Annotated in this window: 44 protein-coding genes, 2 tRNA genes and 1 pseudogene (1 of these 47 running past the window's edge); 12 read left to right on the top strand and 35 right to left on the bottom strand. The window is 71.4% G+C overall.

Features of this window, described 5'->3' with window-relative positions; translation table 11 throughout:
- Positions 1 to 323, top strand: partial view of a Fur family transcriptional regulator gene (locus ACIRQH_RS25500; protein ID WP_358815649.1) — the 3' portion only. The gene continues 94 nt to the left of window position 1, outside the view; 323 of the gene's 417 nt are visible here — the last part of the coding sequence; its start codon lies beyond the left edge, outside the window; the stop codon is at positions 321 to 323.
- Positions 324 to 492: 169 nt separating this feature from the next.
- On the opposite strand, the gene ACIRQH_RS25495 is transcribed toward ACIRQH_RS25500, so the two are convergent.
- The 5 genes and pseudogenes from ACIRQH_RS25495 to ACIRQH_RS25475 all read right to left on the bottom strand — a co-directional run bounded on the left by ACIRQH_RS25495 (position 493) and on the right by ACIRQH_RS25475 (position 6,141).
- A tRNA-Met gene (locus tag ACIRQH_RS25495) sits at positions 493 to 566 on the bottom strand.
- A 199-nt stretch (positions 567 to 765) separates the two neighbouring features.
- Positions 766 to 1,062 (bottom strand): annotated as a pseudogene (locus ACIRQH_RS25490) (glycoside hydrolase family 3 N-terminal domain-containing protein); the annotation flags it as partial.
- Entirely contained in the window at positions 969 to 2,819 is a 1,851-nt protein-coding gene (locus tag ACIRQH_RS25485; RefSeq protein WP_404227058.1) for a sel1 repeat family protein, read from the bottom strand. The pseudogene ACIRQH_RS25490 and the gene ACIRQH_RS25485, both read right to left, overlap by 94 nt.
- Before the next feature lie 229 nt (positions 2,820 to 3,048).
- Positions 3,049 to 3,122 (bottom strand) — tRNA-Met (locus ACIRQH_RS25480).
- A 61-nt stretch (positions 3,123 to 3,183) separates the two neighbouring features.
- The gene (locus ACIRQH_RS25475) at positions 3,184 to 6,141 is read right to left on the bottom strand and encodes a UPF0182 family protein (RefSeq protein ID WP_388929770.1); all 2,958 of its coding nucleotides are present in this window, start codon (positions 6,139 to 6,141) and stop codon (positions 3,184 to 3,186) included.
- Between the two features lie 164 nt (positions 6,142 to 6,305).
- Here ACIRQH_RS25475 and ACIRQH_RS25470 point away from each other — a divergent pair, with 164 nt between their 5' ends.
- Positions 6,306 to 6,848, top strand: a complete 543-nt coding sequence (locus ACIRQH_RS25470; RefSeq protein WP_388866815.1) for a PPA1309 family protein — start codon at positions 6,306 to 6,308, stop codon at positions 6,846 to 6,848.
- Positions 6,849 to 6,938: 90 nt separating this feature from the next.
- On the opposite strand, the gene ACIRQH_RS25465 is transcribed toward ACIRQH_RS25470, so the two are convergent.
- The 4 genes from ACIRQH_RS25465 to ACIRQH_RS25450 all read right to left on the bottom strand — a co-directional run bounded on the left by ACIRQH_RS25465 (position 6,939) and on the right by ACIRQH_RS25450 (position 10,213).
- Positions 6,939 to 8,036 carry a PDZ domain-containing protein gene (locus ACIRQH_RS25465; protein ID WP_358815646.1) on the bottom strand — a complete coding sequence of 366 codons (1,098 nt, stop codon included), beginning with the start codon at positions 8,034 to 8,036 and terminating at the stop codon, positions 6,939 to 6,941.
- A 108-nt stretch (positions 8,037 to 8,144) separates the two neighbouring features.
- Complete coding sequence (locus ACIRQH_RS25460; protein ID WP_355864793.1) at positions 8,145 to 8,330, bottom strand: hypothetical protein; 186 nt, start codon at positions 8,328 to 8,330, stop codon at positions 8,145 to 8,147.
- 128 nt (positions 8,331 to 8,458) lie between these two features.
- On the bottom strand, positions 8,459 to 8,920 hold the full coding sequence (locus ACIRQH_RS25455) for a molybdenum cofactor biosynthesis protein MoaE (RefSeq protein ID WP_388866818.1): 462 nt from the start codon (positions 8,918 to 8,920) through the stop codon (positions 8,459 to 8,461).
- A gap of 177 nt (positions 8,921 to 9,097) precedes the next feature.
- Positions 9,098 to 10,213 carry an SDR family oxidoreductase gene (locus tag ACIRQH_RS25450; protein ID WP_404227057.1) on the bottom strand — a complete coding sequence of 372 codons (1,116 nt, stop codon included), beginning with the start codon at positions 10,211 to 10,213 and terminating at the stop codon, positions 9,098 to 9,100.
- A gap of 191 nt (positions 10,214 to 10,404) precedes the next feature.
- Here ACIRQH_RS25450 and ACIRQH_RS25445 point away from each other — a divergent pair, with 191 nt between their 5' ends.
- Complete coding sequence (locus ACIRQH_RS25445; RefSeq protein WP_404227056.1) at positions 10,405 to 11,874, top strand: zinc-dependent metalloprotease; 1,470 nt, start codon at positions 10,405 to 10,407, stop codon at positions 11,872 to 11,874.
- Positions 11,871 to 12,392 (top strand): NUDIX hydrolase, encoded by a 522-nt coding sequence (locus ACIRQH_RS25440; RefSeq protein ID WP_404227055.1) that lies wholly within the window; start codon positions 11,871 to 11,873, stop codon positions 12,390 to 12,392. The genes ACIRQH_RS25445 and ACIRQH_RS25440 overlap by 4 nt, the downstream gene beginning before the upstream one ends.
- 147 nt (positions 12,393 to 12,539) lie before the next feature.
- Here the strand turns inward: ACIRQH_RS25440 and ACIRQH_RS25435 are convergent, their stop codons facing one another.
- From ACIRQH_RS25435 to ACIRQH_RS25420, 4 genes are all read right to left on the bottom strand, one after another.
- Positions 12,540 to 13,295 (bottom strand): AIM24 family protein, encoded by a 756-nt coding sequence (locus ACIRQH_RS25435; protein ID WP_355864808.1) that lies wholly within the window; start codon positions 13,293 to 13,295, stop codon positions 12,540 to 12,542.
- A gap of 15 nt (positions 13,296 to 13,310) precedes the next feature.
- A complete protein-coding gene (locus ACIRQH_RS25430) occupies positions 13,311 to 13,991 on the bottom strand; it encodes an AIM24 family protein (protein WP_358815641.1) in 681 nt (226 codons plus the stop codon).
- An 11-nt stretch (positions 13,992 to 14,002) separates the two neighbouring features.
- Positions 14,003 to 15,652, bottom strand: coding sequence for a TerD family protein (locus ACIRQH_RS25425; protein ID WP_358815640.1), 1,650 nt, complete (start codon positions 15,650 to 15,652; stop codon positions 14,003 to 14,005).
- 146 nt (positions 15,653 to 15,798) lie between these two features.
- Positions 15,799 to 16,395, bottom strand: coding sequence for a M48 family metallopeptidase (locus ACIRQH_RS25420; protein ID WP_388866826.1), 597 nt, complete (start codon positions 16,393 to 16,395; stop codon positions 15,799 to 15,801).
- A 216-nt stretch (positions 16,396 to 16,611) separates the two neighbouring features.
- Here ACIRQH_RS25420 and ACIRQH_RS25415 point away from each other — a divergent pair, with 216 nt between their 5' ends.
- Positions 16,612 to 17,802: a TOMM precursor leader peptide-binding protein gene (locus ACIRQH_RS25415; protein WP_388866829.1), complete on the top strand. Its 1,191-nt coding sequence runs from the start codon at positions 16,612 to 16,614 to the stop codon at positions 17,800 to 17,802.
- On the top strand, positions 17,795 to 19,195 hold the full coding sequence (locus ACIRQH_RS25410) for an ABC1 kinase family protein (RefSeq protein ID WP_404227054.1): 1,401 nt from the start codon (positions 17,795 to 17,797) through the stop codon (positions 19,193 to 19,195). The genes ACIRQH_RS25415 and ACIRQH_RS25410 overlap by 8 nt, the downstream gene beginning before the upstream one ends.
- Before the next feature lie 10 nt (positions 19,196 to 19,205).
- Here ACIRQH_RS25410 and ACIRQH_RS25405 read toward each other — a convergent pair whose 3' ends face one another.
- From ACIRQH_RS25405 to ACIRQH_RS25385, 5 genes are all read right to left on the bottom strand, one after another.
- Positions 19,206 to 19,430, bottom strand: a complete 225-nt coding sequence (locus ACIRQH_RS25405) for a hypothetical protein (RefSeq protein WP_358815789.1) — start codon at positions 19,428 to 19,430, stop codon at positions 19,206 to 19,208.
- Between the two features lie 133 nt (positions 19,431 to 19,563).
- The gene (locus ACIRQH_RS25400; RefSeq protein ID WP_358815636.1) at positions 19,564 to 19,887 is read right to left on the bottom strand and encodes a hypothetical protein; all 324 of its coding nucleotides are present in this window, start codon (positions 19,885 to 19,887) and stop codon (positions 19,564 to 19,566) included.
- Positions 19,884 to 20,252 (bottom strand): WhiB family transcriptional regulator, encoded by a 369-nt coding sequence (locus ACIRQH_RS25395; protein WP_358815635.1) that lies wholly within the window; start codon positions 20,250 to 20,252, stop codon positions 19,884 to 19,886. Before ACIRQH_RS25395 ends, ACIRQH_RS25400 begins: the two co-directional genes overlap by 4 nt.
- Before the next feature lie 170 nt (positions 20,253 to 20,422).
- On the bottom strand, positions 20,423 to 20,749 hold the full coding sequence (locus tag ACIRQH_RS25390; protein WP_358815634.1) for a hypothetical protein: 327 nt from the start codon (positions 20,747 to 20,749) through the stop codon (positions 20,423 to 20,425).
- 164 nt (positions 20,750 to 20,913) lie between these two features.
- Positions 20,914 to 23,169 carry an ATP-dependent DNA helicase UvrD2 gene (locus ACIRQH_RS25385; protein ID WP_404227200.1) on the bottom strand — a complete coding sequence of 752 codons (2,256 nt, stop codon included), beginning with the start codon at positions 23,167 to 23,169 and terminating at the stop codon, positions 20,914 to 20,916.
- Positions 23,170 to 23,339: 170 nt separating this feature from the next.
- Here ACIRQH_RS25385 and ACIRQH_RS25380 point away from each other — a divergent pair, with 170 nt between their 5' ends.
- On the top strand, positions 23,340 to 23,582 hold the full coding sequence (locus tag ACIRQH_RS25380) for a mycoredoxin (protein ID WP_081219297.1): 243 nt from the start codon (positions 23,340 to 23,342) through the stop codon (positions 23,580 to 23,582).
- Positions 23,583 to 23,588: 6 nt separating this feature from the next.
- Here ACIRQH_RS25380 and nudC read toward each other — a convergent pair whose 3' ends face one another.
- The 5 genes from nudC to ACIRQH_RS25355 all read right to left on the bottom strand — a co-directional run bounded on the left by nudC (position 23,589) and on the right by ACIRQH_RS25355 (position 33,987).
- The gene (nudC, locus tag ACIRQH_RS25375; protein WP_404227053.1) at positions 23,589 to 24,536 is read right to left on the bottom strand and encodes an NAD(+) diphosphatase; all 948 of its coding nucleotides are present in this window, start codon (positions 24,534 to 24,536) and stop codon (positions 23,589 to 23,591) included.
- A gap of 95 nt (positions 24,537 to 24,631) precedes the next feature.
- On the bottom strand, positions 24,632 to 26,044 hold the full coding sequence (locus ACIRQH_RS25370) for a dipeptidase (RefSeq protein WP_404227052.1): 1,413 nt from the start codon (positions 26,042 to 26,044) through the stop codon (positions 24,632 to 24,634).
- Positions 26,045 to 26,054: 10 nt separating this feature from the next.
- Positions 26,055 to 29,654: an ATP-dependent helicase gene (locus ACIRQH_RS25365; RefSeq protein WP_404227051.1), complete on the bottom strand. Its 3,600-nt coding sequence runs from the start codon at positions 29,652 to 29,654 to the stop codon at positions 26,055 to 26,057.
- A gap of 158 nt (positions 29,655 to 29,812) precedes the next feature.
- On the bottom strand, positions 29,813 to 33,373 hold the full coding sequence (locus tag ACIRQH_RS25360; protein WP_404227050.1) for an ATP-dependent helicase: 3,561 nt from the start codon (positions 33,371 to 33,373) through the stop codon (positions 29,813 to 29,815).
- A gap of 248 nt (positions 33,374 to 33,621) precedes the next feature.
- Positions 33,622 to 33,987: an MGMT family protein gene (locus ACIRQH_RS25355; RefSeq protein ID WP_358815628.1), complete on the bottom strand. Its 366-nt coding sequence runs from the start codon at positions 33,985 to 33,987 to the stop codon at positions 33,622 to 33,624.
- Positions 33,988 to 34,173: 186 nt separating this feature from the next.
- Between ACIRQH_RS25355 and ACIRQH_RS25350 the strand changes: the two genes are divergently transcribed.
- The 3 genes from ACIRQH_RS25350 (at position 34,174) to ACIRQH_RS25340 (ending at position 40,340) form a co-directional block, all read left to right on the top strand.
- A complete protein-coding gene (locus ACIRQH_RS25350; RefSeq protein WP_388929688.1) occupies positions 34,174 to 37,026 on the top strand; it encodes a YbhN family protein in 2,853 nt (950 codons plus the stop codon).
- 100 nt (positions 37,027 to 37,126) lie between these two features.
- Positions 37,127 to 38,671, top strand: coding sequence for an alpha/beta hydrolase (locus ACIRQH_RS25345; RefSeq protein ID WP_388929687.1), 1,545 nt, complete (start codon positions 37,127 to 37,129; stop codon positions 38,669 to 38,671).
- Between the two features lie 115 nt (positions 38,672 to 38,786).
- Positions 38,787 to 40,340: an alpha/beta hydrolase gene (locus ACIRQH_RS25340; protein ID WP_404227049.1), complete on the top strand. Its 1,554-nt coding sequence runs from the start codon at positions 38,787 to 38,789 to the stop codon at positions 40,338 to 40,340.
- A 71-nt stretch (positions 40,341 to 40,411) separates the two neighbouring features.
- Here ACIRQH_RS25340 and moeZ read toward each other — a convergent pair whose 3' ends face one another.
- The 12 genes from moeZ to ACIRQH_RS25280 form a co-directional block, all read right to left on the bottom strand.
- On the bottom strand, positions 40,412 to 41,590 hold the full coding sequence (gene moeZ, locus ACIRQH_RS25335; RefSeq protein WP_358815624.1) for an adenylyltransferase/sulfurtransferase MoeZ: 1,179 nt from the start codon (positions 41,588 to 41,590) through the stop codon (positions 40,412 to 40,414).
- A gap of 63 nt (positions 41,591 to 41,653) precedes the next feature.
- Positions 41,654 to 42,406 (bottom strand): spherulation-specific family 4 protein, encoded by a 753-nt coding sequence (locus ACIRQH_RS25330; protein ID WP_358815623.1) that lies wholly within the window; start codon positions 42,404 to 42,406, stop codon positions 41,654 to 41,656.
- Positions 42,394 to 43,368 (bottom strand): NAD-dependent epimerase/dehydratase family protein, encoded by a 975-nt coding sequence (locus ACIRQH_RS25325; RefSeq protein WP_358815622.1) that lies wholly within the window; start codon positions 43,366 to 43,368, stop codon positions 42,394 to 42,396. The genes ACIRQH_RS25330 and ACIRQH_RS25325 overlap by 13 nt, the downstream gene beginning before the upstream one ends.
- Before the next feature lie 604 nt (positions 43,369 to 43,972).
- A complete protein-coding gene (locus tag ACIRQH_RS25320) occupies positions 43,973 to 45,004 on the bottom strand; it encodes a hypothetical protein (protein WP_404227197.1) in 1,032 nt (343 codons plus the stop codon).
- Between the two features lie 593 nt (positions 45,005 to 45,597).
- A complete protein-coding gene (locus tag ACIRQH_RS25315) occupies positions 45,598 to 47,331 on the bottom strand; it encodes a DUF3492 domain-containing protein (RefSeq protein ID WP_404227048.1) in 1,734 nt (577 codons plus the stop codon).
- A gap of 238 nt (positions 47,332 to 47,569) precedes the next feature.
- Positions 47,570 to 49,480 carry a dipeptide ABC transporter ATP-binding protein gene (locus ACIRQH_RS25310; RefSeq protein WP_404227047.1) on the bottom strand — a complete coding sequence of 637 codons (1,911 nt, stop codon included), beginning with the start codon at positions 49,478 to 49,480 and terminating at the stop codon, positions 47,570 to 47,572.
- Positions 49,477 to 50,475 (bottom strand): ABC transporter permease, encoded by a 999-nt coding sequence (locus ACIRQH_RS25305; protein ID WP_358815620.1) that lies wholly within the window; start codon positions 50,473 to 50,475, stop codon positions 49,477 to 49,479. The genes ACIRQH_RS25310 and ACIRQH_RS25305 overlap by 4 nt, the downstream gene beginning before the upstream one ends.
- Positions 50,472 to 51,644 carry an ABC transporter permease gene (locus ACIRQH_RS25300; RefSeq protein ID WP_404227046.1) on the bottom strand — a complete coding sequence of 391 codons (1,173 nt, stop codon included), beginning with the start codon at positions 51,642 to 51,644 and terminating at the stop codon, positions 50,472 to 50,474. Before ACIRQH_RS25300 ends, ACIRQH_RS25305 begins: the two co-directional genes overlap by 4 nt.
- Before the next feature lie 4 nt (positions 51,645 to 51,648).
- Positions 51,649 to 53,370 carry an ABC transporter substrate-binding protein gene (locus tag ACIRQH_RS25295; protein WP_388866878.1) on the bottom strand — a complete coding sequence of 574 codons (1,722 nt, stop codon included), beginning with the start codon at positions 53,368 to 53,370 and terminating at the stop codon, positions 51,649 to 51,651.
- A gap of 202 nt (positions 53,371 to 53,572) precedes the next feature.
- Positions 53,573 to 53,665: an Ms4533A family Cys-rich leader peptide gene (locus tag ACIRQH_RS25290; protein ID WP_355864967.1), complete on the bottom strand. Its 93-nt coding sequence runs from the start codon at positions 53,663 to 53,665 to the stop codon at positions 53,573 to 53,575.
- Positions 53,666 to 53,721: 56 nt separating this feature from the next.
- Positions 53,722 to 55,305: a DUF3152 domain-containing protein gene (locus ACIRQH_RS25285; RefSeq protein ID WP_404227045.1), complete on the bottom strand. Its 1,584-nt coding sequence runs from the start codon at positions 55,303 to 55,305 to the stop codon at positions 53,722 to 53,724.
- Between the two features lie 8 nt (positions 55,306 to 55,313).
- Complete coding sequence (locus ACIRQH_RS25280; RefSeq protein ID WP_388866884.1) at positions 55,314 to 56,303, bottom strand: alpha/beta fold hydrolase; 990 nt, start codon at positions 56,301 to 56,303, stop codon at positions 55,314 to 55,316.
- A 159-nt stretch (positions 56,304 to 56,462) separates the two neighbouring features.
- Between ACIRQH_RS25280 and ACIRQH_RS25275 the strand changes: the two genes are divergently transcribed.
- Positions 56,463 to 56,681: a hypothetical protein gene (locus ACIRQH_RS25275; RefSeq protein WP_388866887.1), complete on the top strand. Its 219-nt coding sequence runs from the start codon at positions 56,463 to 56,465 to the stop codon at positions 56,679 to 56,681.
- Positions 56,682 to 56,867: 186 nt separating this feature from the next.
- The gene (locus tag ACIRQH_RS25270; RefSeq protein WP_358815614.1) at positions 56,868 to 57,509 is read left to right on the top strand and encodes a TetR/AcrR family transcriptional regulator; all 642 of its coding nucleotides are present in this window, start codon (positions 56,868 to 56,870) and stop codon (positions 57,507 to 57,509) included.
- The last annotated feature ends 162 nt before the right edge of the window (positions 57,510 to 57,671 follow it).

Genomic DNA, 57,671 nt, shown 5'->3' with positions numbered 1-57,671 from the left:
ATCTGACGGCCGACGAGGTGCACGCCCGGGCCGTGGCCAAGCTGCCCGAGATCTCCCGGGCGACCGTCTACAACACGCTGGGTGAGCTGGTCTCCCTGGGCGAGGTGCTGGAGGTCGCCACCGACAAGCGCGCGAAGCGGTACGACCCGAACGCGCACCGGCCGCACCACCACCTGGTCTGCGCCCAGTGCGGCGCGATCCGTGACGTCCACCCGGGCGGCGACCCGCTCGGCGACCTCCCGGACACCGAGCGCTTCGGCTTCACGGTGTCGGGCGTCGAGATGACGTACCGCGGCGTCTGCCCGAACTGCGCGGCGGCGTAACACCGCCCCACACAGAGCCATATGAAAGCCCCGGCACGCCTGGCGTGCCGGGGCTTTCGACTGTTCGTCGATCAGAGGTGGGCAGGGCCGCCGCCACCGGAGAGAACAGCGAGGGTCGCGAAAACACCGAGGGCCGGAACCCTTTCGGATTCCGGCCCTCGGCCTTCAGTAGCGGGGACAGGATTTGAACCTGCGACCTCTGGGTTATGAGCCCAGCGAGCTACCGAGCTGCTCCACCCCGCGTCGTTGAACTGAACAGTACGTCACCGCCGCCGACCAGCGCAAATCAGTTGTCCGGAGAGCCACGGAGCCCAGACGCCGCAAGCGAAAGGGGCACTTGGAGGCCGAGGACGCGCCGCCGGGCTTCCCGTCCTCGCTCACGCCGGGGAGACCCCTCCGGGCGCCGCGGGAACCGATCTCCGGGCCTGCGGCGGGACCCTGCGATGACCGGGTTGGAGGGGTTGGAGTTCACGTCGGCGGAGGGCGCCCAGTTGAGGTTCACCCCGCACGCGGCCAGCCTGCGGCCGAGTTCGAGCGCGACGGCCTCGGTGAGCGCCACGTCATCGACGGCGCCCAGCGCGTGGTTGCCGGGGAACGACGAACCGGTGCGCACCTCCAGGCGGGCGCGCCCCGGGCCCCGCCGCCTCACGCGGACAGTTCCTCCCGCAGCGCGTCCCGCAGTCGGGCCGCGCGCTCGGCGACCTCCGCCGGGCCCAGGGACACCGCGCGGTCGGCCCAGCGCTGGCCCTCCGCGAGTTCCCCGCGGCGCGCGTACACAAGGGCCAGCCGCAGTGCCGCCCGCCCATGGCCGGCGTCGGCCGCCCGCGTCCACCAGAGCGCCGCCTCCGGCTCGCTGCCCTCACGGGCCAGCAGCAGGCCGAGGTTGAAGGCGCCGTTGCGCGAGCCCGCCTCGGCGGCCTCGCGATACCAGCGGGCGGCCTCGACCACGTCGCCGCGCGCCGCGGCCAGCATCCCGACCCGCACCTGCGCGCGCCGGTGTCCCTGGGACGCCGCCCGCTCGTACCACTCCTCGCACTCGCTCTTCTCCTGGGCGGGCTCGCCCAGTTCGTGGGCGGGCGCCGGCGGCCGGCGGGCGTCGAGCACGGCGGCGAGCCGGTACGCGGCCTCGGCGCTGCCCCCTCCCGCCGCACAGCGCAGGTGCCGCTCGGCCGCCCGCTCGTCGCCTTCCCGCAACCGCGCGATGGCGACCTGGAGCGCGGCCTCCGTGTGTCCGGCTGCGGCCGCCCGCTCGTACCACCGCAGGGCGGCGGCGTCGTCGCTGTCGGTCGCGCGTCCGGCGTGCAGGATGCCGAGGTTGAACGCGGCGTCCACGCTGCCGGCCTCCGCGGCCTTGGAGAACCAGGGCTCGGCCCCGGCCGCGTCACCGACCTGCAGCAGCAGGATCGCCAGCGCGTTCGCGGCCTCGCGGTGACCGGCGTAGGCGGCCCTGCGGTACCACTGCTCGGCCTGCGCGGTCCGGCCCTGTTCCACGCAGAGCAGCGCGAGGTTGTACGCGCCGTTCACGTCGCCCGCGTCCATCGCGGCGCGGTACCAGCGCTCGGCGGTCTGCGTCTCGCCGCGCTCGGCGTGCACGGCGCCCAGCGCGTTGGCGGCGTTCCCGTCGCCGTCCTGCGCGGCCCGCAGCCACCACACGGCGGCACTCTCGGTGTCCCCGGCGTCGCGCAGCAGGAATCCGAGGGCACAGGCGGCCCGCGCCTCGCCGTCCTTCGCGGACGTCAGGTACCAGCGCCCGGCCTCCTTGAGATGGCCCCGCTTCTCCAGGATGGCGCCGAGATGCAGGGCGGCCCGCCGGTGCCCGCGCGCCGCGGCCTGCCGGTACCACTGCTCGGCGTCCTCACCGGCCGCACCGATGACACCGTTGTCCGCCACGGCCTGACCCGAGTCCAGCGCCTTGCGGTCGAGCGAGCGCGCCAGTCGGTAGGCGGCCTCGCGGTGCCCACGCTCCGCGGCGGACCGCAACCACTGCTCGGCGCCCACGTCGCCGCGGTGCTCCAGCAGGTCGGCGAGCGCGTACGCCCCCAGGGCGTGGCCCTGTTCCGCGGACTGGCGCAGCCAGTACTCGGCGGCCGGCTCGTCACCGCGCTCGCGGTGGTGCCGGCCGAGCGCGTGCGCCGCGGCCGCGCTGCCCGCGACGGCGGCGATCCGCCACCATCCGGCGGCCTCGTCGGCGTATCCGCGCTGGTACAGGAGGACACCCAGGTTGTTGGCCGCCGCCCGGTCACCCGCGGCGGTGGCCGCGCGCAACTGCGGCTCGGCCGCGTCGAGATCGCCCCGGCGCAGCAGCATCGCACCGAGGACGCTCATCGCCTCGACGTCGCCGGCCTCGGCCGCCGACCACCGGCGCGCCTCCTCGGCAGCCTCGCCGGTTTCGTCCCGGTCGGAAGGCTGCGTGAGATCCGCAGGCTGCTCAAAGTCGGCAGGCTGCACAAACCGCCCTGTATCCAACAGAGTTGCCTTGTCCCCCATAACGTCCATCGTCGCACCACCTGCAACCTGGGTACACCTGGTATACCGCAGCCAGTGAGGTCACTTCAGCGTTTTGTCGACATGCCCACAGAGAGACAAGTGAAACACAGTTCCCTCAACTCCCCACGTATGGCGCAGGACTTCCTGGGAGTCGGCAGGTCACCGGGTGCGCCCCGGCGTGGCGTCACACACGCCGAAGGCCCGGATCCATGAACTGGATCCGGGCCTTCGACTTCAGTAGCGGGGACAGGATTTGAACCTGCGACCTCTGGGTTATGAGCCCAGCGAGCTACCGAGCTGCTCCACCCCGCGCTGTTGTTCTACAACCGTATCACGGCGCGGGGTGGGCTCCTGATCAGCCGCTTTCGGAGCTCTAGCCGCTGCTCGGGCTGCTACTGGGGCTGCTGCTCGGACTGCTCTTCTTGTCGCCGCTCTTGTCCGTGCTCTTGTCGGCACCGGAGCCGCCGCTGCCGGCCTTGTCCGCCTTGTTCTGCGCGTCCTCGGCCTTCTTCAGCGCGTCCTGCAGATCCTTCTGTGCCTCCCCGTACGCCTGCCAGTCGCCCTTCTTGAGGGCTTCCTGGCCCTGGTCGAAGGCCTTCTGCGCGTCGTCCAGAGCGGCCTGCACCGTCGGGTCGCTCGACGTCGGCGGTTTCGTGGTGTTCTCGTCCGGTGGTGGCTGGGTCGAACTCTCGGCCCCGAAGACCTTGTTGAGCGCCTGGTCCAGCGTGCTCTCGAAGGCCGTGCTGCCTCCGTAGGTGACCAACACCTTGCGCAGCAGCGGGTACTTGAGATCGCCACCGCGGACGTACACGGGTTCCACGTAGAGGAGTCCGCCGTCGAGTGGCACCGTCAGGAGGTTGCCGTACTCCACCTTGGAATCGCCGCGTTCGAGGAGGCTGATGGACTCGGCGATGGACGGTTCGGAGTTGAACTGGCTCTGCACCCGTTTCGGCCCGTCGACGGTTTTGCCCGTCGGCAGTTTCAGGATGTTGATCTTGCCGTAGTCCGGTGTGCCCGCCTCGGCGTCGACGGACATGAACGCGGCGAGGTTGTCCCGGCCGTTCGGTGTCATCGTCGTCGTGAGCGAGAACGCCTGTGACGTCTCCCCCGGCAGCTTCATGCTGAGGTAGTACGGCGGCACGGCGCTGCCCGAGTTGTTGCTCGGGTCGTCCGGGACCTGCCACACCTCGCTGCCGCTGAGGAACGTCTGCGCGTCCTTCACGTGGTAGCGGGTGAGCAGTTCACGCTGAACCTTGAACAGGTCCTGCGGGTACCGGAGATGGGCCATCAGCTCCGGCGAGATCGACTGCTTCGACTTCACCGTGTTGGGGAACGCCTTCATCCAGGTCTTCAGGACCGGATCCTTGGTGTCCCACTGGTAGAGCTTGACCTCACCGGTGTACGCGTCGACGGTCGCCTTCACCGAGTTGCGGATGTAGTTGACCTGGTTCTGCTGGGCCACCACCGCCCGCTGGTTGTTGGCCGCCGTCAGCGAGTCCGCCGTGGTGTCGCCGAGGGTGGTGCGGGACGCGTACGGATAGCCGTTGGTGGTGGTGTACGCGTCGACGATCCACTGGATCTTGTGGTTGACGACGGCCGGGTAGGCGTCGCCGTCGATGGTCAGCCAGGGGGCCACCGCCTCCACGCGCTCCTTGGGCGTGCGGTTGTAGAGGATCCGGGAACCCTCGCCGATCGCGCCCGAGTAGAGGATCTGCGGCTCGCCGAACGCCACCGCGTACGCGGCGCGGTTGACCGGGCTGGAGAGGCTGATGCCGCTCTTGCCCTTGTAGCTGGTGGTCTTCTCACCGCTGTCGTCGGAGTAGTCGATCTCCTTCTGGGGACCGCCGACGATCGAGTACTGGGTGGTCTTCTCGCCGTAGTAGACCTGCTGCTGGTATTCGCCGAGGTCACCTCTCGACGGCAGGTTGTACTCGGTGAAGACCGGCCGGCCCTCGCTGTCGGCCGTGGTGCCCTTGGCCGCGACGACGCCGTATCCGTGGGTGTAACGGAAGTGGTCGTTGATCCAGTTGTTCTTCGGGATGCCCGCGAGGTTCAGCTCGCGGAGACCGAGGACGGTGTCCTGGTCCTTGCCGTCCTTGCTGTACCGGTCGACGTCGAGGTTCGACGGGAAGCCGTAGTAGTTCCGCACCTGCTGGAGCTGCTGGAACGTGGGCGACACGACGTTCGGGTCCATGAGCCGGATGCTCGCCGCCGTGTCGGCGTCGTCCCGGAGCTTGGCCTTGTCCTTGGTGTCGCTCGACCCCGGGTAGTCCTGCACGTCGGTGCCGTCGATCCCGTACGCCTCGCGGGTCGCCTTGAGATTCTTCTCGACGTACGGCGCTTCCTTGGCCTGCTCGTTCGGCTGGACCTGGAACTTCTGCACGATCGCCGGGTACAGCCCGCCGATGAGGATCGCCGACAGCACCATCAGGCCGAAGCCGATGACGGGCAGCTGCCAGGTGCGCCGCCACAGGGTGGCGAAGAAGAGCAGCGCGCAGATGACGGCGATGCAGAACAGGATCGTCTTGGCCGGCAGATAGGCGTTCGCGTCGACATACCGCAGGCCCGTCCAGTTGCCCGTCGCCTTGAAGTCACTGGACTTCACCGCGAGGCCGTACCGGTCGAGCCAGTAGGCGACCGCCTTCAGGGCCACGAAGATGCCGAGGAGCACCGAGAGATGCCCGGTCGCCGCGGCCGTGGCACGCGCGCCCGGGCTGGTGACCCGCAGGCCGCCGTACAGGTAGTGCGTGAGCGCGGCGGCGATCAGGGAGAGCACGGCGGCGGCGAAGCCGAAGCCGAGCAGGAAGCGGTACCAGGGCAGGTCGAAGGCGTAGAACGAGACGTCGAGGTGGAACTGGGGGTCCTTCTGGTGGAAGGGCACTCCGTTCACCCACATCAGCCACGTGCGCCACTGGCCCGAGGCGGACGCGCCGGCGATCAGTCCCACCACGGAGACGATGCCGACCAGCAGCCACCGCTTGTAGGGCGCGATGCCCATGCGGTAGCGGTCGAGGCTCTGTTGCTCCATCGACATGGCGCTCAGCGGCGGGCGCAGCCGGTGCGCCAACCAGATGTTGAAGCCGACCGCGGCCGCCATGAGCAGGCCGAAGACGAAGAAGAGCCCGATCTTGGTCCACAGAGTGGTGGTGAAGACCGATGAGTAGTGAACCGATCTGTACCAGAGCCAGTCCGTCCAGAACCCCGCGAACATGACGAAGGCCATGGCCAGAACGGCCAGTACGCCCAGTGTCATGAGCAGGGTCCGGACACGCCGGGACGGCCGGCCCACTCTCATCCGTGGCCCCGTCGGGCCTCCGCCGCGGTCCGGCATCTGGAAAGCCAAGGTGCGCACCTCGAAGTCGCTGTTGATCCGTCAGGCCCCCCGACTTGGAGAGCCGTCCGTAAGGCTCCGTGATCGAGGAGCCTCATCTATGCAACTTACTCACGCTTTACTCGGTTCCCGTTTCCGGGTACGAACGAGGCAGGATTGTGACCATGTCCAACACTCCCATGGCAGCGAGCCCCCTCACCCGGGCCGTACTCGAGATCGACGAGTACGCCTCCGGCCTCGGCTGGGACCAGCCCGCCCGCCTCTTCGCCCTCGTAGACACCGCACGACTGCGGACCCAGGAACCCGGCCTCGCCCGCCAGCTCGGCCTGGAGGGCGAGCAGGCGACCGCCGGTCTGACCCCCATCGAGCAGGACGAGATCCCTGCCGGCAAGCCGCTGGACGAGTTCCTCGGCACCATCGCCTGGCCCGACGCCGTGGTGGGCTGCGCGCTCACCGTGGAGCGGCTGATGCTGCCTCCGTCCGCCGAGGCGTCCGTCCCGGAAGGCCTCAGCGGCAAGAAGCTCACCCAGTGGGTCGCCACGCACCCGGACCGCCAGGAGGTCCGGATGACGGTCGGCGTGCTGCGTGACGGAACCCGCGACTCCGCCCTGCGGCTGCGCGAGAAGGACGCGTCGACAGAGGTCCTCACGGGCGCGGGTCTCGTGCCGGGCCTCGCGGACGCGCTGTCGGCGACGTTCGCCGACTGATCCGCGGAGCGAACGACGGAGAGGGGGCGCCCGGAAGTTTCGGGCGCCCCCTCTCCGTCGGAGCGCTGCTGTGCGGGCGGGCGGTGTCCGTCAGCCCTTGGTGGTGCACTTCGGCAGGTCGGAGGTCCGGCCCGCGCTGATGTCCTTCAGGGCGTTCATCGCGTCGTCGATGGTGTTGACCTTGACGAGCGTGAGCCCGCTCGGGGTGTCCTTGGCCGCGGCGGCGCAGTTGTCCTTCGGCGTCAGGAAGTACTGGGCGCCCTTGTCGCGCGCGCCGACGGTCTTCATCTCGATGCCGCCGATGGGGCCGACCTTGCCGTTGTCCTCGATGGTGCCGGTGCCTGCCACGAACTTGCCGCCGGTGAGGTTCCCCGGGGTGAGCTTGTCCACGATGCCGAGCGCGAACATCAGACCGGCGCTCGGGCCCCCGACGTCGGCGAGCTTGATGTCGATGGTGAAGGGGTACGTGTGGTCGGTCCCGGCCGAGATCCCGACGATGGCACGGTTTCCGCCCTTGTCGTCGGACGTGGTCGTGGTGATCGTCACGTCCTTGGTCGCGGTCGCCGTCGTGTGCTCCTTCTCGGCGGCCGCCTGCTCCTTGGCCGGCACGATCGTGAACACCACCTTGTCACCGGGCTTGTGCTTGGTGACCAGCTTCGCGACGTCGTCGGGCGCCTTCACCACGGTGCCGTCGACGGACTTGATGACGTCACCGGCGTGCAGCCGGCCCTCGGCCGGGGAGCCCTTGAGGACGGTGGAGACGATCACCCAGGACTTCACCGGAATGCTCAGCTCGTTCAGGGCGGCCACCTTGGCGCTCTCCTGGGACTGGCTGAACTCCTCGGCGTTCTCCTGCGTCGACTGCTCCTCGGTCTTGCCGTCCGGGTAGAGCGTGTCGTGCGGCACGACCTTGTTGTCGTGGGCCAGCCAGCCGTAGACGGCCTCGACGAGGTTCATGTTGTAGTCGGCGCTCGTCACCCGGACCGTGGTCATGTTCAGGTGACCGGTCGTCGGGTACGTCTTGCGCCCCGAGATCTGCAGCACCGGCTCGCCGTCGTGGTCGCCCAGCGTGTTCACCGTGGGACCCGGTGACATCTCCGCGTAGGGCACTTTGATGAACACGCCCGCGCACAGGAGCGCGATCAGGATCAGAGTGGAGGCGAGCATCGTCGCGGTGCGGCGTGGCATGGAACGACAGTACGGGACAGTCCTGTCGGCGCACCGTCGGGGCCGCCCGTACGGGGTGCCGCCGGGGTCCGCTCGCCGAGCCGTCGCAGCCCCGGCGGACCGGGACTCTCAGAGCACGTCGGAGGGGGCCTTCGCCTCGACGTCCGACCGCTCCATGGCCTCACGGAAGCGCGTGTATCCAGCGAGCTCGACGCCGTCTCCCGCGGCCTTGCGATTCCGGCCGGCCCAAACTCCCCACACTCCGGCACCGATCGCAGCCATAAGCGGAATCAGCAACCAGGCGAGCGCCGCCATGTCGACCTCCCAACCCCATGAGCGACCGCAACTGACTGATCAGCAGATTAACCATCCGCAGGGTTAACGCTCACGGCAGGGCCCCGGTTACGCAACCGGAGGAACGGTCATGCGACCGGAGGTGGGGATCAGCAGGCGCCGACCCACTCCTGCGAACCGTCGGAGAACGTCTGGTGCTTCCAGATCGGCACCTCGTGCTTGAGGTCGTCGATGAGTTTGCGGCAGGCCTCGAACGCCTCGCTCCGGTGCGGACACGCCACGGCGACGACGACCGCGAGGTCCCCGACCCGCAGATCGCCCACCCGGTGGACGGCGGCCAGCGCCCGCACCGGATATTCGGCGACGACCTTCTCGGCGACCCGCCGCATCTCCGCCTCGGCGCTGGGGTGACCGGAGTACCCCAGGGTGTCCACGTCGGCACCGCCGTCGTGGTTGCGCACCGTTCCCACGAAGAGCGCGGTCCCCCCGGCGGCGTCGTCCCCGACGGCACGGAAGACCTCGTCCAGGGAGAGCGGCTCGTCGCGGATCGCCAGCAGCCGGATCGGATCCTGCGCGCCCTGCTCACCGGGGTGGTCATAGGTAGGTGCCATGACTCCATCGTGCCGCACCCCGCCGACAAGGCGGAATAGACCGTTCACCCGGCACGCGTGCGTGCCGGGTTGGAGCCTCCTACAGACCGGACCCGCCGGGCGTGCGACGCCCGGGTCGCAGACACCGTTCGCGCAGGCCTCCCGGAGGGGGGCCGAGAGGCCGCGACACGCCCGGGCTCAAATCCGGCGTCGAGCCTTCCGCGCCCGGCGGACGACAGCCGCCGCGCCGAGCAGCGCCACCGTCGCACCCGCCGCGCCCGCCGCCGTGGCGTCCTTGCGGCCCAGTCGGCGCCCGGCCACGGTGTGCCGCCCGGCGACCTCCTCCAGCAGCTCGGCGAGGACCTCCTCGTTGGTCCACCGGGGCCGCCACCCGGCGTCGTGCAGCCGGCTCCCACTCACCACCCAGGGGTACATCGTGTAGGCCAGGTCGCCCGCGGGCGAAGGGGTGAGACCGATCCGGTGGAGCCGGGCGGCGGCGCCCAGCGCGACCGCGGACGGCAGCTCCATCCGCCGGATCCCGCTCAGCTGCTCCACCTCCTCCTGCTCCAGCCAGCCGTCGCACCCGACGGCCAGCTCGCCCTCCACCTTCTCGACGACCGCGTACTCCAGGGCACTGCACAGGTCCTCGACGTGGCAGAACTGCCAGGCGGGCCGCGACCCCGCCACGACCAGCAGTCGCGGTGACTCGAAGTACCTGGTCAGCGCGGTGTCGGTACCGCCGCCGACCAGCACTCCGGGCCGTACGACCGTCACGTTCAGACCGGGGTGCGCCCGGGGCGCGCGACGGGCCAGCCGCTCGATCTCCAGGAGGTCGCCGACGCCCGTGGCCTCGGCGGTCGCCCGCAGTTCGGCGTCCTCGGCGAGCGGCAGTTCGTTGTCGGGCAGCGCCCCGTACACCATCGCCGACGTGCACAGGACGACGCGGTGGACACCGGCGGCCGCGGCGGCGGTGAGCACGGTCTGCGTCCCCCGGACGTTGTAGGCCGTCCGGGCCGCCGCGTCCGTCTCCAGGTCGAGGTCGAGCGCCAGGTGCACCACGACGTCCGCGCCGCGCAGCTTCTCGGCGATCGCCGGGTCCCGGACGTCCAGGATGTGCCACTGCGCGTCGGCGCACTCGCCGCGCCGCTCGTCGATGGCGACGACCTGCTTGATCTCCTCGCTGGCGGCCAGCCGCTCCGTGAGCATGGCGCCCACACCCGCCGCGGCACCGGTGACCGCGACGACGGGGCCGCGCGCGGCCGGGCTGGTTGAGCGGTTTCGCGCTGCGCGAACCTGTGGATCTGGGGAACTCACCGGGCGTCTCCAGCGGTTGTCTTCAGTAACGGACGCGTGTGACGCGCCCCTACCAGGTGGCATCCATCCTGCCGCAGGCGACGAGTCGGCGAAGCACCGAGGCCCGATCGGGTTCAGGTGTCTACGCTGGGTGGTGTTGTGGGCAGCCGCCGTCGGAACGAACCCGGCGGCCTTACCAGCCGAGGAATCCCGTGAGTGACACCCCATTCGGATTCGGCCTTCCGCCGGAGGAGCCGGAGAACGGCGACGAGGGCAAGAAGAAGGACCAGCAGGGCGGCGGTGGCCAGGGACCTTTCGGTTTCGGGCCCGGAGCCGGTGGTCCCGGAGCCGACAATCCCCTCGCAGCCATGTTCGGCTCGATGAACCCCAATGATCTCGGCGCCGCGTTCCAGCAGCTGGGCCAGATGCTCTCGTACGAGGGCGGTCCGGTGAATTGGGACATGGCCAAGCAGATCGCCCGTCAGACGGTCTCCCAGGGCACTTCTGACGGCACCAAGGACGCGAGCGTCGGCCCCGCCGAGCGGCTCGCCGTCGAGGAGGCGGTGCGTCTGGCCGACCACTGGCTCGACGACGCGACGTCGCTGCCGTCCGGCGCGGGCTCCGCGCTGGCCTGGAGCCGCGCCGAGTGGGTCGAGGCGACCCTTCCCGTGTGGAAGGAGCTGGTCGACCCGGTCGCCGAGCGCGTCGGCGCGGCCATGGGCGACGTCCTGCCCGAGGAGATGCAGGCCATGGCGGGCCCGCTGATCGGCATGATGCGCTCCATGGGCGGCGCCATGTTCGGCACGCAGATCGGGCAGGCCGTGGGTGTCCTGGCGGGCGAGGTCGTCGGCTCGACCGACATCGGCCTGCCGCTCGGCCCCGTCGGCAAGGCCGCGCTGCTCCCGCTGAACATCGCCTCCTTCGGCAAGGACCTGAGCGTCCCCCAGGAGGAGGTGCGGCTCTATCTCGCGCTGCGCGAGGCCGCCCACCAGCGCCTCTTCGCGCACGTGCCGTGGCTGCGCTCGCACCTGTTCGGCGCCGTCGAGGGCTACGCGCGCGGGATCAAGGTCGACACCGCGAAGCTGGAGGACGTGGTCGGCCAGTTCGACCCGCAGAACCCGGAGGAGCTGCAGCAGGCGCTGCAGCAGGGCATGTTCCAGCCGGAGGACACGCCGGAGCAGAAGGCCGCGCTCGCCCGTCTGGAGACGGCGCTCGCGCTGGTCGAGGGCTGGGTCGACGCGGTCGTGCACGCGGCCGCCAAGCCCCGCCTGTCGTCGGCCGACGCGCTGCGCGAGACGCTGCGCCGCCGCCGCGCCACGGGTGGTCCCGCCGAGCAGACGTTCGCCACCCTGATCGGCCTGGAGCTGCGTCCGCGCCGGCTGCGGGACGCCTCACGCCTGTGGGCCTCGCTCACGGACGCGCGCGGTATGGACGGCCGGGACGGCCTGTGGGCCCACCCGGACATGCTGCCCACGGCGTCCGACCTGGACGACCCGGACGGCTTCGTGCACCGCGAGCACATGGACTTCTCCGAGCTCGACAAGATGCTCGGCGAGGCCGCGAGCGGTTCGGCCGGCAAGCCGAACCTGACGAAGGGCTCCTCCGCGGAGGCTGCCGACGCCGAGGACGACGACTCCAAGGGCGACGAAAAGGGCGAGGCAAAGGGCGACGGCACCGAGTGAGCCTGCACGACGACGCGGTCCTCGTACTGAAGAGCCACGAGGGCCAGGACGAGCTGAGCCAGGTCTACCTGGACCACCTGGCCGAGCACCCGGACGGCACATGGAAGTCGTGCCACGCCGGGCACATCACGGCGAGCGCCCTGGTGGTCGACCCCGAGCGGGGCCGCGTTCTGCTGACGCTGCACCGCAAGCTCCGGATGTGGCTGCAGATGGGCGGCCACTGCGAGCCGGCCGACGCGACGCTGACCGCCGCCGCCCTGCGCGAGGCGACCGAGGAGTCGGGCATCCGGGGGCTGACCCTGGCACCGGGAGGCCCCGTGACGCTGGACCGGCACGCCATCCCGGCTCCGTGCCACTGGCATCTGGACGTGCAGTACGTAGCCCTCGCGCCGTCCGACGCGGTCGAGGCCATCAGTGACGAGTCCCTCGACCTGCGCTGGTTCACGTACGACGAGGTCTCCGAGGTGGCCGACGCGTCGGTCGTACGGCTTCTGGAGGCGGCCCGCGCCCGGCTGTGAGCGCGCGCCCGGACGGCACCTGCCGGGCGACCGGACGTACCGGGAGTGACGAACAGGCGAACGGCGTAAGGGGCGACCACCAAGGCGGTCGCCCCTTACGCCGTTCGTCTGTTCGTGCCGCTGTTTCCGAATCGGACCGTCGTACGGTCAGCTCCAGGCGTTGCCCTGGTTCTGCGCCTGGACACCCTGCTGGCCCATGCCGTACTGGGCGCGCAGCCCCTGGCCGATCGCCGCGTTCTGCGGCGGCAGCAGTTCGCTGGGCTGGACCAGTACGTAACCGTTGCCCATGAAACTGAGCTCCCAGCCCTCACCGGTGTTGCCGCGGCGCCGCCACACGCCGGAGGAGTGGGTCTGGGCCTGCATCTGGACGCGCAGGCTCGTGGACCACGCGACGATCGCGTCGGCGTCGCAGTTCACGTAGCGGTCCGGGGTGACCTGCATCATCAGAGGCATCCCGGAGGTCATCAGCGCGACCTTGCCGCGCCCCGTGATGTTGAGCTGGTACTTCCCCGAGCCGGAGATGCCGTACTGGCTGTCCACGGCGATGACCTCGTGGTGGAGCGCGGAGTCCATCGCGAGCACGTAGCTGCTGTCGACGGTGAGGCCGTCCTGGTCCACGTCGACGACGTGCACGTGCTGGGCGAGGTTGGCGAAGTAGACCGTGCCCTGCCCGTGGCAGCGCATCAGGTCGAGCCCCTCACCGGTGTAGGCACGCGCGCGGTGCTGGCCGCTGTTCTGGTACTCGGCGTCGAACTCGACGAGTCCCTGGTAGGCGACCATGGTGCCCTTGCGGGCGAGAATGTCGTCGTGCCCCTCCAGGACGACGCGGAGCATCTGCGAGTTCTGCAGGCTGTAACGGTCCTGGGTCTGCTGGTCGTTGTAGCCGAAGATCGGGCTCTGCATGGTGTCCTGTTCCCCTCAGCCCCGGACTCGGAGGCGGTCGGTGCTGTCCTCGCTGGGCTGCACGACGACGATGCCGGTACCGGAGAACGCCATCTGGTACGCCTCACCGCTGCCGCGGCCGATCAGCGACTGCGCCTTGAAGCTGCGCTTGCCCTTCACCTTGAGGTTCGGGGACCACGCGACGAGCGCGTCCGGGTCGACGTACGTCTCGTCCTCACCGCCGCCGCAGTCGACGACGATGGGCTTGCCCCGGGAGGTCAGCGCGACCCAGCCCTGGCCGGAGATCTTGGTGTTCCACAGACCCTGTCCGGCGAACTTGGCGAGCCCCTTCACCCGCTCCACGCCCCAGGTGAGCTGCGTGTCGAAGGCGAGGAGGTTGGTGGCGTTGACGGAGATCGCATCGCCGTTGAGGTTGATGACGACGACGTCCGCCCCGTAGTCGGCCAGGTAGAGCAGGCCGTCGCCGGAGCACTTCATGAGGGGCGCGCCCTCGCCGGTCATCCAGTCGCGCGCGATCTGGCGTACGGCGGGCGGGTTGGGCTCGTACTGGACGAACCCTTCGTAGGCGACCATCGAGCCCACGCGTGCGAAGAGGTCGCTTCCGCTCTGCATGGCGACCTTCAGCATGTGACTGCCGTGGTTCTCCATGCGCGCGGTGACGGGTGCAGGGGCGAAGCCCGCGAATGGCTGGTTCATGACGGGCTCCCTCAGACCTCGTACGGCTGGACGACGACGAAACTGCCGGGCGCGGCACGGAACTGGAGGTTCACGCTCTCGCCGGTGTCGCCGGGGTAGGCGTTCCGGCGCATCCGCACCTGGCTGGAGACGATCACCTGGGCGGCCGCGGACCAGGCGACGACTGCGTTGCAGTCGGCGAACGTCGTGGGCGTCACCGGCAGGACGACGGGCGCGCCGTGTGTCTTGACGACGATGGTGCCGGTCCCCTGGAACTGCATCGTGAACAGCGCGCCGCCGGGAATGCCGTGCCCCTCGATGCGACGGACCTCGTACTGCAGGGACTCGTCGAAGGCGAGGACGTTCTCCGCGGAGACACAGATCGCGTCACCCTGGAGTTCGATCGGGTGCACATGGGTGGCGTTCTCGGCGAAGAACACCTGGCCCTGGCCGGTGCAGCGCATCAGCTGCATCTCCTGGCCGGTCGCGTTGCCCACGAGCCGGCCGGCGAATCCGGCGCCCTTGTAGCTGAAGTCGACCTTGCCCTGGTAGAGCACCATGCTGCCCTGGCGGGCCAGCACGGGCTGACCGCCGACGCCGAGGTCGACGCGGATGAGCTTCTTGTTCTGCGGAGTCCAGCGCTGGCCGGTCGGCGTCTCCTTGAAGGCGCCGAGAGCCGCGGCCACACCGGCTCCGACCTGCGGAGATCCCTGGGGAACGCCGTAGGGGGAGGGCGCGCCTGGCTGCCCCGGGTGCGGTGCGGGCGCCTGGCCCGGAATCTGCCCGTACTGCGGCTGCTGGCCGTATCCGGGAGGCGCGGTCGGCGCCTGCTGCCCGTAGCCCGGAGGCATCGGGGCCGTCTGGCCGGGCGGCTGCTGGCCGTAGCCCGGCGGCGGGCCGGGAGGACCGGGAGGGCCGGGGGGCTGCGCGTACGGCGCGGGTCCCGGCGGCGGCACCGTGGCTCCGCCCGGGGTGTACAGCGGCGCCACGATGGTGGGCGCCGCGTGCACGGAGGGCGTGGGAGCCGGGGCGGGCGGAGTGGCACCGGGCGGAGGCGCGAACCCCTGGGCCGGAGCCTGTGCGGGTGCCCCGAAAGCGGGCGGTGCGAAGGACGGGGCGGCGCCGGACTGCGGCTGCTGCGCGGCGGGCTCCTCCTCGGCGACCTCGCCGCCGAAGTTCTTCAGCAGCGCGTCGAGGCCGCCGTCGAAGCCCTGTCCCACGGCGGCGAACCGCCATACGTCCTTCAGGTAGAAGTCGCCCAGCATGACGGCGCGCTCGGTGGAGAACTCGGCGCCGCTGAACGCGTACCGGGCCACCTCTTCGCCGCCCGCGACGATGCGCAGATACCCGGGGGCGATCTGCGACATCTGTCCGGCGCCGTCGATGGTCGCCGTGAACGACAGCTTGTGGATCTGCGCCGGGATCCGGTCGAGCGTGATGCGGAAGGACTCGGTGTCACCCGACTGGGCGCCGAGCAGCTGAATGGACTCCTCGGGGGACTTCGGCTGGTTGAAGAAGACGAAGTACCGGTCGTCGGACAGCTGCTCGTCGGCGTCGAGCCCGAAGCAACTGATGTCGAAGGTCAGCCCGGGGCCGGCGATCTGCACACCTACGTACAGATCGGTGCCTGCGGTGAGGTCAGTGATCTTGGCCTTGTGGCCGCGTTGGAATTCCCTGGCCATGCGTAACGACCGTCCCCCATCCCGAATACGAGTGCGTCGCGTCAGGCTAACGGCAAAATCTTGGACTGGACTCAGCCGGTACAGACCCGGTACACAATCGCCCCCGCTCCGGGGTGCCGTCCGATCTCCGCCGGAGGACGGGCGCCCTACTCGTCGCCCGTGGCCGGCATCCGGGGCAGCCGGTCCGCCGCGACGACCCCTTCGAGATAGCCGCGGGCCCGCTCGGTGCGCGGATAGGCCTCCAGGAGACGCCAGAAGCGCGGCCCGTGGCCGGGAACGAGCAGGTGGGCGAGCTCGTGCAGAAGGACGTAGTCGACGACGTACTCGGGCATGCCCTGGAGCCGGTGCGACAGTCGGATGCTGCCCTCGGAGGGTGTGCACGAGCCCCAGCGTGTGTTCTGGTTGGTGACCCAGCGGACCGACGAGGGCCGCGCGCGGCCCTCGAAGTACTGCGCCGACAGCCGCTCGGCCCGTTCGGACAGCTCGGTGTCGCCGAGCACCCGTTTACTCTCCTGGGCGGCCAGCTTGTCGAGCATGACGGTCACCCAGCGTTGCTCTTCCGCCTCGGACATGCGGGCGGGGATGAGCACGACGGTGCGATCGCCCTCGCGGTACGCGGAAACCGTTCTGCGCCGTCGGGCGCTCCTGCGGACCTCGATCGCGCTCGCTCCCGAACCGCTCGTCGGCGGGCTCGTCGTGCTGCGCTGTGGTTTTGCGGCGCGGTGCAGTGGGTCGGCGGGCACGCCCCGACGTTACCCGCTGCACATGGGGGAAGTCCCGTCCCCGGGACGGTTCGGTGCCGATCCGCACCCCCCGTGTTCGATTTGTACGACGAACGATGCCACCTGTGGATAACTTTCGGCGGCGTCCGCACGGGCCGGGCATGCTGGCATCCGGTCCGCGCTGCGGGAGCACCCGGCGGACATTCGGGGACGTACTACGGTCTACGGGGGTAGGTCATGCATCCGATCGTGAAACCCGCGCTGCGGCGCGCCTGGCGGGATCTCAACACGGTGCAGTTCGGCATGGCGCCGGCGCACGCGATGGTGCTGGGCCCGATGGACACGGCGACCGGCAGCTTCCTCGATCTGCTCGACGGAACCCGCGGGATGCCGCTGTTGCGCGAGCAGGGACGCGAAATGGGCCTGCCGGACGGCCACGTCGACGCTCTGGTGGACCGGCTGGCCCGTTCGGGGCTGCTGGACGACGCGACCGGAGGCGGCCCGGCCGCGGACGCGCTGCGGGAGAAGAAGGAGGTCATGGAGCGGATGCGGCCAGATCTCGCCTCGCTCTCCCTCGTCGCTGCCGAGCCGGGCGGGGCCGTCGAGCGCCTCGCGGCCCGCCGTGCTCTGCGGGTCCAGGTGCGGGGCGCCGGCCGGGTGGGGGTGGTCCTGGCCTCGCTGCTCGCGGGCGCCGGGGTGGGCGAGGTGCAGGTGCGCGACCTGGGCCGGGTCGAGCCGGGGGACGTCGCGCCGGGCGGCCTGCCCGTCGAGTCGATCGGTGAGCGCCGTGAGGACGCCGCCCGGCGGGCGGTGCGGCGTGCGGCCCCGGACCGTTCGCCCCGCTCGTCGTCCAGGGAGCGGGAGGGCGAAGCGACCCGCGGGCTGTCCCTGGTGATCCTCGCTCCCCGGGACGCCCTGTCCGTGCACGCACCCGACCCGGTGTCCGCCGAGCCCCTGATCACCTCGGGTACACCTCATCTGTACGCCGGGGTCGTCGAGGCGACCGGAGTCGTGGGCCCCCTGGTCCTGCCCGGTGAAACCGGCTGTGCGGGCTGTCTGGACCAGGTGCGCACCGACCGGGACCCGACCTGGCCACGTCTGGTGGCTCAGTGGCGTTCCGGGCGGCAGCGCCGGGTACCCGCTTGTGATCTCGCCTTGGCCGCGGCGGTCGCCGGACTCGCCGCGAGCCATGCGCTGGCCTTTCTGGACGGAGACGCGCCGTCCGCCGCCGGAGTGCGCTGGGAGGCGTCTCTCCCGGGCTGCGACTGGCATGCGAAGCCGGTCTGGGCCCATTCCGGCTGCCCCTGCGGAGCCGCTGAGAAAACAAAAGGGGAGCGGGCCTCCGAGGACGAGGAGCCGCACGCGACAATGGCAGGGCAACAGCCGCACGCGGCAGGGCTTGCTGGGACCTGGAGGGCGCATGTCTGATCTTCCCCGGAAGGCAGTAACCCGTACTGCCAAACTCGCCGCGTTGCCGCTCGGCTTCGCCGGGCGCGCAACCTGGGGGCTCGGCAAGCGCATCGGCGGGGCGTCCGCGGAGCTCGTGGGCCGCGAGCTCCAGCAGCGCACTGCCGAGCAGCTCTTCAAGGTCCTCGGGGAGCTCAAGGGCGGCGCGATGAAGTTCGGGCAGGCACTGTCCGTCTTAGAGTCGGCACTGCCGGAGGAGGTCGCGGGCCCGTACCGGGCGGCGCTGACGAAACTCCAGGAGGCGGCGCCCCCGATGCCGACGCGCACGGTCCACTCCGTACTGGAGGAGCGGCTGGGCGCGGACTGGGGCGAGCTGTTCCTGGAGTTCGAGGACAAGCCGTCCGCGGCGGCCTCGATCGGCCAGGTGCACCGGGCGGTGTGGCACGACGGGCGCGAGGTCGCCGTCAAGGTGCAGTACCCGGGGGCGGGGGACGCCCTGCTCTCCGATCTGACCCAGCTCAGCCGGTTCGCCCGGCTGCTCGGACCGCTGATCCCCGGCATGGACATCAAGCCGCTCATCGCGGAGCTGCGCGACCGGGTCTCCGAGGAGCTCGACTACGGCTTGGAGGCGCAGGCCCAGGCCGCGCACGCGGAGGAGTTCGCGGACGATCCGGACGTGCTGGTGCCCGCCGTGGTCCACCAGTGCGATCAGGTTCTGGTGACCGAGTGGATCGACGGAGTGCCGCTGTCGGAGGTGATCACCGACGGCACCGAGGAGCAGCGCGACCGCGCCGGTCAGTTGCTGGCCCGCTTCCTCTTCTCCGGTCCGGCCCGCACCGGACTGCTGCACGCCGACCCGCACCCGGGGAACTTCCGTCTGCTGCCGGACGAGGAGAGCGGCTGGCGCCTGGGCGTCCTGGACTTCGGCACGGTGGACCGGCTCCCGGGCGGCCTGCCGCAGACGATCGGCGACTCCCTCCGGATGACACTGGACGGCGACGCCGAGGGGGTCTACGAACTGCTCCGTGAGGAAGGCTTCGTCAAGGAGTCGATAGACCTCGACCCGGACGCGGTCCTGGACTACCTCGTGCCGATCATCGAACCGGCGCAGGTCGACGCGTTCACCTTCACCCGCGGCTGGATGCGCAGCCAGGCCGCCCGGATCGCCGATCCGCGCTCCCCCGCCCACCAGTTGGGCCGGCAGCTGAACCTGCCGCCGTCGTACCTCCTGATACACCGCGTGACCCTCAGCACCATCGGAGTCCTGTGTCAGCTCGGCGCGACGGTCCGGCTGCGCGACGAACTGGAGGAGTGGCTGCCGGGATTCGTGCCGGTGTATGAGGACGAGGGGGCCGAGGGGGACGACGAGGCCGCCGAGCACCTGGACGAGGAGTTGCCCGCCGCCGAGGCCTGAGCCGGCCGGGTTACCACCAGGCCGAGTCGAGGCGGCCCTCGATCGCTCTGAGGTTGCTGCGCGAGCAGGTGTCGCAGAAGTAGTGGCGGGTGCCGTTCTCGACGGAGCAGGCCCACGTCGGCCGGGGGCCGTCTGCCCGGGTGCCGCAGCGGGCGCACACGATCTTCTGGTCACCGCCCGCGTCGGACCGCGGCGTCGGACCCGTGCTGTCACTGTCCCCGGGAAGACTCGTCACCTGGCGACGATATCCCCGCGGTCCACGGATCGCCCCGCACAACGCACCGCGGGGGCCGGTCCGACCGGACCGGCCCCCGCGGGGATGTGGATGTGCCTGCAACTGCTGCGGTTGTCAGAGCGACCGGGGTCGACTACTGCATGACCGCCATGGCCAGCGCCCGGCGGGCACGCAGCGAAGCGCGCTCGGCCCGGCGCTGCATGCGGCGAGCGGTCGCCAGGCGCACGGCCCGGCGTTCCTGCTCAGCCTGGTGCAGTTGCTCGTGCATATGAGCACGAGCCAGGGCTTCTGGGATGAGTTGCATCTCTCGGGTCCTGTTCTGACGCGAGTCGTTCGCGCCGTGAGAAGTGAAGTCTGGGGTCGCGGAGCCGGCGGGCTCGCTCGTGGACGGCTTCATCGGGGCCTGTTTCTTGGGGTCGTTCGTCAGGGGGCGGTCGATCGTTCCTCGGATGTTCATGCCGCAACCGGGTTCTTGCGCGGGCGGCCACGCGGCCGCTTGCGGGCCACGACAACACCCTGGACGAAGAGCTCGCCACCCCAGACGCCCCAGGGCTCACGCCGCTCCTTGGCGCCGGCGAGGCAGGCCTCCATCAGCGGGCAGGTACGGCAGAGGGACTTGGCGTACTCGACATCGGCGGGCGACTCGGCGAAGAAGACCTCCGGGTCGTACGAACGGCAAGGGACGGGTACGCCGAGGCTCTCGATGGCGTCGTCGAGCGCGGTGAGCGCAGTGAGCGGGATCAAGGTGGAGTCCTCCGTGGGGCCGGGCGGGGGGATCGTTTCGGAAGGCGGTACGGACGGGGCGTGCGCTTCGAGTTGCACGGTTGGTCTTCCTCGTCTGGTCGTGCCGGCCGGGTCGGCCGGTTGGCGGCTGGTACCGGGTTCTCTTGTCCCGAGGCCCCTTCGCTCTGTCGTCCCTGGTCGGGGACAAACAAAAGGGCCGCGGATCCCGGGTGGGGTTCCGCGGCCCTGAAGGCGCCGGCCTGATCGAATCAGGCTGGATCACTCCAGGGTTCAGGCCCACGGAAGGCCCACATCGTGTGGTGCTGCTGCGTCTGCTTCAGGGATCCGGCACCGGCTGCCGCAAAGGCATAGGCATGCGCCTCTGCCACTACTGCCGCTTCCAGTGCCTGCGTCGGTCGCTCATTGCGCTCACGGATGGGAAGACCCGCGAGGGACACGGAGGACACCGGGCGGACGGCACTGATGCCGGACAGACCGGTGGCCACGTTCGAGACGCCGAGCGAGCAGGTGGAGACGACGGCCGAGAGATCGGTCATTTTCACGGTCCTGATGAAGCTGGTGTTGATGCTGATCACTGGAATCGCCTCCTCTCGGCGTCTTGAGGGATCGGCGTGAGCCGACCCGACGGTTATTAAGTACAGCACGGAACCAGGGCCTCGGAGAAGGCCGCTGCTGCCGTGGTTAAGAACCTATGGGGATTGCTGGGGCATGCGCAAACTATTTTTTCGACGAGTTTGAATCAGTCACTCTCGTGCTCGTCCCCAACCTCACGACCTGCGCAGATGGCCAGAACATCGGCCCCGAAGCGGTTGAGCTTGCGCACACCGACGCCAGGGATCCGGGCGAGCTCTCCCGCGTCGTCCGGTGCGGTCTCGGCGATCGCCATCAGCGTCTTGTCGGTGAAGACGCAGAACGCCGGCTGTCCGCTGCGCTCCGCCTGCACCGCACGCCACTCGCGCAGCCGCTCGTAGAGCCCCTCGTCCATGTCGGAGGGGCAGCCCTCGCAGCGCATCAGCTTCATTTCACCGGCGTCGGTGAGCGTCCGCCCGCAGACCCGGCAGCGCGCCGGGGTCCGGCTTCTGCGCCCCACGGGGGTGGCGACGCCGCCACGGACTCCGCGCTCGATGCCTCCGGCCCCGATGCCGCCGCCACCTCGTCCGGCCGTGGCGACGGAACCGGGACGCAGGCCGTCCAGGAACCGGCTGGGGCGTCTGCCCGCGCGGCCGCCCGGTGAACGGGCCAGCGCCCAGGAGACGAAGAGGTGCTCGCGGGCCCGGGTGACACCCACGTACAGGAGGCGGCGTTCCTCCTCGACCTGCTCGTCGGTCTTTGCATAGGTGATCGGCATCATGCCCTCGGCCACACCGACCAGGAAGACCACGTCCCACTCCAGCCCCTTGGCGGAGTGGAGGGAGGCGAGGGTGACGCCCTGAACGGTCGGAGCGTGCTGCGCGTTCGCGCGTTCGTCGAGCTCGGCCACCAGGTCGGCGAGGGTCGCGCCGGTCTTGGCGGTCGCGAAGTCCTGCGCGAGGTTCACCAGGGCGGCCAGCGACTCCCAGCGCTCTCTGACCGCACCGGAGCCGGCCGGGGGCCGTGTCGTCCAGCCTTCGCCGGAGAGCACCGCCCGCACCTGCGACGGCAGGTCGTCGGCGTCGTCGAGCAATGCGTCGTTGCCGCCGAAGCGGGCTGCGGCGCGCAGGGCCGATCCCGCTTTGCGCACTTCGGGGCGGTCGAAGAAGCGCTCGGCGCCCCGCAGCTGGTAGGGCACACCGGCATCGGCGAGTGCCTGTTCGTAGGTCTCGGACTGGGAGTTCGTCCGGAACAGGATGGCGATCTCGGCGGCGGGGACGCCGGAGGCGATGAGGTCGCGGATCCGGCGGGCGGCACCCTCGGCCTCGGCGGGCTCGTCCGTGTACTCGGCGTAGACGGGTTCGGCTCCCGGTGGTCGCTGGGAGATCAGTTCGAGGCGGTGCTCGGCGGCCCGGCCGTGGGCCTGGGAGAGCAGGCCGTTGGCGAGGTGGACGACCTGGGGCGAGGAGCGGTAGTCGCGGACCAGCTTGACGACGGTGGCCCCGGGGTGGCGGGTGCGGAAGTCGAGAAGGTGGTCAGGAGTTGCACCGGTGAACGAGTAGATCGTCTGGCTGGCGTCACCGACCACGCAGAGACTGTCCCGCTCGCCGAGCCACAGCTCCAGGAGCCGCTGTTGGAGCGGGCTGACGTCCTGGTACTCGTCGACGACGAAGTGCTGGTATTGGGAGCGGACCTGCTCGGCGATGTCGTGGCGGTCCTGCAGGACGGCGACCGTCAGCAGCAGGACGTCCTCGAAGTCGATGACGGCGCGGTCGCGCTTCAGATCCTCGTACGCGGAGTAGATCTGGGCGATCTCGGCCGGGTCCCTGGGAGCCTCACGGCCGGCCTTGGCGGCGGCCGCCGCATAGTCGGCGGGGATGGTCTGGGTGACCTTGGACCACTCGATCTCGCCCGTGACGTCCCGCAGCTCACCCCGGTCGAGGCGGATGCGACAGGCGGCCGCCGCGTCCGCGACGAGCTGGATCTTGCGGTCCACGAGCCGGGGCAGGCTGCCGCCGACCGCTTTCGGCCAGAAGTACTGGAGCTGGCGCAGCGCGGCGGAGTGGAAAGTCCTCGCCTGCACTCCCCCGGCGCCGAGCTGGCGCAGCCGCCCGCGCATCTCGCCGGCCGCCCGGTTGGTGAAGGTGACGGCGAGCACGCTGGAGGGCTGGAGGATTCCGGCGCGCACTCCGTAGGCGATGCGGTGGGTGATCGCCCGGGTCTTGCCCGTGCCGGCGCCCGCCAGCACGCACACCGGACCGTGCAGGGCGGTGGCGACCTCGCGCTGCTCGGGGTCGAGCCCGTCGAGCACCGCGTCGGCCGTGTCCGGAACCTGCGGGAAGAGGGTGGAGTGCGTTGCTGCTGTCACCCCGCCATGCTGCCAGGTCCACAGAGACGGGTGAGCCGGTTGTCCACAGGGAGGCACCTGCAGTCGTACGAATGCGACAGGCGTCACTGCACGGGCCGGGCCGAGGGGCGGGCGGCAGCCCGGCCGGGAGTCGGGTGCGTGGATACCCCCGGCGGGAATGGCGGCCCGGCCGCTTGCGTTCCACTGGCAGCGAGCACGCACCCGAAGCCGTGAAGGAGCCGTTGGACATGCAGGGCACTGTGACGATGTACAGCACCACGTGGTGCGGTTACTGCCGTCGGCTGAAGAGCCAGATGGACCGCGAGGGCATCACGTACAACGAGATCAACATCGAGCAGGACCCGCAGTCCGCGGCGTTCGTGGAGAAGGCGAACGGCGGAAACCAGACGGTTCCCACCGTTCTCTTCCCGGACGGTTCGACGCTGACCAACCCTTCGCTGGCCCAGGTCAAGCAGAAGATCGGCGTCTGAGCGACGTCAGACGGCGGTCCCCCGCATCGGCAGGGGCTTGCCGTACCAGAGCTCGATCAGGCGGGCCGCAATCGAGATTCCGTAGGGGGGCAGCACCTCCCCGGACTCGAAGGCGGCCCGCAGGTCTTCCCTGGAGAACCAGCGGGCCTCTTCGATCTCCTCGCCGTCGACGTTGATCTCCGACGAGGTGGCGCGGGCCAGGAAGCCCAGCATGAGGCTGGAGGGGAACGGCCAGGGCTGGCTGGCGACGTACTCGACGTCGCCGACCGTGATGCCCGCCTCCTCGAAGACCTCGCGGCGCACGGACTGCTCGATCGACTCACCCGGCTCGACGAAGCCCGCCAGCGTGGAGAAGCGGCCCTCGGGCCAGTGCACCTGGCGGCCGAGCAGGATGCGGTCCTCGTCGTCCGTGACGGCCATGATCACGGCCGGGTCGGTGCGCGGGTAGTGCTCGGCGCCGCAGGCCGGGCAGCGGCGGATGTGACCGGCGGCGGCGATGACCGTGCGCTCGCCGCAGCGGGAGCAGAAGCGGTGCAGTCGCTGCCAGTTCTCCAGAGCGACGGCGTGCACCATGAGTCCCGCGTCGCGGGGAGAGAGCAGGAGTCCCGCCTCGCGCAGCCCGGCAGGGCGGGCGGACTGGTCGATACGGCCGGGCAGCGTGTCCTTCTGGAGCGCGAAGTAGCTCACCCCGTCGTCGTCGGTGCCCAGGAAGTAGCGGTGCGCCTCGGTGAGCGGGGCCTCGAAGGAGGGCGTCATCAGGAGCTCGGTGGCGCCGTCGGCCCTCTCGTCGATGAGCACCTGACCGCCGGAGACCACGAAGACGCGGGTCGAGGGGTGGCTCCAGGCCGCCGCGAGCCAGGCCTCGTCGAGCCGGTGGTGGGCGGCGCGGTCGATGCCGCTCGGCGCGGTGAGCGAGATGGGACGGTCGGCGCTGTGGTCGGTCCAGGTGGTCACGGGTGCTTCCAACTCCCCCGGTGGAACGGTTATTTCGGCGGGCGGTTCAGCAGGACGGGCGTGTGCAGCGCCCATGAGGGTGGGGATCGGCTTGTTCAGTGTGCCTCGCGCCAGTTCTCGGCCAGGTCGCCCCACAGGTGGGCGGCCGTCTCGACGCCCTTCATGAGGAGGTCGAGTTCGACCTTCTCGTTGGGGGCGTGCCAGCCGTCGGAGGGAACGGAGATGCCCAGGAAGAGCACCGGGGCATCGAGGACTTCCTGGAGGTCGGCGGCCGGCCCGGAACCGCCCTCCCGGGTGTAGCGGATCGGCTGCTCGAAGGCGCGGCCCATGGCGCGCACGACGGACTGCAGGGCGGGGTGGTCGAGCGGGGTGAGGCACGGGCGGGTGGCCGGGCCGAAGGTGATCTCGTACCGGATGCCGGCGGGCACCTGGTCGGCCGCCCAGGCGCGGACGGCCTTCTCGATGTGGTCGGGGTCCTGCCCCGCGACGAGCCGGAAGGAGAGCTTCACCAGGGCCGAGGACGGGATGATCGTCTTGCTGCCGGGGCCCTGATAGCCGCCGCCGATGCCGTTGACCTCGGCGGTCGGGCGGGCCCAGACGCGCTCCAGGGTGGTGTGACCGGCCTCCCCGTGGGTGGCCGTCGACCGGGCCGTGCGCAGCCAGCGCTCCTCGTCGAAGGGCAGCTCGGCGAAGAGTTCGCGCTCACGGTCGGTGAGTTCGGTGACGCCTTCGTAGAAGCCTGGAACGGCCACGCGTGCGTGCTCGTCGTGCAGGGCCGCGACCAGGCGGGCGGCGGCGGTCGCCGGGTTGGGCACGGCGCCGCCGAACGATCCGGAGTGGATGTCCTGGCCGGGTCCGTGCAGCTCGACCTCGCATTCGGCGAGGCCGCGCATGCCGGTGCAGACCGTGGGGGTGTCCTCGGACCACATGCCGGTGTCGGAGACGATCACGGCGTCGGCGGCGAGCCGCTCCGCACGCTCTTCGACGAGCCGGCGGAAGTGCGGGGAGCCGGATTCCTCCTCGCCCTCGACGAGCAGTTTCAGGTGCACGGCCGGAGCGGTGCCGCCGGTGGCGGCGAGGTGGGCCCGGACACCGAGTGTGTGGAAGAACACCTGGCCCTTGTCGTCGGCGGCCCCGCGCGCGTGGAGGCGGTTGCCGCGGATCACCGGTTCGAAGGGGTCGGTGTCCCAGCCGTCCTCGCGGGCGGCCGGCTGCACGTCGTGGTGTCCGTAGACGAGGACGGTGGGTGCGTCGGGGTCCTCGGAGGGCCACTCGGCGAAGACCGCCGGGGCTCCCGCGGTGGGCCAGATCTCGCAGGTCGGGAAGCCGGTGTCCCTGAGTTTGGCGGCCAGCCAGTCGGCGCTGCGTGCCACGTCCGCGGCGTGGCCGGGCTGGGCCGAGACCGAGGGGATGCGCAGCCACTCCGTGAGGTCGTCGAGGAAGGCGGCGCGGTGGGCCTCGATGTACGTGCGGACGGTGCTGACGGCGTCGTCAACGGGCTTGCTCATGTTCACGAGCCTAGCGGCCCACGGAGGCGTGTTCGTCCGGCGGTTCTCCGGGGACCCCGTCCGACGGGTCCGCGGGGTCCTCGGTGAGCAGCCGCTCCAGCGCGGCACGGTCCGGGAGGTCGTCAGGGCGGACGACCTCGCCGCCGCGGACGTACACGAAGGCGGCCGTGACGGATTCCAGGGGCACGCCCTGCCGCTCGGCCCAGGCGAGGCGGTACACCGCGAGCTGGAGCGGGTCTGCGGTCCGCTCCCGGCTGGTCTTCCAGTCGACGATCTCGTACGTCGTCCCGTCGCCGTCGCCGTCCTTGTAGACGGCGTCGATGCGTCCGCGCACAACGCGCCCCGCGATGGCGAGCTGGAAGGGTGCCTCGACGCGGTAGGGGGTGCGGTGGGCGTAGGGGGTGCGCTCGAAGGCGTCCTTCAGGGCTTCCAGATCGCGCTCGTCGGCGATCTCGGCATCGCTGCCGGGCAGCTCCTCGGGCTCCAGCATCGGCAGCCGCAGCGCTTCGAACCGGGACTCCACCCACGCGTGGAAGCGCGTGCCCCGGCGGGCGGCGGGCTGCGGAGGGCGCGGCATGGGGCGCGCGAGTTCCTGCGCGAAGCCGTCCGGGTCGGCGGCGAGGCGCAGCAACTGGGAGGCGGTGAGCGAGGCGGGCAGCGGTACGTCGGTGACACTCGCGCGGGCGCGCAGGAGTTCGCCGGTGAGCGCGTCCAGATCGCGGTCCCAGGAGGCGAGGGTGCGGGCCTCCTCGGGCGTGAGGCGTTCGGTGCCGGGGTCCTCGGGGTGGCGGCGCGCGCCGGCGGAAGGTGCGTGGCCCTGGTGCGGGACGGTCGGGCGGCTTGTTCCGTGCCCGGCCGGGCGGTCGCCGGGACGGTCCGTCGCCCAGGAGTCCCAGTCGGAGTCGTCGCTCTCGGGGAAGGGACCCTCGGGAAGGTCGTCCCGCGCGTAGTCGTCCTCGGGGAGGTCGCCCTCCTCGTAGGCGAACGGATCGGTCTCCTCTTCGTCCTCGGGCGGGGGCGGCCATTCCGGATCGTCGTGGGAGGCCGGGTCATGGGTGGCCGTCGGCCGGTGCCCGGCGGTGGCGGGGTGTGCGTCGTCGTGGGACGCGACGCGCTCCAGGTGGGCGAGTACGGTCTCCGCCGCGGCACGCCGCCTGGCGAGAGCCGCGTCGTCGAGCGGAAGCGGCCATGCGTGGTCGGCGGACGCCTCGTGCAGGGCCGGGTTCTCCTCGTCCTCCGTCGGTTCGTCCGCCCAGGCCTCGATCTCGCCGTGTCCGGCCGCGCAGTGGTCGTACAGGGCATGCAGGAAGTCGGACGGGCCGCGGGGGCGTTTCTGGGAGGGGCCCCACCAGTGGCCGGATCCGAGCAGGAGCGATCGGGGGCGGGTGAACGTGACGTAGCCGAGGCGGAGTTCCTCGGTGTGCTGGTGGTCCTTCATGGCCTCGTGGAAGGCCTTGATGCCCCGGGCGTCCCACGCCTCGATGTCGGGCAGGGTGTCCGCGTCGCCGCGCAGGGTGTGCGGCAGGACCTTGCCCTGGGCGGTCCACTTCTCGCGGCCCTGGCTGCTGGGGAAGGTGCCGTTGACGAGGCCGGGCACGACGACGACGTCCCACTCCAGGCCCTTGGACTTGTGCGCTGTGAGCACCTTGACGGTGTTCTCGCCGCCGGGCAGGGCGTTGTCCAGGCCCTTCTCGTACTGCGCCGCGGTGCGCAGGAAGCCGAGGAAGGCCAGCAGGCTCGCCTCGCCGTCGCCGGACGCGAAGGACGCGGCGACGTCCAGGAAGTTCGACAGGGTCTCGCGGCGGCGGGCGGCCAGGGCGTGCGGGGACGCGGAGAGCTCGACCTCCAGGCCGGTGACGGCGAGGACCCGGTGCAGGACGTCCATCAGCGGGTCGGCGAGAGAGCGCCGCAGGTCGCGCAGTTCGGCGGCGAGGCGTGCGAACCGCACGCGCGCGTCCGGCGAGAAGGGCAGCCCGTCGTCGTCCCCCGGGGTCTCGATGGGGGTCTCCAGGAAGGTGTCGAGGGCGTCCGCGAGCGATATCACCTCGGCCGGGTCGACCCCCTCGACGGCGGCGGCGAGCCGGCGGTCCGGGTCCTCGTCGGCCCCCACGCGCGTGTGGGACACGAGCAGCCGGGCCCGGCGTCCGAGGAGGGCCAGGTCGCGCGGGCCGATCCGCCAGCGCGGTCCGGTGAGCAGTCGGACGAGGGAGGCGTTGGCCCCCGGGTCCTGCAGGACCTCGCAGACGGCGACGAGATCGGCCACCTCGGGCAGGTGCAGCAGCCCGGAGAGACCCACCACCTCGACGGGGATGTCGCGGGCGACGAGGGCTCCCTGGATCTCGGCGAAGTCGGTGGCGGTGCGGCACAGGACGGCGATCTCGCCGGGCGCCTTACCGGTGCTTACGAGATGTGCGATGGACTCGGCGAGCCAGTCGATCTCCTCGGCGTGGGTGCGCAGCAGCGCGCAGCGCACGAGGCCGTCGCGCTCGGCCCCGGGGGCGGGCCGCAGGGCCTCCACGCCCGCGTGCATGGCGCGCAGCGGTTCGGCGAGGCCGTTGGCGAGGTCGAGGAGGCGGCCGCCGCTGCGGCGGTTCTCGCTGAGCGACTGGCGGGTGGCGGGACGGCCGTCGGGGCGCGCGAAGTGCTCGGGGAAGTCGTCGAGGTTGGCCACGGAGGCGCCGCGCCAGCCGTAGATCGCCTGGCAGGGGTCACCGACCGCCGTCACGGGATGCCCGGTGCCGTGGCCGAAGAGTCCGGCGAGCAGCACGCGTTGGGCGACCGAGGTGTCCTGGTACTCGTCCAGGAGGACGACCCGGAACTCGTCGCGGAGGATCTCTCCGACCTCGGGGCGGGTGCGGGCGAGGGTGGCGGAGAGGGCGATCTGGTCGCCGAAGTCGAGGAGGTCCCGTTCGCGTTTGGCGGCTCGGTAGCGGCCGACCAGTTCGGCGAGTTCCCGGCGGGCGGCGGCGGCCTCGGGGACCTTGCGCAGGTCCTCGTTGCTGAGTTTGGCGCCTTCGAGGGTGCGCAGCAGTTCGGCGTCGTGGGCGCGCAGGTCCTCGGCCCGTACGAGGTGTTCGGACAGCTCGGAGTCGAGGGTGAGGAGGTCGCCGACCAGGTCGGGGAAGGAGCGGGTCAGCGCCGGGTAGGGGCCCGGCGCTTCGCGCAGCACGCGGGCGGCGAGCTGGTAGCGGGTGGCGTCGGCGAGGAGCCGTGACGTCGGTTCGAGCCCGATGCGCAGGCCGTGGTCGGTGAGCAGGCGGCCCGCGAAGGCGTGGTAGGTCGAGATGACCGGCTCGCCCGGTGGATTGTCGGGATCGATGACGTCCGGGTCCGTGACGCCCGCCTTGACGAGGGCCTTGCGGACCCGCTCGGCGAGTTCACCGGCCGCCTTGTTGGTGAAGGTCAGGCCGAGGACCTGCTCGGGGGCGACCCGTCCGGTGCCGACGAGCCACACCACGCGTGCCGCCATCACCGTGGTCTTGCCCGAACCGGCCCCGGCCACGATCACCTGCGGGGCCGGCGGCGCGGTGATGCACTCCGTCTGCTCCGGAGTGAAAGGGATCCCGAGGAGCTCCTTGAGCTGATCGGGATGGGTGATACGGGCGGGCATGTCCGAGAGGCTAGCGGCGCCCGCTGACAGTGGGGGCCACATCGACGCCCGGGGCAGGAGAACCGCTGGTCAACCCATGTGGTGCCGTACGTCACGTAGGTGACGTACGGCCTTTCGCCCCATCCGGCCCGGCAACCTGCTGTCCGCCTCCGGATACGTCATTCGACGACCTGCCGCCCTTCCGGCCGCGCGCTGCACGACGCCCGGAACGCGCAGTGTGTGCAGTGTTGTCCGGTCGTGGGCGAGAACCGTTCGTCGAGGACCTTGCCCGCGGCGTTCGCCAGGAGGTCGCCGACCCACTCGCCCTCCAGCGGCTCCTGCGCCTGCACCTTGGGAAGGGTCTCGCCGCCGTTCTTCTTGGCGGCGCCCTGGCGCAGCTGGACGAGTTCGGCTCCGCCCGGGTCGGGGCGTTCGCCGTCGAAGACGTCGTCGACGGCGCCTTCGCGGACGGCGAGCTGGTACACGGCGAGCTGCGGGTGGTGGGTCACCTCGGCGGCGCTGGGCGCCTGTTTGCCGGTCTTGAAGTCGACCACGTAGGCGCGGCCCTCGGTGTCCGCCTCGACGCGGTCCATGGAGCCGCGGATGCGTACTTCGTAGGAGCCCGCTTCGAGGGTCACGTCGAAGTCGTGCTCGCTGGCCACCGGGGTGCGCCCGGTGCGGTCCATGACGTGCCACTTCAGGAAGCGTTCGAGTGCCACGCGCGCGTGCTCCTTCTCCTGCGCCGACTTCCAGGGCGCGTCGAAGGCGAGCGCGTTCCACACGGAGTCGAGGCGCTCCATGAGGACGGCGAGGTCGGCGGGGGTGCGTCCGGAGGCGACCTCGTCGGCGAGGACGTGCACCACGTTGCCGAAGCCCTGGGCGGCGGTGGCGGGCGCGTCGGCCTTCACCTCGCGCCCGAGGAACCACTGGAGGGCGCAGGTGTTGGCGAGTTGGTCGAGGGCGCTGCCGGACAGCACGACGGGCTGGTCGCGGTCGCGCAGCGGGACCTTGCTCTCGGTCGGCTCGTACACGCCCCACCAGCGGTAGGGGTGCGCGGAGGGGACCAGCGGCCGGCCGTCCTCGTCGGCGAGGGCGGCGAGGCGGGCGAGACGGTGGGCCGCTGCCTGCCTGAGCCGGTCCGAGACGAGCGGGTCGACCGTCGTGGAGCGCAGTTCGGCGACGAGCGCGGCGACGGACAGGGGGCGGCGCGGGCGGCCGGTCACGTCCTTGGGCTCCACGCCGAGCTCGGTGAGGAAGCGGGACGGCTGGTCGCCGTCGTCGGCCGGTGCCTTCACGGCGGTCACGACGAGCCGTTCACGCGCGCGGGTCGCCGCCACGTAGAAGAGCCTGCGCTCCTCGGCGAGGAGGGCACCGGGGGTGAGGGGTTCGGCGAGGCCGTCCCGCCCGATGCGGTCGGCCTCCAGCAGGGAGCCGCGCCGGCGCAGGTCCGGCCACAGTCCCTCCTGGACTCCCGCGACGACGACGAGCCGCCACTCCAGTCCCTTGGAGCGGTGCGCCGTCATGAGGCGCACGGCGTCGGGCCGGACGGCCCGGCGGGTCAGGGTGTCGGCGGCGATGTCCTCGGCGTCGATCTCCTCCAGGAAGTTCAGGGCGCCCCGGCCTCCGGTGCGCTCCTCGGCGCGCGCGGCGGTCGCGAACAGCGCGCACACCGCGTCGAGGTCCCGGTCGGCGTTGCGCCCGGCCGCACCACCGCGGCGTGCGGCCCGCTCCAGGCGCTGGGGCCACGGCGTGCCCTGCCAGAGGTCCCAGAGAGCCTCCTCGGCGCTCCCGCCGCCCGCGAGACGCTCGCGGGCCTTGCGGAGCAGGGCGCCGAGGCGCTGGGCCCCTCGGGCGTACGCCGGATCGTGCGCGACGAGCCGCTCCGGCTCGGCCAGCGCGCGGGCCAGCAGTTCGTCGGAGGGCGGCGGTACGAGGTTCCCGGCGGCGCGCTCCTCCTCGCGCAACGCCCGGCCCAGGCGCCGCAGGTCCGCCGCGTCCATGCCGGCGAGCGGCGAGGCGAGGAGGGTGAGCGCGGTCTCGGTGCCGAGCCAGGCGGCGACGATCTGCCCGCCGACCGGGCCGTCGGCCGAACCGTCAGTGCTCTCGGAGTCCCGTGTGTCCTCGACGTTCTCGACGTTCTCGACGTTCTCGACGTTCTCGACGGCGCCCTCGGACGCTTCCGCGGTGCTCCCCGTGTCCTGGGCGCCCTCGGTGCCGTCGGCTTCCCCGGTGCCATCGGCGTCCCCGTGCGCGTCGGCTTCCCCGGGCAGGCCGGCGTCCTCGGAGGCAACGGCGTCCTCGGAGCGAACGGCACCCTCGTCGGCCCTCCGGTCCGTGCTCGTGTTCGACTCCGCTCGGGCCACCGCCCGCAGGGCCGTCAGCAACGGAGCCACCGCCGGTTCGTGGCGCAGGGGCAGGTCGTCGCCGTCGATGTCGAGGGGTACGCCGGCGACGGTGAGCGCCCGCCGGACCGTGGGGATCGAGCGGGAGCCCGCACGCACCAGGACGGCCATCTCGCCCCAGGGGACGCCGTCCTCCAGGTGGGCGCGGCGCAGGATGTCCGCGATGTTGTCGAGCTCCGTGCCGGCCGTCGGGTACGTGTACACCTCGGCGACGCCCCCGTCGCGCACCGGGGACAGTTCGCGGTGGGCGCGCACCTTCTCGGCCGGCAGGCGGGTGAGCGGCATGCGCTGGGTGAGCAGACGGGTGGCGGCCAGCAGGGCGGCGCCCGAGCGGCGGGACGTCCTGAGGACCTCGACCGGCGCCGGTCGGCCGTCCGCGCGCGGGAAGGCGTCGGGGAAGTCCAGGATGCCGTTCACGTCGGCGCCCCGGAACGCGTAGATCGACTGGTCCGGGTCGCCGAAGGCGACGAGGGTGCGGCCACCGCCGGCGAGGGCGTGCAGCAGCCGTACCTGCGCGGGGTCGGTGTCCTGGTATTCGTCCACGTAGACGGCGTCGTACTGCGCGGCCAGCCGCCCGACGACGTCGGGGCGCCTGGCGAGGAGCACCGCGCGGTGCACCAGTTCCGCGTAGTCGAGCACGCCCTGCATGTCGAGCACGTCGAGGTACTCGGCGAGGAAGGCTGCCGCCGCGCTCCAGTCCGGGCGGCCGATGCGCCGGGCGAAGGCCTCCAGGGCGTCGGGGCCGAGGCCGAGTTCACGGCTGCGGGCGAGGACCGCGCGGACCTCGTCGGCGAAGCCGCGCGTGGTCAGGCAGGCGCGCAGCTCGTCCGGCCAGCGCACGGAGGCGAGGCCGAGCCGCTCCAGGTCCGGCTGGCCCGCGAGCAGGCCGCGCACCGCCACGTCCTGTTCCGGGCCGGACAGCAGCCGCAGCGGTTCCACGAAGAGGTCGGCGTCCTGGTGGGCTCGGACCAGGGCGTAGCAGAAGGAGTGGAAGGTGGTGGCCTGGGGAGCGCGGGCGGCTCCTATGCGCAGGGCCATGCGGTCGCGCAGCTCGACGGCCGCTTTCCGGCTGAACGTGAGCACCAGGATGCGTGCCGGATCGCCTCCCCGGGCGATCCGTGCGGCGACGGACTCCACCAGCGTGGTCGTCTTGCCGGTACCGGGACCCGCGAGCACGAGAAGCGGTCCGCCACCGTGCTCAACCACCGCGCGCTGCCCTGCGTCAAGACGAGGGGGATCCACCCGGCCCGGGGCGGTGCGCACCAGCCGGTACGCGCCGCGGGTCCCCTGGCGCACCTGAGGGCGCGCCGGGTGCCTGGTGGAAGAAGTGGAGCTCACGTGGTTCGCCGGTCCTGGTGGTCGTACTGGTTGGCGGGCCGTCGCGCAGGGGAGGCGGTGGCCGCGGGGTGAGGAAGATGCGCGCCGACGACGGTACGCCGGTGAGGTTCACGGAAGCAGGGCTTCCGCTTCTTCCCTCACGCCACGTGCGTCCCTCGCCTCACGAACGTACGGCATGTCACGGATGTGCCTCGGTTCCCTCGTACGGGCCTCAGGTTCCCCTTCCGTCCCGTGAATGCCGGAAGCTGTCAGGTGTGACCTTCCGCCCGCTCGCCGCCGTCCCACCGCGCCCGTCTCATGTCGACGCGCGGCAGATGCCCCTCGGCGGACCGGCTCGCCTCCTTCAGGGGCGTGCCCTCCGAGCGGTAGTGGGCCAGCGCGTCCAGTTCGTGGCCGGGCAGCAGGGTCCCGTCGGCGCGGGTGACCCGCCACCACGGCACCGCCCCTCCGTAGAGGGCCATCACCCGGCCCACCTGGCGCGGGCCGCCCTCCTCCAGCCATTCGGCGATGTCGCCGTACGTCATGACGCGCCCGGGCGGGATCAGCTCGGTGACCTCAAGGACCCGCTCCGCGTACTCCGGCAGGGCGTCCGCCGGAAGGCTCTCCTCGCTCATCCGCCCCATCCTGCACCACCCCACCGACAATGTGACGTGGCGGCGACTGTGCGTATGCCTCGCTCAGGGGTGACGCTTGAGGCAGACTGTGCGACCCCGCATTTGCACCCTGATGCCCACGTGTGTCAGTCGGGCATGCCACCATCGTGCGGGCGGTGACTGGTGATACGAGATCAAGAAGAGACCATGAGGCAGCAGGGCGTGCACCCCGAAGACGCGGAGGGCACCTCCGATGCCTCGTCACGCCCGGACACCGGCGGCGTCGACGAGAAGAACGAGAAGGACCCGGCCGGCCCGGCCGAGAAGTCCGCGAGCGGTACGACCGAGCCGAGTGACAGCTCGGCCGAAGCGACCTCTTCCGAGGCCGAGGAAACCGCTCCGGACCCCCTGACACTGGAGAAGCACCAGGCCAGGAGCGAATGCGAGGACGTCGACGAGGCCCACGCGGACGAGGTCGAGGGTGACGAACCCCTCCTCCCCGCGCGCGTGCACCGCCCCTCCGACCTCATGCGGCTCCTTGTCGGCGTGCTCGCCATCGCGGTGCTGCTCGCCATCGCCGCGTTCGCGCATGGCACCACCTCGGGTCTCGAACAGGACATCAACAAGGGCACCGGGCAGGCACCAGATCTTCTGATCAAGATCGCGGGGCTCGCGTCAAGCATCGCGATCCTCCTGGTACCCGTCGCATTCGCGATCGAACGGCTGATCAAGCGGGACGGACTGCGCATCGCCGACGGCGTGCTCGCCGCTGTCCTCGCCCACGGCGTGACCCTCGCCACGGACCTCTGGGTCGCGAAGGGCGCACCCGGCTCCATCCAGGAGGCGCTCACCCAGCCCTCCCCCGGTGACATCCACGCCCTCACCGACCCGGTGCACGGCTATCTCGCGCCGGTCATCGCCTATATGACGGCCGTCGGGATGTCCCGCAGACCACGCTGGCGCGCGGTGCTCTGGGTGGTGCTCCTGCTCGACGCCTTCTCCATGCTGGTGACCGGCTACACGACACCGTTCTCGATCATCCTGACGGTGCTCATCGGCTGGACCGTCGCCTACGGGACGCTGTACGCGGTCGGTTCCCCGAACGTGCGGCCCACCGGACGGACCCTCATGGCAGGCCTGCGGCACGTCGGCTTCCACCCGGTCAGCGCGGCCCGCGAGGAGACGCCCGAGACCTCGGAGAACGGCGACCGCGGCCGCCGCTACTTCGTCACTCTGGAGGACGGCCCACCCCTGGACGTCACGGTCGTCGACCGTGAGCAGCAGGCGCAGGGGTTCTTCTACCGCGTGTGGCGCCGTCTGACGCTGCGCGGCATCACCACGCGCCGCAGCCTCCAGTCACTGCGCCAGGCGCTGGAGCAGGAGGCCCTCCTCGCGTACGCCGCGATCGCAGCCGGAGCCAACGCGCCCAAGCTGATCGCCACCTCCGAGCTGGGTCCCGACGCCGTGATGCTCGTCTACGAGCACACCGGCGGCCACACCCTCGACTCGCTGCCCGACGAACACGTCACGGACGATCTGCTGCGCGACACCTGGCACCAGGTGCAGGCCCTTCAGTCCCGGCGCATCGCGCACCGCAGGCTCGCGGGCGACGCGATTCTGGTGGATCGTTCCGGCAAGGTGATCCTCACCGACCTGCGCGGTGGTGAGATCGCGGCCGGTGATCTCCTGCTGCGAATGGACATCGCCCAACTGGTGACCACCGTGGGACTGCGCGTGGGCGCCGAGCGCGCGGTCGCGTCGGCGGTCGGAGTTCTCGGTCCGGACGCCGTCGCGGACTGCCTGCCCATGCTCCAGCCGATCGCATTGACCCGCAGCACGCGCGCAACGCTGCGGAAGCTGGCAAGGGAACGTTCGCAACGCGAACGGGACGCGGTCCTCGAAGCCTCCCGCCAGGCCAAACTCGCCCGTGCCGAGGAAGCGGCGGAGGCGGCCGCGCCGGTCTCCGAGAAGACCGCCAAGAAGGCCGTCCGCGCCGAACAGCGCGCCGAGAAGCGCGCCATGGACGAAGCGCTCGACGAGGCGCGCGAGGAGGATCTGCTCACCCAGATCCGCCACCAGGTGCTGCTGATCAGGCCGCAGGCACCCGTCGAACCCGCCCGCCTGGAGCGCGTCCGGCCGCGCACCCTGATCAGTTTCATCGCCGGGGCCATCGGCGCGTACTTCCTGCTGACCCAGCTCACCCACATCGAGTTCGGGACACTCTTCGACAACGCCGAGTGGGGCTGGGTCGCGGCGGCCGTGCTGTTCTCCGCGCTGAGCTACTTCGCGGCGGCGATGAGCCTGCTCGGCTTCGTACCGGAACGGGTCCCCTTCCTGCGGACGGTGGCGGCTCAGGTCGCCGGCTCGTTCGTGAAGATCGTCGCCCCCGCGGCGGTGGGCGGTGTGGCCCTGAACACGCGCTTCCTGCAACGTGCCGGCGTGCGGCCCGGGCTCGCCGTCGCGAGCGTCGGCGCCTCCCAGCTGTTCGGACTCGGCTGCCACATCCTGATGCTGCTGTCCTTCGGCTATCTGACCGGTACGGAGAAGACACCGTCCCTGTCGCCGTCCCGCACGGTCATCGCGGGCCTGCTGACGGTCGCCGTGCTCGTCCTCGTGGTGACGTCGGTGCCGTTCCTGCGCAAGTTCGTCTCCACGCGCGTGCGCTCACTCTTCGCGGGTGTCGTCCCGCGCATGCTCGACGTGCTCCAGCGGCCGCAGAAGCTGGTCACCGGCATCGGCGGCATGCTGCTGCTGACGGCCTGCTTCGTGATGTGCCTGGACGCGTCGATCCGCGCCTTCGGCCACGAGGAACCCACGACGCTCAGCCTCGCCAGCGTCGCCGTCGTCTTCCTCGCCGGCAACGCACTGGGCTCCGCGGCACCGACCCCCGGTGGCGTCGGCGCGGTCGAGGCGACCCTCACGGTCGGTCTGATCGCCGTGGGCCTCCCCAAGGAGGTCGCGGCCCCCGCGGTGCTCCTGTACCGCCTGCTCACGCTGTGGATCCCGGTGTTGCCCGGCTGGCTGTTCTTCAACCACCTGACCCGCAAGGGCGCGCTCTAGGACGCGCGCGAAACCCCCTCATAGGGGGTTCGTGGCGCGCCCTCACCCACACGGCTCGCGCCCCGAGCGCGCCGCCGCGTGCGCCCTCAGGATGGGGAACATGCCGAACCCGTCCCAGTTGCGCGCCGCTGCCCTGACCGTCACCGCCGTCCTGCTGGCGGCATGGTCGACCGGCTGCAGCAGCGACTCCACGAACGAGGATCTGACGGCACAGAAGCTCAGCTGGAAGGACTGCCCGGCCCCGTCCGACTCCGAGGGCGGCGGCAGCGCCCCCTCGCCCCTGCCGGGCGGTACGGAGTGGCAGTGCGCCACCATGAAGGCACCCCTCGACTGGGCCGACCCCAAGGGCGACACGATCGGGCTCGCGCTGATCCGGGCGAAGACGAGCGGCGACGCGAGCAAGCGCATCGGATCGCTCATCTTCAACTTCGGCGGCCCCGGCGGCTCGGGCGTCACCACCCTGCCCGCGTTCGGCAAGGACTACGCCGCCCTGCGCACCCGCTACGACCTGGTCAGCTTCGACCCGCGCGGCGTCGGCCGCAGCGCGGGCGTGGAGTGCGAGGACGACCAGCAACTGGACAAGTACTTCCAGCAGGACGCGACCCCGGACGACGACGCCGAGACGCAGGACCTCCTGCGGAACACCAAGACGTTCAACGCGGCGTGCGAGAAGAACTCCGGCAAGGTCCTCCCCCATGTGCGCACCACCGACGCGGCGCGCGACATGGACCTGATGCGCCAGGTACTCGGCGACGACAAGCTGCACTACTTCGGCATCTCGTACGGCACCGAACTGGGCGGGGTGTACGCCCACTTGTTCCCCAAGAACGTGGGACGCGCCGTGTTCGACGGGGTCGTCGACCCGACACAGAACCCGGAGCAGAGTTCGCTCGGCCAGGCCAAGGGCTTCCAGCTCGCGCTCGACAACTTCGCCGACGACTGCACCTCGAAGGTCGAGGACTGCCCCATCGGCGACACCGCTCAGGACGTCAAGGACCGCATCGCCAAACTGCTGAAGGGCCTGGAGACCAAGCCGATCCCCGGAGTCTTCCCGCGCGAACTGACCCAGACCGCGGCGACCAACGGCATCGCGCAGTCGCTGTACTCGAAGGACTTCTGGGAGTACCTGACCGAGGGACTCCAGCAGGCGTACGACGGCGACGGCAAGGTCCTGATGCTGCTGTCCGACTCGATGAACGGGCGCAACGAGAACGGCACGTACAGCAACATCACGGCGGCGAACATCTCCATCAACTGCGCCGACGACAAGCCGCGTTACACCGCGGACTTCGTGCGGTCGAAGCTCCCGGAGTTCCGGGCCGCCTCCCCGCTGTTCGGGGACTACCTGGCCTGGGGCATGGTCAGCTGCACCGACTGGGCGGTACCGGGCGCCGCCGACCACCCGGACGTCAGCGCTCCCGGCGCGGCCCCGATCCTCGTGGTGGGCAACACCGGTGACCCGGCCACTCCGTACGAGGGCGCGCGGAAGATGGTGGACGCGCTCGGCAAGGGCGTGGGCGTCCAGCTCACGTACAAGGGCCAGGGGCACGGGGCGTACGACAGCAAGAACAAGTGCGTGCAGGGCGCGGTGAACGGCTATCTGCTGCAGGGCACCGTTCCCTCGGCCGGGACCGTTTGCTCGTAGATAGTCGCAGGTCAGAGCGTTATCCACAGGTCTCGGCGCGGTCGGCGGCCGACGCCTACTATTGCCTGCATGTGATCCGCGACTTCGGGCGGAGCACGGGCAAGGGGGGACGCTCATGACACGTTTCGCACGGTGGACGGCCGCTGCCGCCGCCGCGTTGCTGGTAGCCGGCTGCGGCGGGGGCTCGTCCGGTGACGGCAAGGACGAGGGGAAGAACAGCGACGGACCGTCGGCCGCGGCGCCGTCCTCCACCGGCTCGCCGGGGCTGCCCGCCTCCCTGACCGCGCAGAAGCTCGACTGGAGTCGCTGCAAGGCCACTTCGGGCGCGCCCGCGCCAGGAAACGGCTGGCAGTGCGCCACGCTCAAGGCGCCGCTCGACTACGCGAAGCCGGACGGCGGGACGATCGGTCTCGCGCTCATCCGCTCGAAGGCGACCGGCGGGCAGAGCAAGCGGATCGGCTCGCTGTTGTTCAACTTCGGCGGCCCCGGCGGCTCGGGTGTCTCCACCATGCCGTCGTACGGAAGCCTCGTCGGACCGCTCCACGAGCGCTACGACCTGGTGAGCTGGGACCCGCGCGGAGTGGCCGCCAGCGAAGGCGTGCGGTGCCGCACGGACAAGGCCATCCAGGCGTCCGAGTCCGTGGACGCCACGCCGGACGACGCGGCGGAGGAAGCGGCGTACTTCCAGGACGCCGAGAACTTCGGCAAGGGCTGCGCCAAGGCGGCCGGGAAGCTGCTGTCCCATGTGTCGACGACGGACACGGCCAAGGACATGGATCTGATGCGCCAGGTCCTCGGCGACCGCAGCATGCACTACTTCGGCATCTCGTACGGAACGGAACTGGGCGGTGTGTACGCCCACTTGTTCCCGAAGAACGTGGGACGCCTGATCCTGGACGCCGTGGTCGACCCGAGCGCCGACACCGTGGGCCACGCCAAGAACCAGACGCTGGGCTTCCAGCGCGCGCTCGACGACTATCTCAAGTCCACCGGCCAGGACCCCGAGCAGGGCTCGCGGAAGATCACGGACCTGCTGAAGCGGATCGACGCGAAGCCGCTGCCCACCTCCGGGGGGCGCAAGCTCAGCCAGACACTGGCCCTCACCGGCATCGTGCTGCCGCTCTACAGCAAGCAGGGCTGGCCGACGCTCACCGAAGCCCTGAAGGACGCCGAGGACGGGGACGGTTCGGCCCTGCTGGACCTCGCCGACGGATACAACGAACGCGACGCCTCAGGGCACTACGGCACGACGACGCATTCACAACGGGTCATATCGTGCTTGGACGACAAGCAGCGGCCGACTCCGGAGGAGACGAAGAAGCGGCTGGCCGAGTTCGAGAAGATCTCGCCCGTGTTCGGGGACTTCATGGGTTGGGACACGGCGGGCTGGTGCCACGACTGGCCGGTGGCCGGGCAGCACGACACCCCCGAGGTGAGCGCTCCGGGCGCCGATCCGGTCCTGGTCGTCGGCAACACCGGGGACCCTGCCACTCCCTACGAGGGCGCCCGCAGGATGGCGGACGAGCTCGGCAGGGGCGTCGGCGTGGAGCTGACCTGGAAGGGCGAGGGTCACGGCGCCTACGGCAGTGGGAGCGACTGTGTCGACTCGACCGTGAACAGCTATCTGCTGGACGGGACGGTGCCGAAGGACGGCAAGGTCTGTTCATGACGATGGCGGGGGTTCCGCGGACACCCGGTCCGCGGAACCCCCGCCATCGAAAGAGCGGGACGTGCCGCCGGTCAGTACACCGGCTTGTCGGGCTCGATCTGGTTGACCCAACCGATCACACCGCCGCCGACGTGTACCGCGTCCGAGAAGCCTGCGGACTTCAGGACGGCGAGGACCTCCGCACTGCGGACACCTGTCTTGCAGTGCAGGACGATCTTCTTGTCCTGCGGCAGGGTCGCCAGTGCGGTGCCCATGAGGAACTCGTTCTTCGGGATCAGCTTGGCGCCGGGGATCGAGACGATCTCGTACTCGTTGACCTCGCGGACGTCGATGATCTCGATGTTCTCGCCGTCGTCGATCCACTCCTTGAGCTGCTTGGGAGTGATCGTCGAGCCGGCCGCCGCCTCCTGGGCCTCCTCGGACACGACGCCGCAGAAGGCCTCGTAGTCGATGAGTTCCGTGACGGTCGGGTTCTCGCCGCAGACCGCGCAGTTCGGGTCCTTGCGGACCTTCACCTGGCGGTACTGCATCTCCAGGGCGTCGTAGATCATCAGACGGCCGACGAGCGGGTCGCCGATGCCGGTCAGGACCTTGATCGCCTCGGTGACCTGGATGGAACCGATGGACGCGCACAGCACGCCCAGGACACCGCCCTCGGCGCAGGAGGGGACCATGCCCGGCGGCGGGGGCTCCGGGTAGAGGCAGCGGTAGCAGGGTCCGTGCTCGGACCAGAAGACCGAGGCCTGGCCGTCGAAGCGGTAGATCGAGCCCCACACGTACGGCTTGTTGAGCAGCACGCACGCGTCGTTGACCAGGTAGCGGGTCGCGAAGTTGTCCGTGCCGTCGACGATCAGGTCGTACTGGCTGAAGATGTCCATCACGTTCTCGGCCTCGAGCCGCTCTTCGTGAAGGATCACGTTCACGTACGGGTTGATGCCCAGCACGGAATCGCGGGCGGAGACGGCCTTGGACCGGCCGATGTCCGCCTGGCTGTGGATGATCTGGCGCTGCAGGTTCGACTCGTCGACCTCGTCGAACTCCACGATGCCGAGCGTGCCGACGCCCGCCGCGGCCAGGTACATCAGCGCCGGCGATCCGAGGCCGCCGGCGCCCACACAGAGCACCTTGGCGTTCTTCAGCCGCTTCTGCCCGTCCATGCCCACATCGGGGATGATCAGGTGGCGGGAGTACCTGCGGACCTCGTCTACGGTGAGCTCAGAGGCTGGCTCGACCAGGGGTGGCAGCGACACGGGGACTCCGTTGGTCGGTCAATCACTACAGTTGTTCTCCCCGTAACACTGCCACGCCCTTCTTCATTCCGAGACACCCGTTCCGATCCGCGAGACGATTTCGTCCCAGTAGCCGGGCATCGTCTCCCAGGGGTCGGCCCTCCCCCCGTGGTCGGAGCGGTCGGTGAAGTAGATCGTGGAGGCGCCCTGCCAGCGCGCGACGCGCAACGCCTCCTCCAGATGACCGCGCGGCACACCGTGCACGAAGTGGCAGAAGCGTTCGGGCGGATAGTCGGCGGTCCACTCGGCGACCTGCGACCAGCGGTACTCGCTCCAGGGCCCGGAGAAGGTGACCAGTTGGTCGGCGTTCTCCGCGTATCCCGGATACGGGTGGGTGCCATGGCCCAGCACGATGTGCGCGCCGTCGCGGAGCGCCCGCAGCGACCCGATCGTGCGGCGGATCTCGGGCAGCGCGGAGCGCTCGGCGGGGCAGCGGTCGAGCAAGAACCCGTCGGCCTGGTACCAGTCGAGATAGCGCTGCGCGTCGGAGACCACGTCGTCGAACGGACGCGCCCCGTAGGCGGTGTCCAGGTGTCCGAGCACCCGGACGCCCGCGTTGCGCAGGCGTCCGGAGGCCTCCAGGCAGCGCGGGTCGGGGCGGTCGCCGGGACCGTTGTCCACGTTCAGGACGACCCAGTGCAAGGGGGTGCCGGGGCGGGTGAGGCCGTCCCATTCGACAGGAGCGACCAAGGGGTGGGCATAGCCGGGGACACCGACGCCGACCCCGGACCGGTCGGTGCCTGCCGTGCCGGTGGCGGTGCTGGTCAGATGCGGCACGCCGCCTCCATCCAGATGTCGGCGAGGGACTCTTCGAGGTTGATCCGGGGCCGCCAGCCGAGCCGGTCGCGTGCGGTGCGCACGTCGGCCTGCTGCCAGCCGCCGCAGCCGTCCGGGTACGGGTGCGCGAGGGGAGCCACGTGGTCGGGTTCCGGGCGGGGGTGGCCGATGGTGGCTCGCAGCACGGGACCGGCCGGGGGGCCGGGCGGCCCGTCGAGTTCGTGCAGGGTGCCGCCGTAACCGGCCACGCGCGCGAGGACGGAGGCGGCGTCGCGGAGTCGGACGGCACGGCCCGAGCCGATGTTGATCACGCCCTGTGCGGCGGAGAGGGAGGCGGCGTGCACGGCGCGGGCGACGTCACGGACGTCGATGAAGTCGCGTTGCACGCCCAGGCCGCCGAGCTTCAGTTCGCCGTCGCCGGACTGCATGGCGCGGCGCAGGGCCTCGGCGAGCCGGCCGAGCGGGGATCCGGCGGGTGTTCCGGGTCCGGCGGGCGAGAAGACGCGGAGCACGACGGCGTCCAGGCCGGAGCCGAGGACGAGTTCGGTGGCCGCGAGCTTGCTCACGCCGTACGGGCCGCCCGGGCGCGGCACGGCGTCCTCGGCGGTGGACGAGCCGGGCTGGCTGGGCCCGTACTCGGCTCCGCAGCCGAGCTGCACGAGCCGGGCACCGCAGCCGCTGCGCCGCAGGGCCTCGCAGACGGTGGCGACGGCGACGGTGTTGTGCCGAGTGAGGTCGCGGGCGCCGCCGCGTGTGGTGCCCGCGCAGTTGATGACGACTCCGGGGTGCACCGCGTCCAGGAAGCGGGTGAGCGCGCCGGGGCTGCCCGAGGCGAGGTCGAACCGTACGTCGGCGTCGTCGCCCCGGCCGAGCGCGGTCAACTGCACGGCCGGATCGGCGAGCAGTCTGTCGGCGACGAAACGGCCGAGATAGCCGTTGGCTCCGATCAGCAGGACCCTCATCGGGCGGCTCCCGGGGCGGATTCTCCGGTTCGGGAGGTGATCATCTGGCTGTCTCCTTCGAGGTGGTGCCGTAGGTCGGGGAGAGGGCCCGCGGTGTCGGCCCCGCGGGAGAAGGGGGCCCGGCTCCGGGATGTGATCCCGAGGGCCGGAGGGGGCTCATGGCGTCGGGTGCCATGGGCCGGGGCGGGACGCGCCGTGCGAGGAGACGGACAGCGCGCCGTGGCGTGGTCGGCCAGGGGCCGCGACCGGCGGAGGGCGACGAGGCTCGGAGCGCGGCCTCGGCCCCGGCCGTTCGGCATGCCGGGGTCGGAGCCGGGGGCGGAGGGCTTCGATCCGTCCCTGGCAACGCAGTTGGGGCCGCCCTGGCCGCGGCGGCTCCGTCCGCCGTGCCCGGACGGCGTCGGGCGGCCCACGGCAGGGACTGTCACCCCGCCCGGGTCAGAGGTCTTCGAGCCGCCTCGGACCGAGTGGTTCGGTCCGCCGTGCGCCGGCTGCTTCACTCCGTGCACGGCGTGGGGCCTCAACGCTGCCCGGGCCCCGCGGTCGAGGACGCCGAAGGCCGGCGGCTCGCTTCGGCCCGTTCGCCGGGTCTCGTCCCCGCCGTTCATGGGGCATCGCCGGTCCGGGCGTGCGCCGAGGCGCGGGTCAGCGTGCGGGAGGCGTGGAGGAGCAGGACGACGGCGCCCGCACCGCACACCAGGGCGGGTACGGCGCCGGCTCCCCAGGTGTGGACAAGGGTGTCGACGGGGGTGGCCAGGAACGAGCAGCCGGGGAGGCGGGCCGCGTAGACGGTGGCCAGGGCCGCGGCTTCCGCCGTGCCCGCGCCGGCGAGTGCCAGGGCCGGGGCGTGGGTGAAGCCGCGAGCCGTCAGGAGCCGTGCGAGCAGGAGGAGGGCGCCGAGGGCACCGGCTCCGGCGTAGGCGGGAGGCTCGTCGAGTGCCTCGCCGCACAGGGCGAGCAGTCCGAGCAGCGTGCACACGAACAGGCCGAACACGCCGAGAAGCAGGGGCTGTACGGAGGCGGCGAACTCCTCCAGACCCCGGCTCGTGGTGAGCCGGCGGCGAGCGCGGCTGACGAACAGGTGGGCGCACCAGGCGGCAGGAGCGCAGGCCAGCGAGAGGGCCAGCACGGGGGCGGTGGCCAGCGGCCAGTTGCCGTCCGGCCCGCCGGTGAGGCCCGCGTACAGCAGGCCGTCGCCGAGGAGGGCGTACGCGACGAGCCAGCACGTCCACGCGAGGGTGGCGCCCGTCATGCCCTGGCTGCTGCTCAGCGGGCCGCGGCGCAGCGCGAGGCGAAGGCCGAACGCGACGGCGAGGGCGCCGAACGCGGCGATGGCGAGGCGCGGTTGTCCGTGCGTGAGCCGCAGCCCGGCGACGACGCCCGCGCCGAGGGCGCCGGGCACCAGGGCGAGGACGGCCCAGTAGGGGCGCGTGCCGGGCGGTGCGGGCCTCGCCACGTCGGGCGCCGCGGCCTCGCCGTCGCGCGCCACGCGTGCGTACATCTCCTCGGCGAGCGAGAACACGTCCCGGTGACGGAAGCGGGCGGCGGTCCGGTCGGTCACGCCGTGGGCCTCCAGACCCGCGGCGATCTCCAGCGAGTCGACGGCTCGTTCGCAGAGTTCGCGGTGCCGGTGCATCAGCGTCTTCACGGGGTCCGCGGCGCCCCGCCGTCCAGCGTTCCTGCGCGCACCGTCGGCGCCCTCCGCGCCGGAACCGGAGCTGGGGCCGAGGCCGGCACCGGGGCTGGGAAGCCTGCGCCCGCCGTAGGCACCCCCCGCACCGATGCCCGAAAGACTGCCCCCACCAAGACTGTCCCCAGCTCCGGCACCCCCGGAACTCCCGCCTTCCGCACCGGTGTCGGAGAGGATGAGCTCCCCGTCGACGGCCTCGGCTCGCGTGCCGACGGCCCACGCCGCTACGCCCGCGTCCTGCACGCTCCCGCTCCCGCGGCCGTCCGGTCGGCCACCGGATCCGGCATCAGGTCTCACACCACGGCGAACGTCACGAACGCTTCTGGCGTCACCGTCCCCACCCCCGCCCCCGCCCGACGCGTCCTCACCCGATGCGTCCCTGCCCGACGCCCCCGCACCCCCGCCCGACGCGCTCTCGCCCGCGTCCGGAGCTTGCGTGCCGTCGAGGTTCGTACCGCCCGGCCCTCGGAAACCGTCGAGGGCGAGTTCGGTCAGGTCGCCGACGCCACCCCGGGCGCCCGCTCCCGCGGTGTCGCCGGTCATGCGCCCTCCCCCGCCGGAACGGTGGCCGTGGCGCGCACCGGTGCCCCGTCGCCCCATCGCGGCCGGCCCGCGGCCATCAGGCGGGCCTCGGTCCAGCCGCCCGGAAGGTGGGCCTCGGCGGGTACGCCGAACGGCAACGGCTCCCCCGCTCTGTTCACGACCGGCCGGCGTACCGGGGAGTGCGAGACGATCTCCAGGTAAATGCCGTGAAATGCCGCGACGTTCTGCTCGACGGTGAAGAGTTCGAGGGCGCGTGCGCGGGCGGCGGCGCCCAGGCGCTCGCGGCGCTCGGGGTCGCGCAGCAGCGCCACGCACGCCTCGGCGAGCGCCCGCGGGTTGCGCGGCGGGACCACCAGTCCCGTACCGCCGATGACCTCGACGACCGCGCCCACGTCGGTGGAGACGGTGGCCCGGCCGCAGAACATCGCCTCGACGAGACTGATCGGGAAGCCCTCGACCACGCTGGAGAGGACGACCAGGGCGCCGGAGGCGTAGGCCTCGGCGAGGCTCGGGACCTCCGGTCCGCCGATCTCCTCGAAGGACACCGGGTTGTCGCCGACCGCGTGGACGCCCTCGGCCTCGTCGGGGAAGAGCTGTGCGGCGAGCGCTTTGCAGTGCGCCAGGTAGGTCGCGCCGTCCGGACCGTCGGCGGGGGCGCCGACGATCCTCAGCCGGGTCTTCGGCTCCTCCTTGCGGACCTCCGCGAAGGAATGCAGCAGGGAGATGAGGTCCTTCGCGGGTTCGATACGGCCGACCCACACCAGCGTGTCGGGGTCCGCGCACCGGCTGCCCTCGGCGCCCTCCCCGACCTCGGCGAAGCGATCCGCCTCCATGCCGGGGTAGACGGTGCGCAGCTTGGCGCGGTCGGCGCCGCAGCGCTCCTGCCAGCGGCGGGCGTGGGCGTTCCCGGGCGTGATGAGGGTGGCCGCGCCGTAGACCTCGGCGGCGAGGGCGCCGTGGAACGCGGCGAGCAGGGCGCGGACGGCGGGGGTCTCCGTGACGGTGGTGGAGGACAGGTAGTGCGCCCGCAGGTGCACGCCGTACTCGGTGACGAGCAGCGGGACTCCGAAGAAGTGCCGGGTGAGGAGGCCGGGCAGGGCCGCCGCTCCGCCGGCCGCGGCGTGACAGAGGTCGACCGCGCCGAGGCCGTCGTCCTCGTACCAGTCCAGGGAGAGGGGGCGCAGGGCGCGCTCGATGTGGCCGGCGACGGCGAGCAGGTCGGGTACGCGCGCCGCGCGGGCGGTCCGCAGCGCGCCGGGCGCGCGACAGGCGCGCTCCAGGGCGCGGACCGCTCCTTCCGACCGGAGGGCGCCGACCAGGCCGCCCTCGTCGCGGGCGAGTTCGGCGAGACCGTACAGCGCGCTGGCGAAACGGTCCGCCTCGACGCCGGAGGAATCCGCCTCCCCCTCCGAGGACTCCGTCGCGCGGGGAGTCACCGGTCCCGAGCAGACGGCCGCCGCCAGGTCCCCGTACGCCTCGGCGAACCGGCGTCGTGCGCGGCGCCCGTGGACCACGCCGTCGTCCTCCGCCGTCCACAGCGGCGCCGTGCGGACGCGGCTGACCTGGGACGGCAGTTGGATCCAGCCCTCGTCCTCCTGGCGCTCGGTGCGGCTGAGCGCGTAGATGTCGAACTCGTGCTGCCCGAGCCCGCGCACGAGCCGGTCGCACCAGAGCCTGGCGTCACCGCTCACATACGGATAGCCACCCTCCGTCAGCAGTCCGATGCGCACGAGCACACCCCCGATCTCCCGTATGGGGAGCCGCCGTTGACCCGGCGGCTCGCAGCGGGACGAACGTATGCGGACATGGCGGTGGCGCGACGGACGGTTGTCCATCGCGCCACCAAAAGGGGTGAACGGTCGTAACTTTCCCGCGCAGGACGCGTTCCGTCGCGCTAAGACATCAAGCAGTCACTTTTTTGCCGGCCGAAGCCCGCGAACCGGGCCGCCGCCCGCGGGCCCCGCGCGCTCACGCCGGCGTCAGTTCCTTGCCGTCGGCCGGCTCCCTGCGGGCGGCGCGTCGGCGCGCCGCGACCTCCGGGTCGAGTGCCGGTACGGCGGCCAGCAGTTGCCGGGTGTACGGGTCGCCGGGACGCTCGTACACGTCGTCGGCGGGGCCGTACTCGACGAGCTTGCCGCGCCGCATCACGGCCACTCGGTCGCTGACCTGGCGTACGACCGCGAGATCGTGCGCCACGAACACCAGGGCGAGCCCGAGTTCCCGCTGCAGCTCGCCGAGCAGCGCGACGACCTGGGCCTGTGTGGTGACGTCGAGCGCGGAGACCGGTTCGTCGCACACGATGACGCGCGGCTCTGCGGCCAGGGCCCGTGCGATGCCCACACGCTGGCGCTGTCCGCCGCTGAACTCGTGCGGGTAGCGGTCGTAGTGCGCCGCTTCGAGCCCCACACGTTCCAGCAGTTCCCTGACGCGCCCCCGGATGCTCCCCTCGTCCCGTTCGCCGCGCGCCCGTAGCGGGTCCGCGACGGACTCGCCCACACTGCGCCGGGGGTTGAGGGAGGAGACCGGGTCCTGGAAGACCATCTGCACCGAGGGGCGCACGCCGGACTGTTCGCGCCCTTCGTAGCGGATCGTTCCGCTCGTGGGCTCCAGGAGTCCCACCAGCATTCTTCCCAGGGTGGTCTTCCCGCTGCCGCTCTCGCCGACGACACCGAGGGTCTCCCCCCTGCGGACGGTGAGCGACACGTCGTCGACGGCCGCGAACCGCTGCTTCCCGCGCCCGAACTCGCGCCGCAGCCCGATTGCTTCGAGCACCACGTCGTTCGACGGAACCTTCGTCGAGCCGCGGCTCTGCACACCACCGCTCTCCGAGCCGCCGGTCTCCGAGCCGCCGGTTTTCGAGCCGGTGGTCTCCGGCCCGACGCCCGCGACAGGCATGGTCGCCTCCGCGGGAGAGGCCGGTTCGACCGAAGATGTCTCCGCCGCTGGACCGGGTCCCTCCACGGACCCGGCCGCCCCGGCACGACCCGGAACGGCAGCCGGTCCGCTCCCGCCGGCCACACCGGTCGTGCGGGGTGTGTCCACGCGAGGCACGGCGCCGAGGAGTTCGCGGGTGTACGTCTCCCGGGGCGCGCCGAGGACGGCGGTGACCGACCCGTGCTCGACCGCGCGGCCGTGACGCATCACGAGGATCTCGTCGACGCTCTCGGCGGCGACGCCGACGTCGTGGGTGACCAGCAGCAGCCCCATCCCGGTCTCCTGCCGCAGGGTGTGCAGCAGGTCGAGGATCTGCGCCTGGACGGTCACGTCGAGGGCGGTGGTCGGCTCGTCGGCGATCAGCAGCTCGGGTTCGCAGGCCAGCGCCATGGCGATGAGGGCGCGCTGGCGCATGCCGCCGCTGAACTCGTGCGGGCGCGCGCGGGACCGGCGTACCGCGTCGGGGATGCCGACCCGGTCCAGCACGTCCACGGCACGCGCGCGTGCGGCGCGTCGCGAGGCCTTCGTGTGCACCCGGTGGACCTCGGCGATCTGGTCGCCGACCGCGTAGTACGGGTCCAGGGAGGAGAGCGGGTCCTGGAAGACCATCGCGGCCTTCCCGCCGCGCAGCCTGCCCAGTTCGTCGTCGGACGCCCGCTGTACGTCCACGCCGGCGACGCGGACCGTGCCGGTGACCCGCGCTCCGGTGCCGCGGTGCAGCGCCAGCAGGGCGGAGGCCACGGTGGACTTGCCCGAGCCGGACTCGCCGACCAGGCCGAGGGCGGCGCCCCTGTCCAGCCGGAAGGACAGCCCGTCGACGGCCCGCAGGTCTCCGAAGTCGACGGACAGGCCGTCCACTTCGACCAGCGGGACCGCGGTACCGGCGTCCGCGGGGACCGCCGCACCCGGAGAGGTCGCGGATGCGGTCGTGGAAGAGTCGCTCATGCGAGCACCACCCGTCGGTCGGCCACCGCGTACAGCACGTCCGCGACGGCGTTGGCGATGACGACGAAGAAGCCGACGACCAGGACCATGCCGACGACGACGGGAAGGTCGACGACGTTCACGGCGTGGACCAGTTCCTGGCCGATGCCGGGCAGTCCGAAGAGCGTCTCGGTGAGGACCGCGCCGCCGATGGCTCCGCCGACGTTGTTGGCGTTGAGCGCGATGATCGGCGCGAACGCCCCGCGCAGCGCGTGCCGTCCGATGATCGACCGCTCGCCGACGCCGTACGCGCGGAAGGTGCGGATGTGGTCCTCGGCGAGCGTCTCCAGCATCGACGCCCGGGTGAGCCGGGCGAATGTGGCGGCCTCGATGAGGGCGAGGGAGAACCAGGGCAACAGCAGGTTCCAGGCCCACTGTTCGGGGTCGTCGGTGAGACCGACGTACTGCGGGAAGGGCAGGAGCCGCAGTTGCCCGCACACGATGATCATCAGGACGAGACCGATGACGAAGACGGGGGTGGCCACGCCCGCGAGCGTCACGCCGGTCAGCACCCGCTCGCTGATCCGGCCTCGCCGCCATGCGGACAGGACGCCGGTACCGACGCCGAGAATGAGCCAGAGGATCATCGCGCCGAACACGAGCGACAGACTGACCGGCAGCTTCGCGAAGATCAGCTGGGTCACCTGTCGGCCGCCCTGGTACGACAGGCCGAGGCACGGCGCCGAGCAGTGCTCCACGGACGTGCCCGTGGAGTAGTCCTGGCCGACGAGGATGCCCTGGAGGAAGTGCCAGTAGCGCACGTAGAGAGGGTCGTCGAGCCTCAACTGCTGTGCCACCTGGTGCACTTGTTCCGGAGAACAGCGGGGGCCGCAGGTGATCTGGGCGACGTTGCCCGGCGTGACGAAGAAGACGACGTAGACGATCACCGAGATGGCGAGGAGGGTGATCACGGTGCCGACGAGGCGGCGCAGGACGAATCCGCCGAAGCCGCTCATGCCCGCTCCTCCTTCCGGCCGGTGACGTCCGCCTCGGTGCTCGCGGACGCGGTGACCTTCCCCGCGTCCGCGGTGGCCTTCCCCGCGTCCGCGGTGGCCTTCCCTGCGTCCGCGGTGGCCTTCCCCGCGACCGCGGTGACCTTCCCCGCGTCCGCGGTGGCCTTCCCCGCGTCCGCGTCCGCCTTGGCCTCACGCCTGCGGCCGGTGCCGATGCTCAGGCGGGAGGCCGCGCGCGGGTCGAGGGCCGTCCGGATGCCGTCGCCCAGGACGGTCAGCGCCAGGACGGTCACGAAGAGCGCGCCGGCGGGCAGCAGCAGGTACTGCGGGGCGGCCTGGTACCAGACGTCGGCGGCGGTGAGCATCTGTCCCCAGGAGGGTGTCGGGGGCTTCACTCCGACGCCCAGGAAGGAGAGCGCGGCTTCCACGCTGATGTTCATCGGGACGAGGAGCGCGGCGTACGTGATGACCGGCGCGGCGAGTCCCGGCAGCAGTTCGCGGCGGGCGATCCGCCAGGTGCCCCATCCGCTGAGCCGGGCGGCGGAGACGTAGTCGAGTCCCTTGAGCGTCAGTGTCTGGGCGCGCACGATCTTGGCGACGTTGCCCCAGGCGATCAGGCCGATGACGAGGGCGACCAGCAGGGGGCGGGGGAAGCTGCCGGGCACGATCGCCAGCAACGCCAGCGACATGATCATGAGGGGCATCGCGATGATGATCTCGGTGAAGCGGCTCAGCAGTTGGTCGACCCAGCGCGCGCCGAGCGCGGCGGCGACACCGACCACGACCCCGATGAGGACCTGTACAACGGTGGCTCCGAGAGCGACCCCGAGGGAGACCCGCGCGCCGTACACGAGACGCGCGAAGAGATCGCGGCCGGTCTGCGGTTCGACGCCGAGCCAGTGGTCGGCTCCGATGCCGCCGAGCGACCCCACGGGCACACCGCCGCGTGCGGAGTCCACCAGCGAGGGGTGGTAGGTGGTGGGGTCCTGGCCCTCGATCGCGGTGAGCAGCGGTGCGGCGATCGCGACCAGGAGGAGGAGTGCGACGACGACGGCCGCGACGAGCGCGGCACGCTGCGCGCGCAGCCGCCGCCAGAACTGGCGGGCCCCCGAGGCCCCCGTGACGGACGGGTCCGTCACGGGGGCCGAGGAGGCGACAAGTACCTCGCTCACGGTGCTACTTCACCGCGACCTGGGAGATGTCCAGAACGCCGGTCCAGTCGCTGATGACGATGTTCTTGACGTCCTTGCCGTACAGGCGCTTGTAGACCGGGTGGAACAGCGGCACGGTGAGCGCCTGCTCTCCGATCTTCTTGTCCAGCGCGCCCCAGCGCTCGGCGGCCTGGTCGAGGTCGGTCAGCTTGTTGATCGCGTCGATCTCGTCGTTGACGGACGGGTCGTTCAGGAAGCCCGTGTTGAAGTTGGCGCCGTCCTTGACGATCTGCCGGCCGTCGAAGATCGGGGCCAGGAAGGGACCGCCGGAGGGCCAGTCGGCACCCCAGTGGGCGAGGAAGAAGCCCGGCTCGGTCTTGACGCTCTGGACCTTGTCGCTGTAGTCGTTCGACTCCAGGCCCTGGAGCTTGACGGTGATGCCGGCCTTCTTGAGTGCGTCCTGGACGGCGGTGGCGATCTCGGGGCTGGTCTCGAAGTCCTTGCTGTTGGAGTGCGTCAGCGTCACGGTCAGGCCGTTCTTGTAGCCGGCCTCCTTCAGCAGCTCCTTGGCCTTCGCGGCGTTGCCGGACGCGCCCGCCGGGAAGTGGTCGTACGGGGTGTAGCCGAAGGACTTCTGGTCCGGCAGGTACGTGGTCGCGGGCTCGGCGAGCGAGGAGCCGCCGGCCGCGTTGACAACCGAGCTGCGGTCGATGGCGTAGGAGATCGCCTGGCGCACCTTGGGGTTGTCGAACGGCTTCACCTTCGGGTTGAAGGCGATGTAGTTGGTGTAGCCGAAGTGGCCGGTGCCGACGCGGGAGGCCAGCTCCTTGTCCCCGGTCACCTTGGCGAGTTCGGCCGGGCCGAGGTTGGTGTCCGTGGTGACGGCGGCGGCGTCCGTGCCCTGGGAGGAGGACAGCCGCTGGTTGATCACGGACGAGTCCAGGCCGGAGCGCACATCGATCCTGTCCGGGTAGGCCTTGCGCTCGGCGTCGGTCGAGGCGGACCAGTGGGTGTTGCGCTCCAGAAGGAGCCGCTCACCGTCGTTCTCGTTCTTGACGACCTTGTACGGACCCGAGGAGACCGGGTGCTCCTCGTACTTGGTGCCGGTGTCCTTGGCCTTCGGGACGGGGGTGAACTGCGTCTGCGTGGCCAGGTAGGGGAACTCGCCCTCCGGCTTGTTCAGGTGGAACACGATCGTCAGGTCGTCGGGCGTCTCGATCGAGTCGAGGCCCTTCTTGTCCTTGTAGGGACCCTGGTAGTCGGCCCCGCCGATGAGCCAGTCCCGCAGGTAGGGGGCACCGCCGGAGAGTTCGGCGGCGAAGGAGCGCTCGATGCCGTACTTGATGTCGGCGGAGGTGATCGGCGTGCCGTCCTCGTACTTGAGCCCCTTCTTCAGGGTGTACGTCCACACGGTCGCGTTCTTGCCGGCGCGGCCGGTGTCGGTGGCGAGGTCGGGCACGACCTCCGAGCCGGCGGCGCCGTTCTCGCGGTTGCGGGTGGTGAGCGTGCGGAAGACGAGCGAGGGCACGTTGCCGCCGCCGGAGGTGTAGAGCCGCGCGGGGTCGAAGTCCGACTGCGGGGTGGAGTTCAGCACGCTGAGCGTGCCGCCCTTCTTCGCCTGGGAGTCACCGCCTCCGGAACTCTTGGCATCGTTGTCCTCAGGGCCGCAGGCGACGGCGCCCGCCGCCACGGCCAGGCTGACGGATGCCACGGCCACGCGGCGGGCTATGAGGGACGGTTGACGCATCGGAAGACGACCTCTCGGATGGCTCGAACAGTGAGACGGATTGACGCGGAATGAGACAGCGGGGCGCAGGGGCCCGCCCAGGGCGTCAGGCGTCGGTGTCCGACCGGACCGGAGGAGGTACGGGCACGCCGAACCGGAGGGGTTCAGGGGCGCACGGAATCGAAACGGGAGAAGAATGCGACGCACTCGCCGTGGGCGGGCGTCAGCTACAGAGGATGTCGGCCACGCACAGTGCGGTCACGCCGATGAGCGCCAGCTCGATGGCGGCGCAGACGGAGGCGTGACGGGGCGACATGCGCCAAAATATGAACGAACTTTCGGCGCATGTCAACGCGGCCCGAGCGACCCCTGTCAACTCCCGGGATAGGCCCAGGGGTTGGCCCGGCAGTGGATTCCGTCGTGGTCGAGGAACTTGGTCTGCTGCTGCATGACCGGGGCGAGCTCGCCGTCCTTGTCACAGGTGACGTGCCCGTATCCGAGCCGGTGGCCGACCTCGTGGTTGATCAGCATCTGCCGGTAGGAGTGAATCTTGTCACCGTAGGTCGTGGAGCCCTGGGCCCAGCGGTACGCGTTGATCATGACGCGCTCGGTGGACGCCGAGTCGCACGAGACGTTGTCCTCCGTGGTGTCGAGGCCCGACTTGGCACACCACTCGGCGGTGGTCCCCGGACTCGCCAGCGTGATGACGAAGTCCGGTTTGCCCGAACTGATCCGCTCGAAGGTACGGGCCCCGCCGTGCGCCCAGCTCCGGCGGTCGTTCAGCGTCTTCTGGACGGCCTCGGCGAAGAGGGCGCCCTCCAGGCCGAGCCCCTGCTCCACGTCGACACGGTAGGTGTACTTGCGTCCCTCGCCGGGCGCCTTGGCGAACCCGGGCACCGCGGCGAACTTCCCCGACCCCTTGAGCTTCGCGCCGAGCGGGTAGGTCTTGGCCATCTTCTGGTCGTACGTCAGGGCGGCCGCGGCCACGCTCGGGTGGCCCGCCTGGGTCGGCCTGCCGTCCCCGCGCGAGGCGGGGTCCTGGGTCACCCGGCCGCCCGCGGCGGACTGGGTCCGGGCACCGGCGTCGTGCTGTCCGGTCGCGACCTGTCCGGCGACGACGACGGCCAGCACGGTGGTGACGGCGGCCGCCGCGATCCCGGTGAACGCCCGTCCCTTGCCCCGGCCCTTCTCCTGCTCGCCGGTCTCGGGCAGCGGCGGCTCACCGGGGCCGCCGACGCCGTCGGCCTCCGTGTCCCACGACGTGACGGAGCCGTACGGGTCGTCGGTCCGGGGGCCGGCCGTCCGGCCCGGAGCGCCCGCACGCGGCGCGAAGAGGTCGTCGTCCTCGTCCGTGGCGACGTCGAACGCGTCGACGTACGCCTGCCGAGGGGCGGTCAGGCGCTCCTGGCGCGGGCGCGGGACCATCGGCCCGGGAGGCGCACCCCGCGCGGCCGCGCCGGTCCTGGACTCCCCCCAGCCGCCGCCCTGTTCACGCTGTTCGGGGTGGCCGCCCCGCACCCGGGGCGTCCCATGGGCGGGCGTTCCGTCGGGAAGTCGTGGCGTCCCGTGGGCGGGTGTCCCGTCGAAAAGGCGCGGCACCCCGTGCGCGGGGGTGCCGTCCTGGATTCTCGGGACTCCGTGCGCCGGGGTCCCGTCGGCGAAACGCGGCACTCCGCGCGCGGGAGTCCCGTCTCCGAAACGCGGCACCCCACGCGCGGGGGTGCCGTCGAAGGCCTGCGGGAATCCGTGGGCCGGAGTCGCGTCGGCGCGCGGTGGTGCGCTGCGGGGTGAGGTCGCGTTCGCGGGCGGGTAGGGCCCGAGGGCGCCGGGACGGGGCGCCGACGCTCGACGGGTCCGGTCCGGGCCCGGCTCCGGTGACGGCTCCGCCTCGGGAACCGCTCGCGTCCGCGAGGTCTCCGGCTTGTCGGCCCGCCCCCGACGACTGTGTCGTCCCACTTCCTGCCTCAGCTCTCCGCGCCGGTTGCCGCCTCGGAGGTCAACTCTCCCTGGTGCGCGAGGAGTTCACGGAAGGCCGTGGCCACCGTCTGTGGATACTCCATCATGGCGACGTGCCCCGCGTCCGGCAGAGTCAGCAGCCGGGAATCGCGGAAGGCACGGGCCGCGCGCTGGGCCATACGGTAGCCGACGAGCTGGTCGCGGCCGCCATAGACCAGCAGGGTGGGGGCGAGCACCCGCTCGGCCTGCCGCCACAGACCGTGCTGGCCGCCCAGCGTGTACGCGTTGACGATCCCCCGCGCGGAACGCGCCATGGCGTCCCAGAAGTAGGGGAGGGCGAGCCGCCGCTCCATCTCCTCGACCGCGTCGCGGAACCCGTCGGGGGTCACGATGGTGGGATCCCCGTAGCAGAGGGCCGTCACCCCGCGCACGCGCCTCTCGGCGCTCCACTCCCTGGTCAGGCGGGTGAACAGACCGGCCACCCCGGGCAGCGCGAGCAACGCGGTCGGCCACGCGCTGCGCTGCGCGCGGATCTCCGGCAGGGCGGGCGAGACGAGCGTCAGCGTGCGGACGAGGTCCGGACGGACGGCGGCCACGCGTGTCGAGACGGCACCGCCGAGTGAGTTGCCGAAGAGGTGGACGGGCCCGCGCCCGGACGCGTCGAGATAACGGATGACCGCGCGCGCGTGTCCGGTGACCGAGTAGTCGCCGTCGTCCGGCGGCGGCGAGTCGCCGAAGCCCGGAAGGTCGAGGGCCTCGCCGTCCACGAGTCCGTCGAGGAGCGACATCAGCGCCGACCAGTTCTGCGAGGAGCCGCCCAGGCCGTGCACGTACAGCGCGGGCGGCAGCCCCTTGCGGGCCGGGGGCCTCGACCGGACGGTCAGCGTGACCCCGGGGAGCCCGACCGACCGCAGCCGCTCGCCCTCCGCGACCCTGACGGCACCGACCCTGGGCGTGACGGTGGAGGCCAGCGCGGACGGGAGTTCGGTCGAAGACATGCCGCAATGTTACGAGACGATCACGCCGGGGCTCATGTGTTCGCCGTCACAGATCGCGGGCGGATCGTATAGCGCCCCGATCGCGCGTCTCCTAGGCTTCGAACGAGGGCACTCGTACGTACGTCAGGAGCGCACTCGTACCGTTCGGGAAGAGGAACCATGACAGTCGACCCGACAGACCCCGCACCGTTCGACGATCAGTTCCGGAACGTCCTCGACGGGGAGGCCCCGGAGGCGGACGCCGCCGAACAGGCCGGCGAGCTGGATCCCACCGAGGACGTGGACCCGGAACCCCCGGGGGATCCCCTCAGCGCCGACGAGGCGGACCGCGCCGAGCAGGCCCGGGTCGTCCGGCTGAACGAGGACGACTACCGGTGACGCGACACCGCTGATCAGGGCCGTAGCGAGGGGCGGGCGCCCAGCTCGTCCCCTTCGGTCCCCTGTGCGCCGCCGCCGTCGGCGTCCGGTCCGTGAAATTCTGCGCTCGCACCGCACACAGCACGGTTACCGAAAAGTACGATGGCGACGCGGCGCACACCGCAGTGGACAATTTTGGGAGGCGGCGTGACAGCCATCGAGCAGACAGAGGCGGCACGCCCGCGGGGCACTCGCCTGCCGCGCCGTGCCCGACGCAACCAGCTCCTCGGCGCCGCCCAGGAAGTCTTCGTTGCGCAGGGGTATCACTCGGCCGCCATGGACGACATCGCCGAGCGCGCGGGCGTCAGCAAGCCGGTCCTCTACCAGCACTTCCCGGGAAAGCTCGATCTGTACCTCGCCCTGCTGGACCAGCACTGCGAGTCCCTGCTCCAGGCGGTCCGCACCGCGCTCGCGTCGACCTCGGACAACAAGCTGCGCGTCCGCGCCACGATGGACGCCTACTTCGCGTACGTCGAGGACGACGGCGGCGCCTTCCGGCTGGTCTTCGAGTCGGACCTGACCAACGAGCCCGCGGTGCGCGAGCGCGTCGACAAGGTGACGCACGAGTGCGCCGAGGCGATCTGCGACGTCATCGCGGAGGACACCGGTCTCTCGCGTGCCGAGTCGATGCTCCTCGCGTCGGGGCTCGGCGGTCTGGCACAGGTCGTGGCCCGTTCCTGGCTGCACAGCGACCGCAGCGTCCCGCGCGACCAGGCGGTGCAGCTGCTGACCTCGCTCGCCTGGCGCGGTATCGCGGGTTTCCCGCTGCACGGCATCGACAGCCACTGAGCGGGCACGGCGCCGGTCATCACTGAGCACACGGAAGCGGGCGGGGGGGCCGCCCCCCCCCCCCCGGGGGGTGCGCCCCCCCCGGCGGCGCCGGGGGGGGCCCGCCGCGCCCGCGGGGCGCCCCCCCCCCCCCCAAATTTGTGTGTGGGGGGCCGGGCCCAA

Origin of the sequence: Streptomyces sp. NPDC102279 (genome assembly GCF_044766365.1) — a bacterium.
Lineage (GTDB): Bacteria > Actinomycetota > Actinomycetes > Streptomycetales > Streptomycetaceae > Streptomyces.
This window is presented reverse-complemented; position numbering and strand designations above follow the sequence as displayed.

Bases quoted from the DNA above. Each gene is read 5' to 3' on its own strand.
- ACIRQH_RS25425 (WP_358815640.1), bottom strand. From the start codon at position 15,652: ATGGCCAGGGAATTCCAACGCGGCCACAAGGCCAAGATCACTGACCTC.
- ACIRQH_RS25305 (WP_358815620.1), bottom strand. From the start codon at position 50,475: ATGAGCGGCTTCGGCGGATTCGTCCTGCGCCGCCTCGTCGGCACCGTG.
- ACIRQH_RS25470 (WP_388866815.1), top strand. From the start codon at position 6,306: ATGTCCAACACTCCCATGGCAGCGAGCCCCCTCACCCGGGCCGTACTC.
- ACIRQH_RS25290 (WP_355864967.1), bottom strand. From the start codon at position 53,665: ATGTCGCCCCGTCACGCCTCCGTCTGCGCCGCCATCGAGCTGGCGCTC.
- ACIRQH_RS25455 (WP_388866818.1), bottom strand. From the start codon at position 8,920: ATGGCACCTACCTATGACCACCCCGGTGAGCAGGGCGCGCAGGATCCG.
- ACIRQH_RS25380 (WP_081219297.1), top strand. From the start codon at position 23,340: ATGCAGGGCACTGTGACGATGTACAGCACCACGTGGTGCGGTTACTGC.
- ACIRQH_RS25340 (WP_404227049.1), top strand. From the start codon at position 38,787: ATGACACGTTTCGCACGGTGGACGGCCGCTGCCGCCGCCGCGTTGCTG.
- ACIRQH_RS25325 (WP_358815622.1), bottom strand. From the start codon at position 43,368: ATGAGGGTCCTGCTGATCGGAGCCAACGGCTATCTCGGCCGTTTCGTC.
- ACIRQH_RS25415 (WP_388866829.1), top strand. From the start codon at position 16,612: ATGCATCCGATCGTGAAACCCGCGCTGCGGCGCGCCTGGCGGGATCTC.
- ACIRQH_RS25435 (WP_355864808.1), bottom strand. From the start codon at position 13,295: ATGCAGAGCCCGATCTTCGGCTACAACGACCAGCAGACCCAGGACCGT.
- ACIRQH_RS25355 (WP_358815628.1), bottom strand. From the start codon at position 33,987: ATGAGCGAGGAGAGCCTTCCGGCGGACGCCCTGCCGGAGTACGCGGAG.
- ACIRQH_RS25320 (WP_404227197.1), bottom strand. From the start codon at position 45,004: ATGCACCGGCACCGCGAACTCTGCGAACGAGCCGTCGACTCGCTGGAG.
- ACIRQH_RS25485 (WP_404227058.1), bottom strand. From the start codon at position 2,819: ATGGACGTTATGGGGGACAAGGCAACTCTGTTGGATACAGGGCGGTTT.
- ACIRQH_RS25350 (WP_388929688.1), top strand. From the start codon at position 34,174: ATGAGGCAGCAGGGCGTGCACCCCGAAGACGCGGAGGGCACCTCCGAT.
- ACIRQH_RS25345 (WP_388929687.1), top strand. From the start codon at position 37,127: ATGCCGAACCCGTCCCAGTTGCGCGCCGCTGCCCTGACCGTCACCGCC.
- ACIRQH_RS25280 (WP_388866884.1), bottom strand. From the start codon at position 56,303: ATGTCTTCGACCGAACTCCCGTCCGCGCTGGCCTCCACCGTCACGCCC.
- ACIRQH_RS25410 (WP_404227054.1), top strand. From the start codon at position 17,795: ATGTCTGATCTTCCCCGGAAGGCAGTAACCCGTACTGCCAAACTCGCC.
- ACIRQH_RS25365 (WP_404227051.1), bottom strand. From the start codon at position 29,654: ATGCCCGCCCGTATCACCCATCCCGATCAGCTCAAGGAGCTCCTCGGG.
- ACIRQH_RS25465 (WP_358815646.1), bottom strand. From the start codon at position 8,036: ATGCCACGCCGCACCGCGACGATGCTCGCCTCCACTCTGATCCTGATC.
- ACIRQH_RS25400 (WP_358815636.1), bottom strand. From the start codon at position 19,887: ATGAACATCCGAGGAACGATCGACCGCCCCCTGACGAACGACCCCAAG.
- ACIRQH_RS25295 (WP_388866878.1), bottom strand. From the start codon at position 53,370: ATGCGTCAACCGTCCCTCATAGCCCGCCGCGTGGCCGTGGCATCCGTC.
- ACIRQH_RS25310 (WP_404227047.1), bottom strand. From the start codon at position 49,480: ATGAGCGACTCTTCCACGACCGCATCCGCGACCTCTCCGGGTGCGGCG.
- ACIRQH_RS25475 (WP_388929770.1), bottom strand. From the start codon at position 6,141: ATGCCGGACCGCGGCGGAGGCCCGACGGGGCCACGGATGAGAGTGGGC.
- ACIRQH_RS25275 (WP_388866887.1), top strand. From the start codon at position 56,463: ATGACAGTCGACCCGACAGACCCCGCACCGTTCGACGATCAGTTCCGG.
- ACIRQH_RS25430 (WP_358815641.1), bottom strand. From the start codon at position 13,991: ATGAACCAGCCATTCGCGGGCTTCGCCCCTGCACCCGTCACCGCGCGC.
- ACIRQH_RS25370 (WP_404227052.1), bottom strand. From the start codon at position 26,044: ATGAGCAAGCCCGTTGACGACGCCGTCAGCACCGTCCGCACGTACATC.
- ACIRQH_RS25460 (WP_355864793.1), bottom strand. From the start codon at position 8,330: ATGGCGGCGCTCGCCTGGTTGCTGATTCCGCTTATGGCTGCGATCGGT.